Genomic DNA, 55,861 nt, shown 5'->3' on the forward strand with positions numbered 1-55,861 from the left:
GGGGACGTGCCGGGGGGTGTCCGCCCGCAGCGGCGGGCGTCACCGCCGAGCACAGCCCACAAGACAGCAACCGCCCGACCGAGGACGGACACCCCCCGGCACGGCCCCGACCCCCAACGCACCGACAGGCGCCAGGCGCACCCCCACCGATTCCGCACAGGCGCCGCAGGCATACACAACGCACCCGCACCCGCACCCCCGCCGAACCCGCACAGGCGCCGCAGGCATACACAACGCACCCGCACCCACACCCGCACCCACACACGAAAGTCCCGCCCCTCGCGCGCGGGGCGGGACTCAACGCAGTAGCAGCGACCGTCAGCCGATCTCGGCACCCTCGGCAGACAGCGCCTCGGTGACCGGCTGGAAGAAGGTCTCGCCGCCGGAGGTGCAGTCACCACTGCCACCGGAGGTGAGACCGATCGCCGACTCGCCGTCGAACAGCGAGCCGCCGCTGTCGCCGGGCTCGGCGCAGACGTCGGTCTGGATGAGACCGCTGACCGTGCCCTCCGAGTAGTTCACGGTGGCGTTCAGACCGGTGACCGTACCGTCGTGCACCTGCGTGGTCGAACCGCTGCGGGTCACCTTCTCGCCGACCGTGGCCTCGGCCGCCTTGGTGATCTTCTGGGTGGAGCCGTTGTAGAGGTCGACCTCGCTCGGGTGGTCCACATCGGCGGTGTACTTGACCAGCCCGAAGTCATTGCCCGGGAACTGGGAGTCGGCGTTCTCGCCGATCTGGTTGCCGCTGGAGTCCGACCAGGTCTTGATCGCGTCGGTGCAGTGCCCGGCGGTGAGGAAGTACGCCTCGCCGCCCTTGGTCACATTGAAGCCGAGCGAGCAGCGCCCGCCCGAGCCGGAGATGGCGTCGCCGCCTGCGATGAAGGGCTTGAACTCCCCCTTCGAGCGCTTGAGTTCGGCCTTGGCGCCGAGCCCGTCGACGACCTCGGACAGCTTGGCCAACTCGGTCTTGGAGACGGTCTTGTCGGCGGTGACGACGACCTTGTTGCTCACCGGGTCCGTCGACCACGACGTACCGGGGATGGTGGCGTCCTTCGTCAGCGTCGTACGGGCGCCGTCCAGTTCGGCCAGCGAGTTCTCGACGATTCTGGCCTTGGCGCCGGCCGCCTCGACCGTCTCGGCGGCGGCCTTGTCGAGCACGTTCACGACAAGGCTCTTGGCCTTCGCGTCGTAATACGTTCCCGCCGCGTCGGCGCCCAGGTCCTTGCCGAGCGTAGAGGCAAGCTTTCCGGCCGCCAGGGCCGACAGGGTCTGGGGCGCGGAGTCCTTCGCGGGCTCACTGGCGTTCGCAGTCTGGAAGGTCACTCCCGCGGCCACGAGTGCGGCGATGCCCGCACCGGCCAGGGCTGCCCGCCGCTTGGGTATGCGTCGGTGCTTCAACTCACGTCCTCCTGTGGGGGGTTCGGCCCGGGAGGTTGTGGGGACCCGCCGGACCGGAAGGCGTTGAACAGCGCCTACTATCCCGAGGCCAACAGGGAGCACACAAGGGCGTCTTCAGGACGCGCGTAGAACGCGCTTCGCACGCCCCCTCGGTTTTGACAGTCCACGGTCACCCCACGTCTTCGCTCTGCAAACACTACGAGCGAGTAGCCTGTGCGCACTCTGTGAGGTCTAGTCCTGTCTTGAATTCGACCTGTCGGCATCCGAATCCAAGCGAGGAGCGAGAGGCGGAAGTTGCTCCTGCACCGGTTGCTGAGGAACCTGCCGAGGCGCTTGCTGAGGAACCTGCTGAGGCACGGCACCCCCCTGCTGGGCCTTCTCCAGGAACCGCAGCAGCTCCACCGGGAACGGCAGAACGAGCGTGGAGTTCTTCTCGGCGGCGACCGCCACCACCGTCTGCAGCAGCCGCAGTTGCAGCGCGGCGGGCTGCTCGGACATCTCCCTGGCGGCCTCGGCGAGCTTCTTCGACGCCTGCAGTTCGGCATCGGCGTTGATGACCCGCGCCCGCCGCTCGCGGTCGGCCTCGGCCTGCCGGGCCATGGAGCGCTTCATGGTCTCGGGCAGGGAGACGTCCTTGATCTCGACGCGGTCGATGGTGACGCCCCACTCCACGGCCGGACTGTCGATCATCAACTCCAGCCCCTGGTTGAGCTTTTCGCGGTTGGACAACAGATCGTCCAACTCGCTCTTGCCGATGATGGACCGAAGCGAGGTCTGCGCCATCTGCGCGACCGCGAACCGGTAGTCCTCGACCCGGACGACCGCCTCGGCCGGCGAGGTCACCTTGAAGTAGACGACGGCGTCCACCCGCACCGTGACGTTGTCCCGGGTGATGCCCTCCTGCCCGGGCACAGGCATCGTCACGATCTGCATGTTCACTTTGCGGAGCTTGTCCACGAACGGGACGATCATCGTGAACCCGGGCCCCCGCACCTCGGACCGCAGCCTTCCGAGCCGGAACACCACACCGCGTTCGTACTGCTTGACGACTCTCGCCGCCGCCATCACGTACACCGCACCGACGGACGCGAGGGTCACTCCCGCCGCCACCAGCTCCTCGACCATGCCGGCCCCCAGGGGACTGAGCTTTGAGGGGTCTCCGGGAACCGATCCGATCCGCCGGACACCCCCTACCCGTCCTCCGACGGTAACCCCGCTCCCCGAACAAGAGGGAGCCCCCGCACACCAGTTGTGTGCGGGGGCCACTCAAGGAAGCGTCAGCCGACGCTCACGCCGTAGTAGCTCAGCGCCTCGGTGACCGGCTGGAAGAAGGTCGTGCCGCCGGAGGTGCAGTTGCCGCTGCCGCCGGAGGTCAGACCGTAGGCCACGGTGCCGCCGTACAGCGGACCGCCGCTGTCGCCGCCCTCGGCGCAGACCGTGGTCTGGATCATGCCGTAGACGACGTCGCCGCCGCCGTAGTTGACGGTGGCGTTCAGCGCGGTGACCCGGCCGCTGTGCGTGCCGGTGGTGGAGCCACGGCGGTAGACCGTGGTGCCGACACTCGGAGTGGCCGCACTGGTGATGGTCTGGCTGCCGACCGAGCTCGGGTGCGCGATCGAGGAGTTGGTGTAGCGGACCAGCGCGAAGTCGTTGGTCGGGAAGCTGTAGCTCACGTTGGTACCCAGCGTCGTGGTGTGACCGGAGTTGGAGTACCAGGTGGAGGCGACCTCACCGCAGTGGCCGGCGGTCAGGAAGTAGTACGTGCTCCCGCTGTGCACGTTGAAGCCGAGCGAACAGCGGTAGGAGCCGCCGTAGATGGCGTCGCCGCCGGTGATCAGCGGCTTGAACTGCCCCGCGGTGTGCTTGATGGTGAGGGCACCGGCGTTGGCGCCGGCCTGCCGCTTGATCTTCGCGATCTCGGCCTTGGAGACCGTGCTGTCAACGGTGACGACAACGCGGTTGGTCTTGCTGTCGACGGCCCAGGCGGTGCCCGGGACGTCCGCCTTGAGCACCGAGGCGTTGGCGCTCTTCAGCTGGGTCGTGCTGAAGGGGGTGGCCGTGGACGCGTTCGCGCTGGGGACCGCGATCGCTGCGGCGGCCACGAGTCCGGTGGTGACGGCGATCAGCCGGGTCCGTCTCGTGATGCCGCTGCGGGGGGTTGTGCGCTTGATCCTCACGTTCGTTCCTCCCAAGGGGAAGTCGGTGGGCCCGCGTGGGGTCGGGGCCCGTGAGGCGCAGCCAGGGGCCTGATCGTCCGGATTCCGGACACGCCGTGCCCCTGACAAGCGCTTGCGGGGAGTATTCGGCCGAACGACCGGTAGACGCAAGAGTGCCTTTCGGCCGTCGACCTCTGAACGAACTATGCTTTTTGGCCACCCGTGCCCTGGTTCAGACCAGGTTGCGCTCACCCGCCTCCACCGCGACCCCCAGGGTGTTCCCGGGCGGCGGAAAGGGGCAGATGAAGTGGTCCGCGAAGGCACACGGCGGCAGCACGGCACGGTTGAGGTCGACCGTGGTACGGCCCTCGGCGTCGGGGGCCGCCGGGTAGAGGAACCGGAAGCGGAAACTTCCGTCCCCGCTGGTCGTGTCGGCGAAGACGGCCCACAGCACGTCGCCCTGGATCGCGACCTGGAGGGTGAGGTCCTGTCCGTCGAGCGTGAAGGCCAGTTCGCCGGCGAGCGCCAGCCCGCGTTCGCGTCCGTCCGCGTTCGCCACGCGTACGGTGCGGTCCTCGCCGTACGGAGTGAAGCGCCCCGGCACCGACCAGCGCGGATCGTAGGGCGTGGCCTCGATACCGCGGAACGCGCGCCGTGCCTGCGACGCCGGGTCGAAGGCCCGCACACCCCACACGCCTTCACGCACCAGCACGACCAGCCGCCGCTCGCCGTACGCCACCCGGGCCGCGTCCACCGCTCCCGCGTCGGCCGCGAGCCGGACCGAACCGTCGAGGGGCTGCCCGTCCACCGTCAGCCCGTCGGCAGCGACGGCGGTCAGCACCACGCCCTCGCCGTCGGCCGCCCAGATCCCGGGGATGTCCGGAAGTCGCCCGTCCGGATGGTCCTCGAGCCAGTACGTGCCGGTCAGCGCGAGCGGCCCGTAGGGCGCCGACACAGACTCGACGCGGTGCTCGTGCCACTGCTTCCACTCGTCGGCAGCATCTGTCGTCATGGTGATCAGCCTTTCCATACCGGGTCGGGCAACCCGAGGTGTGAGCGCAGGGTGGTGCCCCGGTATTCGGTGCGGAACGCGCCCCGCTCCTGGAGCAGCGGCACCACCCGGTCCACGAACTCGTCGAGCCCGCGCGGGGTGATCACCGGTTGGATGATGAACCCATCGGCGGCGTCCTTCTGCACGAACTCGTCGAGCTCGGCGGCCACGGCCTCGGGGGTGCCGATGAAGGACTGCCGGGCGCCTGCCTCGATCACGGTCTGCCGGATGGACAGCCCCTTCTCCTTCGACAGCGCCCGCCACTTCTCGGCGATGGCGACGGTGTCGCCGCGCCGGGTCCGCCCCTGGGTGATCCCGGACTCCGCCACCGGGTCGATCTCGGGAAGCGGCCCGTCGGGGTCGTACGACGACAGGTCGACGCCCCAGACCTGCTCCAGGGCGAGGATCGCGTTCTGCGGGGAGACCTGCTGCCGTCGGATCTCGGTGGCCCGCTCCTGCGCCTCGGCGGCGCTGTCGCCGAGGACGACGGTGACGCCGGGCATGATCTTCAAGTCGCCCGGTTCACGGCCGTACTTGGCCAGCCGCCGCTTCACATCGGCGTAGAAGGAGCGTCCCGCCGCCAGCGAGCCGTGCCGGGTGAAGACGATGTCGGCCGTGGACGCGGCGAACTCCCGCCCCTCGTCCGAGTCACCGGCCTGGATGACGACCGGGTGCCCCTGCGGCGAGCGCGGCAGGGTGAACTCGCCCGCGATGTCGAAGTGTTCACCGCGGTGCGCGAAGGGCCGGGGGACGCCGCCGGGGGTCCAGGAATCCCACAACTGCCTTGCCGTGGCGACGAATTCGGCAGCCCGCGTGTACCGGTCGGCCCGGTCCAGGAAGCCGCCCCGCCGGAAGTTCTCGCCGGTGAAGGCGTCGGAGGACGTCACCACGTTCCAGGCCGCCCGGCCGCCGCTGAGATGGTCCAACGTGGCCAGCCTGCGGGCGAGTTCGTACGGCTCGTTGAAGGTCGCGTTGACGGTGGCGGCGAGCCCGAGGTGTTCGGTGACGCCGGCGAGGGCGTTCAGGACGGTGAGCGACTCGGGCCGCCCCACCACGTCCAAGTCGTGGATACGGCCCTTGTGTTCACGCAGCCGCAGCCCCTCGGCGAGGAAGAAGAAGTCGAACAGCCCGCGCTCGGCGGTACGGGCGAGATGCTCGAACGACGAGAAGTCGATCTGCGACTTCGACCGCGGATCGGCCCATACGGTGGTGTTGTTGACGCCCGGGAAATGAGCCGCCAAACGGATGTGCTTACGACGTCGTACGGTCATGACGCTCCCCCTGTCACGGCTGTACCGGCGTACTGGTTGGCGGGTTTGGCGAGGCCCAGGTGCTCCCTGAGCGTGCTGCCCGGGTAGAAGGTGCGGAACAGGCCGCGGTGCTGCAGCAGCGCCACCGTGCCGTTGACGAGCCGCTCCAGGTCACGGCGCGGCTCGGTGGGCGTGAGGTGGAAGCCGTCGACGATGCCGTCGGTGTGCCAGGTGGCGATCAGCTCGGCGAGATCCACCGGGCCGCCCCGGTACAGCGGGCCCTGCGCGGTCTGCCGGGGACCGCCACCGCCGTGTCCCGGCTCGGCGGCATGCTCGCCGTCACCGAGGTCGACCAGAAGGCTCGCGAGGACCCGCAGGGTGTCGGGGTCGCGCCCGAACTCCGCGGCGGCCGACCGCAGTTCGTCGCGTACGGCGGCGGCCTGGGCAGGACTCGCGGCCCGTACGAGCGCCACGTCGGCGTACCGGGCGGCGGTGCGCCGGGCGTGCCCCTCGGTGGCGTCGACCAAGCGGACGGGGTGGCCCTGCGGCGGGCGCGGCACGATCGAGGGGCCCTTCACCGAGAAGCCGGCGCCGGTGAAGTCGACGTGGTGCAGCTTGTCCCGGTCGATGAAACGGCCGGTCGCCACGTCCCGTATCTCGGCGTCGTCCTCCCAGCTGTCCCACAACCTGGCGGCCACGTCGGCGACTTCGCCGGCCTCGCGCCACAGTTCGTCGGCGGGGGCCGCGTGCCGGCGGCCGAAGAGGCGGGCCTCGCCCTCGGTGGTGGACACGTCGATGCGCCAGCCGGCCCGGCCGCGGCTGACCCAGTCGAGGGTGGCGACGGCGGCCTGGACGTGGAAGGGCTCGGTGTGCGTGGTCGTGACGGTGGGCACCAGGCCGATACGGCCGGTGGCGGGCGCGACCCGGGACAGGACGGCCGGCGCGTCGGGCCCGGCGCGGCCGAAGGTGTCGCCGAGCGTCACGAAGTCCAGCCCGCCGCGCTCGGCGAGCCGCGCCAGCTCGACGTAGGAGCCGGCGTCGTAGGCGGAGGGTTGGTCGACAGCAGCGGAGAGATGCAGCATCACAGCACCTTCGAGAGAAACGCCCGCGTGCGCTCGTGCCGCGGGTTGTCCAGTACGTCGGCCGGCGGGCCCTGCTCGACGATCCGTCCGCCGTCCATGAAGACAACGGTGTCGGCGACCTCGCGGGCGAAGCCGATCTCGTGCGTGACGACGATCATCGTGGTGCCCTGGTGCGCCAAGTCCTTGATGACGTCGAGGACTTCACCGACCAGCTCGGGGTCGAGCGCGGAGGTCGGTTCGTCGAAGAGCAGCAGCTTCGGCTCCAGGGCGAGCGCCCGCGCGATGGCAACGCGCTGCTGCTGTCCGCCGGACAGCTGCCGGGGGTAGGCGTCGGTCTTGTCGGCGAGGCCCACCCGGTCGAGCAGCCGGCGCGCGGTCTCGACGGCCTCCTTGCGCGGCCGCTTCAGCGCGGACACCGGCGCCTCGATGACGTTCTCCAGCACGGTGAGGTGCGGGAACAGGTTGAAGTTCTGGAAGACGAAGCCGATCCGTGTGCGCTGCTTGAGCACCTCGCGCTCGGGCAGCTCGTGCAGCTTGTCGCCGGAGCGCCGGTAGCCGACCAGCTCGCCGTCCACGCTGATCGCGCCGTGGTCCACCTTCTCCAGGTGGTTGATGGTGCGCAGCAACGTCGACTTGCCGGAGCCGGAAGGGCCCAGGACGACGGTGACCTGGCCGGTGCGCACCTGCAGATCGATGCCCTTGAGGACCTCCAGCGGGCCGAAGCTCTTGTGGACGGACCTGATGTCGACCATGACGCTCATCGCGGGATTCCTTGCAGTCGGGGATGTCATGCGGCCGCTCGGGAGGAGAGCTCGGCCAGGAACCGCAGCGCGGCCCGCGCGGTGGCGTCGTTCTGCCGGAACGCGGGCCCGCCGGTGCGCGGCCGGGTGAAGGCGCCGGGCGTACGTCCGTCGGTGTAGGGCCCGAGCGCGAACCGCCGTGGATGCGGCCGGCCGGCCCGGTCGAGGATCCGCCCGTCGCCGGGGTCCACCCTGAGCAGCCCGTCGGGTGTCTCGGCGGCCCCGTCGGCGTGCAGTTCGCGCAGCAGCGTGTCGCGGGCCCGCCCGACGGTGGGCTCGGGCAGCCGCGCCTCGACCAGCGCCCGTGCCTCGACGAAGGAGCCGGGCACGGTGGCGCTCGACGCCCGGAACACCCCGTCCTCGGCGGTGACGGTCATGTCGGCGCCCAGGAACTTCAGCACACCGGCACGCGACAGCGCGAGCATCTGCCGCAGTCGCGGTCCGGGCGGCCCGGAGGCCAGATAGCTGAAGAAGCCGTGCCACCAGGGCCCGATGCCACCGAGCCGCACCAGCTGGCCGTAGACGGAGAGCAGGCCGAGAAACACCGCCAAGTCCGGGCTGTACTCCGGATCATGACGTCTGGTCAGATCCTGTTCGACATACGTCCGCAGCCCCTCCTGGAACTCCTCGAACGAGCCGTAGCGCACCCCGTCCAGCGGACGGTCGAGCGCGGCCAGGTCCAGCCGGTCCGCGGGGTCCGGCACGGCGGCCGCCACAAGGGCCTGGATGTCCGCGCCGCTCCCGGCCGCGTACTTCTCCTCGAAGTCGGCCCAGGACATGAGGGTCCGCTCCGGATGCACGGTGAACAGCCGGTGGTAGTGCGCGAACCCCAACTCCTTCTCCACCAGCGGCCACACGTCCCGCCGGCTGTATCCGACACCGGCTCCGCCGCGGGCGAAGCCGTCCGGCCGGGCGAGCAGCGCGTCCACCTCGGCCGGCCCGAAGAACCGTGGCAGCGGCGGCCGTTCACCGACCCAGTCGTAGCCGATCTTCGAGTGGTACGGCACTCCGCGCCGCGAGCCGACGTACAGCACCGGCTCCTGCCCGGACGGCACATACGTGTCGCCCTCGTACCGTCCGCCGCGCCCCTCGGTCAGCAGCACCATCAGGTCGACGAAGGCGAGCCCGAACCCGCGCACGAGGACGGGCTCCCCGGCCTTCAGTGAGCTCAGGTCGCTGTCGGCGGTGAAGTCGGGAGGGAGGTGGACAAGACCGTGGGCGCGTGCGTACGACGCCAACTCGCGCTGCTGGTCGTCGAGTTCGGCGTCGAGATGGCCGAGGGTCAGCACGACGAGGTCGGCGAGAAGCGGTCTGGGCCGCCCCTCCAGCCACACCTGCTGGCGCCCCTCGCGAGGCCCGCCGACCCGCAGGGCGCGCCGCGGATGGTGGTGGACGGCGACGGAAGGGGGAAGCGCCGCCACCGCCTGCTCGTGGACCCAGCGCAGATACGCCCCCTGCAGCTGCCGGTCCGCGAAGACACGGCCGTCGGCGCCGGCCCACTCGTGCAGGGTGGGGCCCTCCCGCACCGGGCCCTCCATGGCCACCGTCTCGTCGGTGAACATGGTGACGTCCTCGGCGTGCGAGTTCATCCACAGCAGCGGGGACTGCGCGGCGCGCCAGATGCGTCCGGCGCCCGGCGGATGCGGGTCGACGAGATGGATGTCGAGGCCCGAACCGCCATGCAGCTCGGGTGCGTTGGCGGCGATCCGCTCGATCAGACCGGTCCCCCGCGGCCCGGCCCCGACGATCACCAGGGAGTGCCTCATCGCGTGCGCTCCGAACCGCGCGCGTAGTGCTTCTCCACGTAGTACTGGCCGACGCCGAGCACCGAGGTGACGACGGTGTACCAGACGGTGGCCACCATTAGCAGCGGGATGACCTGGTAGGTGCGGTGGTAGACGAGCTGCGCGGAGAAGAGCAGGTCGCTCACCGCGATGACGCTGACGATGGAGGTGCCCTTCAGCGTGCCGATCAGCATGTTCCCGGCGGGCGGCACGATGGAGCGCATCGCCTGCGGCAGTACGATCCGCCGCCAGCGCCGCCACCGGCTCAGCCCGAGGGCCTGCGCGGCCTCGATCTGCCCGCGGTCGACGGAGAGGATCCCGCCGCGCACGACCTCGGCGGCGTAGGCGGCCTCGTGCAGCGTCAGCCCGACGATGGCGACCTCGACCGGCCCGAGCAGATTGACGGTCCTCACCCCGAACAGCTCGGGATACAGGGCCCCGATGTTGAACCACAGCAGCAGCTGCACCAGGATCGGAATCGACCGGAAGAGCCAGACGTACCCCCAACTCACCGCCCTCAGCACGGGGTTGGCGGACAGCCGGAACGCGGCGAGCAGGGTGCCCAGCGCGAACCCGAGCACCATCACCACGGCGGTCAGCCACAGCGTGAGCCACAGCCCGCGCAGCACCGAGTCCGAGGTGAAGTAGTCGGCGACGACGTCCCACTGGAACGCCTTGTTGCGCAGTACGGAGTTGACGGCGAGAGCGAGCAGGACGAGCACGAGGACGGCTGCGGTCCACTGGCCGAACCGTCGCTGCGGAACGATCCGCAGGGCATCGGCCTGCTCGGGTATGTCCGGTGCCGCCGGGACTTTGGCGAGAGTGTCGGAAGACATGCGAAGGCTCCGTGACGCGTAGGTCGAACACGGTGATGCCTTCACACGGGCGCGCCATGGGCGCGCTACGGCCGAGCCCCTCAGCAGGGCCGTCCGTCGACTGTACGGGGCCGTTTCCCCTCACTGTCAAGGCCGTCCAGGATGTGAGCGCCACGTCTCAAGTCAGTTGACTCGGAACCGGATGCCTGTTCCACTTGGCCCATGCATCCACAGCAGTGGCTGGTCACGCGCTCCCACATCGACTTCGGTCGAGTGTGGTCCTGTTCCTGTTGAGCCGACCCACTGCGCGCCCGACCGGGCGCCTTTAGCGTTCTCTCCTTTCGCCTTCACACGCGCACCCCTCCCCTCGCGCTCTTTCACTCCTTTTCTGCTCCCAGGAGACCGCACACGATGCGCACGCTCACGCGTACCCGAAATAGCCTTCTCGCGTCTTTTGCCCTGATTTCTTCAGCAACACTGTTCCTCACCGCATGCGGCTCGGGTTCGGACGGCCCGACCGACGCCGTGGGCGCGGCGGCCAAGTCCGACAAGGTCCCCACGACGGACGTCGTCTCCGCCGTACACAAGGACTCGGCGTCCGCCAAGTTGCTGCCGTCGGGCGTCAGGAGCCTGACGGTCGCCGTCGCCGTCGGCGGCACTCCGCCCGGCACGACCTACCTGGACGACGGCAGGACCCTGACGGGCCAGGACGTCGACTTCGCGAACGCCGTGGCCAAGGTGCTCGGTATCAAGCTCAAGACGGAACAGGCCGGCTTCGAGGCGATCCTGCCGGCCCTCGACAGCGGCAAGTACGACTTCGGCGCAAGCAACTTCGGCGTCACCGACGAACGCCGTAGGACGATCGACTTCGTCACCTACATCAACGACGGCCAGGGCTTCGCGACCCGCAAGGACAGCAAGCTGTCCAAGGTCACCGATCTCGAGCAGCTGTGCGGCCTGAACGTCGCCACGGGCGCGGGCACCACCTTCGAGGCCACGCTGGAGGAGAACAAGAAGGTCTGCACGGCCGCCGGCAAGAAGCCCTACAACGTGCAGACGTACAGCGAGTCGGGCGCCATCTGGTCCTCGCTCCAACAGGGCCGCAGCGACGTCGTGATGTCCACGATCAACGGCCTGCGCTACGCGGTGGCCCACCAGGAGGGCGTGAAGTTCCTCAACGAATTCCACCGTCTGGACGTCGGCTTCGCCTTCAAGAAGGGCACGAACCTGGCCACTGCCTTCCAGTCGGCGGTGAACAAGCTGATAGCGGACGGCACGTACAACAAGATCCTCAAGAAGTGGGGCACAACGGGCTCGGCAATCACCAAGTCCCAGATCTCCCCACCAGAACTGAAGAACTGAGACTGCCGGCGCCGCCCTGCTTTTCAGGGGCGCGGGGCTGTATCGATCTGCGGCTCCGCCGCGTGGGCGCGACCAGCCCCCACACATCCGCACCCGCTAAGGCACCATCGCAACCCGCCCCTTGGGCGCAGACCGAACCCCGACCACCCGATCCATCAACGCCCCCAGAACATCCCGCACAGAAGCCCGCTCCCGCGCATCGCACTCCAGCACCGGCACCCCGCGGACTTCCTCCAGTTCAACCGCCCCCACCCCATCGAACCGATTCACCGCGACGACAAACGGCACACCCCTCGCCTCGAAATACTCGACAGCCGGCAGACATTCCTCGACCCGCCGACCGTCCGCGAGGACCACCGCTCCCAATGCCCCCTCCGCCAGGTCGTCCCACAAACACGACCCCTGCTCGTCCCCGGGCGTCCCGAACAGATACAACGCAATCGTCGGATCAAGAGTGATCCGCCCGAAGTCGAGCGCGTCGACCCCCACGGAAACCTGACTGATCGCCCCCTCGGAATGCCCGGGTTCGATCTCCGAAATCGCCCCGATGAACGTGGACTTGCCCACGCCGGGCCCCCCGCTCACCACGATCTTCACGGCAAGCGGCACGATCCTGTCACAGCGCCCGGACATGGCCCCTGATCCTTTCGCGAACGACCACACGAACGTCGCGTCCCCAACTGGTACTACGTCCCAGGGCCGTTCACTGTTCACCGAGGGCAACATCCGCCGCAACCACGCACCTCAGCAGCTGCAGTCGCAACCACAGTCGCAGCAGTCGCATCCGTCACAACAGTCACAGCAGTTGAAGCAGTCGCCGCAGTCGGCGTCCTTGCAGAGCCCGTCCTTCCGCTCCCGGCTCCAGGGATCGTCGTACTCGCCGCAGCACAACTGGCACGTACAGGCCAGCCCCGCCCACACCGCACAACCCGCCAGCAGCCCACGCCGGTCCCGCCGAGGCGGCCCAGGAGGCAACGACGGCCCGCCGGGCGGCGCATACGGCCCCGCCAGCGAAGGCGCCGTCCCGTGCGCACAGGACGCCGTACCGAAGGCCCGGTCGACAGCAGCGCGCAGTTCGTGCACGAGCAACCGGTGCGCCAGCTTCCCCTCGACGAACTCGACCTCGCGCAGAGCGAGCCGTATCCCGTGCAGGGCGTCGTCCGCGAGGCGCCGTGCCTCGGTGAGCGACGTCCCGGTCGCCGTGAGCGGGTTCCACGCACCCGACGCGGCGTCAGCTTCCCGGTCCTCCACGGCATCCAGCAGATGCGCGAGCCGTCCGAAGAGGCGTCCGGCCTCGGCGAGCGGCTCGGCGTTGCCCGGCCGTCCGGCCAGCACCGCGGTGTGCGCGAACGCGGCGGCGGTGGCGGTCTCGGTCGGCACGGTGACCGTCAGAACGGGCGTCCCTGGCCCGGCGAGCGCCTCGATGCCGACCTGCCGGTCCACGGCGTCGACGAGTACGGCGGTGTCGAACCCGACGTCGGATCCCGTACGCGCACCGGCTGCACCCCAACTCGCGGCCACCCGGCGCGCCGCGAGCGCCACCGGCCTGCGCGCCAGCAGCCCGTCCCCGTCGGCGACATGGTCGCGCACCTTGGCCGAGGCCAGCACCAGCGAGACGGCGGCCGCGAGCCGCGCCCCCTCGCCCTGCGCGACGGACGCCGTACGCATCCCGCGCAACGGACAAGGCCCCGCCGTACGCCGCCAACCAGTCACCTTCTCGGCCTGAGCCTCCGTCAGAACCGATATGAGCAGCCCGTCATAGTTGGTCACGACGCGCGCGAACTGCCCATGATCCTTGCGCAGCGCGAGACAGAGCCCGCACAAGTGCGCCATCCACTGGGACTTGAGATTTTCACCGAGCCGATGGCGGCAGGGCCTGACGATTCCGAACACGACGATCCCCCGTGACGCGTGTGACATACGGTGCTGTTGATATGGCGTTGAGCTGCCGCATCGTATCGACCACCCCGTTCACCCGTACGCACGGCCCGTCACCCATACGCCGCCAACAATCATATTTCACTCCCAGTCAGCAGCCGTGTACGGCAAGACCCTTGGGAAACGCGGGCTCTCGACGGATTCGCTGTGCACCAGTACCGTCACAAACCCCCCGCGCGGCGTCTATCCACTTGGCGCGACGTCCGCATCATGGATGACCATAGGGATGCGGAAAGTAAAAGAGACCGCTGTGAGAGGAGGCGTCCATGGGATCGGTGCGCAAGGCAAGTGCTTGGCTTGGCCTCGTCGACGACAACGATGACGAGCGTTACTACGACGACGACTACTCCGAGGGGACCGAGCAGCCCGGGGATGCCTGGGTCACCGACCCGCGGGTCAAGGTGGCCTCGGACACCGCCGAGGAGAAGGGCCGCCGCATCGGCACGGTGACCCCGGACAGCTTCCGGGACGCCCGCGCCATCGGCGAGCTGTTCCGCGAGGGCGTGCCGGTCATCGTGAACCTGACCTCCATGGAGCCGGGCGACGCCAAGCGCGTCGTCGACTTCGCGGCGGGGCTGACCTTCGGCCTGCGCGGCACCATCGAGCGCGTCGCGAACCGGGTGTTCCTGCTGACCCCCTCCAACACGGAGATCGTCAGCGGGGACAGGGCGGAGCACCGTTCGGACGGTTTCTTCAACCAGAGCTGAGGCAGGGCCGCTCACCGGCCCTGCCCCACGCAGGGTTTACCGGAAGGCGTCGAGCCCGGTGAGCGCCTTGCCCAGCACCAGCTGGTGCATCTCGACGGTGCCCTCGTACGTCAGCACCGACTCGAGGTTGGTCGCGTGCCGCATGACGGGGTACTCGAGCGAGATCCCGTTGGCACCGAGGATCGTCCGCGCCGTACGACAGATCTCGATGGCCTCTCGCACGTTGTTGAGCTTGCCGAAGCTGACCTGCTCGGGACGCAGGCGGCCGGCATCCATCCGCCGCCCCAGGTGATGGGCGAGCAGGATCCCCTTGTGCAGTTCGACCGCCATGTCGGCGAGTTTGGCCTGGGTGAGCTGGAAGCCCCCGATGGGCCGGCCGAACTGCTCGCGCGTCTTGGCGTATTCGACGGCGGACTCGAAACAGGACCGCGCGGCCCCCATCGCACCCCACACGATCCCGTAACGGGCGTGGGACAGACAGCTGAGCGGCCCCTTGAGCCCGACGACCTCCGGCAGTACGGCATCGGCGGGCAACCGCACGTCGTCGAGAACGAGCTCACTGGTCACACTCGCCCGCAGCGACCACTTGTGCTTGATCTCGGGCGCGGAGAACCCGGGGCTGTCGGTGGGTACGACGAACCCGCGGATCCCGTCGTCGGTCTGGGCCCACACCACGGCGACCCCGGCGACGGACCCATTGGTGATCCACATCTTCCGCCCGTTGAGAACCCAGTCACCGCCGTCCCGCTTGGCATACGTCCGCATCGAGGCGGGGTCGGACCCGTGATCGGGTTCGGTCAGCCCGAAGCACCCGATGACCTCACCGGCGGCCATGCGAGGCAGCCACTGCTGCTTCTGCTCCTCGCTCCCGAACCGGTGGACGGCATACATGGCGAGCGAGCCCTGCACGGACACGAGGGACCGGATCCCGGAGTCGGCGGCCTCGAGCTCCAGACAGGCGAGCCCGTACTGCACGGCGCTCGCCCCGGCGCACCCGTATCCGCTCAGCGACATACCGAGCGCCCCGATCCCGCCGAGCTCCCGGGCGAGCTCCCGGATGCCGGGCAGCTCCCCCTTCTCGTACCAGTCGGCGACGTGGGGCAGAACCCGGTCGGCCGCCCAGGTCCGCACGGTGTCCCGGATCGCGAGATCCTCCGGCTCGAGCAGGTCGTCGATGCCGAGGGGGTCGGCGGGGTCGAACGGAGGCAGCTTCGAGGACGCGGACATGGGATCACCCTCCGGCACACATCAAAACTAGCAGTGCTAGTTACGACTTCGGGTCCGACGTTACGTGGCAGTGTCCCGCACGTCCAGTACGCCACCCACCTGCAGTCCGGTGCCGCCTCTGTAGCGCTGTTCGCTCCACCGCGCAGTTCGCTCCGCCGACCAGACATCCACCCCTGACCGCCCCGCACAGGTGGGCGGGTGGGTCGAGGTCAGGCCGAGACGCGGGAGTCGGCCACTTCCCGAGGTGCCGGCAGCTCCACCGGTGCCGCGGCCTCCCCGCAGTGCATGATCCGCGGCAACCGCAGCGCCATCACCGCCCCCAGCAGCAGCAACCCCGCGCTCACCAGCAACGTCACATGCAGCCCGTGCACGAAGGAGTCCCGGGCCGCCCGCCGCAGGGCCACGCCGACCGGCCCGCCCAGGTGCGCGGCAACGTCGTACGCCTCGCCCAGCGAATGCGCCGCCGAGTCCGACGCCGCCGCCGGAACCCCCGGCACCGATGCCAGCCCGGGCGCATACGCCGCGTTCATCACGCTGCCCAGCAGCGCGATCCCGATCCCCGCCCCCAGCTGGTACGAGGTCTCCCCGATCGCGGCCGCCCCGCCCGCCTGCTCGGGCGGCGCCTCGCTCAGCATCGACTCGTACGCCCCGAAGAGCGTCGTCTCCAGACCGAAGCCCAGCAGCATGAACCCGGACACCATCAGCCCGGCGTTGTCCGCCCCGCCCATCACGGTGAGCAGCACCACGGCCCCGGCCGTCAGGCAGAACCCGAAGCACACCATCCGCCGTGGCCCGAAGCGCCGCAGCATCCGCGCCCCGGCCAGCCCCGCCGCCATCGCCGCGAAGGTCAGCGGCAGCAGTCGTAGCCCCGTCTCCAGCGGCGACAGCTCCAGCACCAGCTGCAGATACTGCGCCGCGATCAGCTCCAGCCCGACCAGCGCGAGCATCGCCAGCACGATGCAGCCCACGGCCGTACTGAACGCCGGACGGGCGAACATCCCCAGGTCCACCAGCGGATGCGTACGGCGCCGCTGTCGTCGTACGAAAAGAAACAGCAGCAGCGCGCCCACGACCAGCGGCGCGACGGTGAACACACCGAGCTCGCCACCGCCCAGCCGCTTCACGCCCAGGACGACACCGAACAGTCCGGCGGCCGCCAGCAGTGCGCCGACCACGTCCCAGGGACCGTCGCCGACGCCCCGCGACTCGGGCAGCAGCAGCCGGCCCACCGGCAGGCTGACCAGCATCAGCGGGATGTTGACCAGGAAGACCGAACCCCACCAGAAGTGCTCGAGGAGGAAGCCGCCGAGCAGCGGTCCGACCGCCGCGCCGACCGCGGCCACCGCGCTCCAGACGCCGATCGCGAGCGCCCGCTCACGCCGGTCGGGAAAGACCTGGCGGAGGATCGAGAGCGTCGCGGGCATGATCATCGCGCCGCCGACGCCGAGCAGCGCCCGCGCGAGGATCAGGACCTGCGGGTCGTGGGCGAGGGCCGCGAGACCGGAGGCGATGCCGAAGAGGCCGTAGCCCAGAAGGAGGACTCGTCTGCGGCCGACCCGGTCGCCGAGCGTGCCGAAGAGGATCAGCAGCGAGGCGCAGACGAGCGGATAGACGTCGACGATCCAGAGCAGCTCTATCGCGCCGGGTTTGAGGTCCTCGGTGACGGCGGGGACGGCCACGTGCAGGACGGTCGCGTCGACCGCGACCAGCAGCAGGCTGACGCACAGGACGACGAGGACGACCCAGCGGTTGGCACCGGCCCCGGCCGCCCGACGGCGCAGCGCAGCGGCAGCCGTGGTCGTCCCGGACATGTACGTACCTCCCAGATGTTCCCTCGCGGTCGGCGGGCACATGGGGTGGGGACTCCCCATGCTCTCGGCCGGAGAGGAGCGGTGGTCTCCGGCCCGCGCAACGAAGGCGAGTGACACGTCAGCGTACGCGAGTTCGCGCCACGGTCACGTGGCGGACCTCTCAGACTTCGCACCGACTCGTGTGGCGTACGCCACTCCCCCTCCCCTTCTGGCACGCCCCGCCCGGCCACCCGGTTCCCTCGGCCGTCGATAATCGAGCCCGTGACCGATCTTGCGACGCGTACCGAGCCGGCCCGTGGCACGGCCCTGCGCCGCGCGGCCCCGGCCCTCCTCGGGTACGCGGCCGTGCGCGCCCTGGGCCTGCTCTCCCTGGCCCTGTGGAGCGCGGCCCGCGGCAAGAGCGCGTACACGCTGCTGACGGCCCGCTGGGACGCCCTGTGGTACACGAGGGTCGCCGAGCTGGGCTACGGCTACGAGGTGCGCCTGCCGAACGGCGACGTGCACTCGAATCTGGCCTTCTTCCCGCTGCTGCCCTGGCTGGAGCGGGGTCTCTCGGCCGTGGCCCCGCTGTCGTACGCCGACGCCGGCTTCGTCGTCAGCCTGCTCGCCTCGCTCGCTGCGGCCTGGGGGATCTTCGCGGTCGCGGACCATGTGTACGGCCGTAGGGCCGGAGTGTGCGCCGTGCTGCTGTGGGCCGTGCTGCCCGTCGGGATCGTGCAGTCGATGGCGTACAGCGAGTCACTGTTCACCGCGCTCGCCGCCTGGTCGCTGTACGCGGTCCTGACCGGCCGCTGGCTGACGGCGGGCACGCTGGCCGCCCTGGCGGGCCTGACCCGTCCGGTCGGGCTCGCGGTCGTCGCGGCCGTGTGGGCCGCCGGGATCGCCTCCCTCGTACGGGAGCGAGTGTCACCCGTACGGCGCGTCCTGGCCATGCTCCTCGCCCCGCTCGGCGCCGCCGGCTACGTCCTGTGGGTCGGCCACCGCACCGGCAAGGGCCCGCTCGGCTATCTCGACGTCCAGGCCGGCTGGCGCAACGGCTTCGACGGGGGCGCCGCCTTCGCCCGCTTCGTCGCCGACAAGTTCACGTCGGTCCCGGGCACCCTGGCCGGCATCGGACTGATCGTCGGGGTCGGACTCGTGGTCTGGCTGTACGTCGTCTGCGTGCGGCAGCGCCAGCCGCTCCCGCTGCTGGTGTACGCGGGTGTGGTCACCGCGCTCGCCCTGTGCGCGTCGAGCTACTTCGGCTCGAAACCGCGCCTGCTGCTGCCCGCCTTCCCGCTGCTGCTGCCCCTCGCCCTGGCCCTGGCCCGGCTGCGCACCTCCAGGTCGGCGCTGGTGGTGGGCGGTGTCGCGGTGGCGTCGGCCGTGTACGGAGCGTTCTGGCTGAACGGCTCCGGTCCGCCGTGATCGACTGCCGGATCGATGAGCACCCGGAGAAATCCTCCCCAGCATTCGGTGAACGAATTCAAAAGTCCCACAAAACTGAATCGCCGAATGATCAAAGGAATTGAAGGGAGCGGTCGGCCGACATTGCGGATTCCTTGGAAATAAACCTCCTCCTGAGAGGAATCCCACATCACATCGTCATCACAAAGCACCTGATTCGACGGAGAACTGAGCTCACTCGCTGTAACGTCGATTGGGTGCGTACCGAACGAAACCTCACCCGTCTGGACCGGGTGTTCGCCAGGCTGGACAGGGAGCCGGAACGACCGGCCCACATCGATGTGCCGAAGATGAGCAGGCACCGGGTCGCGTTGCTGACCGGGACCCTGGCCTTCTACCTGGCGATCGTGTGGGCCGTGGTGACCACCTCGTGGCTGGTCCGCTTCGACTGGCAGGTCATGTTCTTCCGGCCCTACCAGCAGTGGCAGGGCATCCACTGGTTCGTCGACTACTACGTCGTCCTCGGCCAGCGCGGCCCGACCGCGGTCATGGTCGCGGCCTGGCTGGGCTGGCGCTCCTGGCGGCAGCACACACTGCGTCCGCTGGTGACGCTCGGCGTCTCGCTGCTGCTGCTGAACATCACCGTCGGCGCCGCCAAGATCGGCATGGGCCGCCTCGGCCCGCACTACGCGACCACGATCGGCTCGAACGAGATGGGCCTGGGCGGCGATATATTCCCCAGCGGCCACACCGCCAACGCCGTCGTGACCTGGGGAATCCTGGCCTATCTGGCCTCCACCCCGCGGGCCCGCCGCTGGCTGTCCGCCCTCTCCGCGGTGACCGCGCTCGGCGTCGGCCTCGCCACCGTCTACCTCGGTACGCACTGGCTGAGCGATGTGCTCCTGGGCTGGGCCGCGGGTCTGCTGATCCTGCTCGCCCTCCCGTGGTGCGAGCCGTTCATCGCGAGCGCCGAGGTCTGGCTCTTCGACCTGCGCGACCGCTGGCGTGCCCGCAAGGGCGCCACGGCACCGGCGGCCCCCGTCGGCTCCCCCGTGCTGCTCAAGCCGCGGACCACCGCCCAGCAGGACGAGGCCGCCGCGCGCGAGACGGTCGGCTCCGCGGCCCGCTCCGCCCGGGCGCCGGTCTACCTCGCCCCGGGGCCGCACACGGCCCGCTCGGAGCGCACACCGGTCACTCCGGTCGGCAGCCGCAGACCACCGCACTCGGACCGCGTCCCGCGCGGCGCGGCGGCCTCCACGGCCCGCCCCCTCACGGGCGGCTGACGTCCCCCGTCCAGGACAGCGGGGATCCGGTACGCACAACCACCCCCGCACACGAAGGCCCCGGTTCCAGGAACCGGGGCCTTCGCCGTCCAGCGGCTGCGCTCAGCCCTTCCAGGCCCGCACCACCCGGCCGTCCTTCACCTCGAAGTTCAGCCGGCCCGTGCGGTACTCCATCGTGATGATCGCCCCCGGTGGCAGCGAGCGCACCGTGGACCATCCGCGCTCACGCGCGCGCCGCTCGGCGCCTGCCGCATCGAGGCCGACATACGCGTCCGGACTGTCCTGGGGCTCCGCCTGCGGAGTGGGTATCGGTGCCATGCCGCCACGCTAGGCCCTGCCCGGCGGCCAGGGAAGCCGGGCTTGCCCCAAGGGCCTCGCGTCCCTCTCCGGTCACGCTTCTGTCACAGGATCACGACACACGTTTCCGCGGCCGAGACATCAACTGCTGCGCAGTGGGACGTCACACGTACGGGCGGTTCCGTACGCCTTACGCAGGCAATCGAACGTAATTCCCGCGTGTCGCGAGGGCTCCTGGAAAAGCCCGTCGGAAAGTGCCGTGAGAACTGCCTGCGGGCGCCCCCGGAGTTCTTTCCCGGCCGATTCCGGGCGGGCCCTCGGAAGCTGACACAACATGGGAAATGCACGGTTCCAGCACAGAACCCCCGCACGCCCCCTGTCGGAGCGCGCGGCAGCGCGAGCATCATGGCGTGAGCTCGCGGGCATGCGTGGCGCGGGCTTCGGCGGGCCCGGGCGCGACGAGCGAAGGGGCGAGCGAGCGATGTGGACCCAGACGGCGCAGGCGGCGGCGCGACCGGTGCGGACCAAGGAGCACGGCCGGCTGATCGTCGACTGGCTGACCACCACCGACCACAAGAAGATCGGGCATCTGTACCTGATCACGTCGTTCTTGTTCTTCCTGGTCGGCGGGGTGATGGCGCTGCTGATGCGCGCCGAACTCGCCCGGCCGGGGCTGCAGATCATGGACAACAACCAGTTCAACCAGCTGTTCACCATGCACGGCACGATCATGCTGCTGCTCTTCGCGACCCCGATGTTCGCGGGTTTCGCCAACGAGCTGATGCCCCTGCAGATCGGCTCCCCGGATGTCGCCTTCCCGCGCCTGAACATGCTGTCGTACTGGTTCTTCCTGTTCGGCGGTCTGATCGTGCTCGGCTCGCTGATCGTGCCCGGCGGCCCCGCCGCCTTCGGCTGGTTCGCCTACGCGCCGCTCAACAGCGCGGTGCGCTCGCCCGGTGTCGGACCCGACCTGTGGATCATGGGGCTGGCGCTGGCCGGCTTCGGCACGATCCTCGGCGCGGTCAACTTCATCACCACCATCATCGGGATGCGCTGCCCCGGCATGACGATGTTCCGGATGCCGATCTTCGTGTGGAACACGCTGTTCACGTCCATCCTGATCCTGATGGCGTTCCCGGTGCTCGCGGCGGCGCTGCTGTGTCTGGAGGCGGACCGGCGGTTCGGCGCGCAGGTCTTCGACTCGGCCAACGGCGGCGCGATCCTGTGGCAGCACCTGTTCTGGTTCTTCGGCCATCCCGAGGTGTACATCATCGCGCTGCCGTTCTTCGGCATCATCACGGAGATCCTCCCCGTCTTCAGCCGCAAGCCGCTCTTCGGCTATCTGACGCTGATCGGCGCGACGATGGCGATCACCGGACTGTCGGTGGTGGTGTGGGCGCACCACATGTTCGTCACCGGCGCGGTGCTGCTGCCGTTCTTCTCCTTCATGACCTTCCTCATCGCCGTGCCCACCGGTGTGAAGTTCTTCAACTGGATCGGCACGATGATCAAGGGCTCACTGTCCTTCGAGACGCCGATGCTGTGGGCGTGCGGCTTCCTGGTGACGTTCCTGTTCGGCGGTCTGACCGGGGTGATCCTCGCGTCACCGCCGATGGACTTCCACGTCTCGGACAGCTACTTCGTCGTGGCGCACTTCCACTACGTCGTCTTCGGCACGGTCGTCTTCGCGATCTTCGGCGGCTTCTACTTCTGGTGGCCGAAGTTCACCGGGAAGATGCTCGACGAGCGGCTGGGGAAGATCCAGTTCTGGACGCTGTTCGTCGGCTTCCACACCACGTTCCTGGTGCAGCACTGGCTGGGCGCGGAGGGCATGCCGCGCCGGTACGCCGACTATCTCGCCACGGACGGCTTCACCGCGCTGAACACGGTGTCGACGATCGGCGCGTTCCTGCTCGGCATGTCGACGCTGCCGTTCCTCTACAACGTCTGGAAGACCGCGAAGTACGGCGAGAAGGTCGAGGTCGACGACCCCTGGGGCTACGGCCGCTCCCTGGAGTGGGCGACCTCCTGCCCGCCGCCGCGGCACAACTTCACGACGCTGCCCCGGGTCCGCTCCGAGTCCCCGGCGTTCGACCTGCACCATCCCGAGTTCGCGGCGATTCCCGAGGAGCCGCACGGAGCAGAGCCCGGGACAGCCGGTCCCGAGCGGTCCTGATCGCCTCCGTGAGCTCGGCGGGCTCCAGCACCTCGAACTCGAAGCCCATCAGCATCACGTGAATCACCATCACATCCAGGCTCGCGGCCCCCGTGCGCAGGATGCAGCTGCCCGGGCCCTCCGCCTCCAGCTGCCCCGCGGAGGGCGAGACGCGCTCGGCGGCCTCCTCCAGGGGGACGAACAGGCGGACGACGGCGTGCGAGGCGTACGCGCGCGTGGAGACGCCCTTCGAGACGTACGCGGCGAGGTCCTCGGCGGGCGGGGTGCGCGGCGCGAAGCGCGGACCGTGCGGCGGCTTGGGGGTGATGCGGTCGACGCGGAACGTGCGCCAGTCGTCGCGGTCCAGGTCCCAGGCGACCAGGTACCAGCGGCGCTCGGTGCACACCAGGCGGTGCGGTTCGACGGTACGGCGGGTGGGGGCGCCGTCGTGACTGCGGTACTCGAAGCGCAGGCGCTCGGAGTCCCGGCAGAGGTTGGCGAGCTCGGTCAGGACGGCCGGGTCGACGGCGGAGGGCCGGGGGCCGCGCAGCATCGGCACGGTGAAGGCGTTCAAGGCACCCACGCGCCGCCTCAGCCTGCCGGGCAGCACCTGCTCCAGCTTGGCCAGGGCCCGTACGGAGGTCTCGCCGATGCCCTCGATGCCCTGCCCGGCGGCCGTGCGCAGGCCGACGGCCACGGCGACCGCCTCGTCGTCGTCCAGGAGCAGCGGGGGCAGCTCGGCGCCCGCGCCCAGCTGGTACCCGCCGCCGGTGCCGGGGCTGGCGTTGACGGGGTAGCCCAGCTCGCGCAGCCGGTCGACGTCCCGGCGGACGGTGCGCGGGGTGACGCCGAGGCGGTCGGCGAGATCGGCGCCGGACCATTCGCGGTGCGCCTGGAGGAGCGAGAGCAGACGCAGGAGTCGTGCCGAGGTCTCCAACATGGGGCCGAGTCTGCCAGGAATTGCGGACAGTAACTGTCCGCAAGGGCTCCTAGCGTGGGATTCATGGCAGACAACAGCGTGCACAGCTTCCGGATCGACATCCCTCAGTCGCAGCTCGACGATCTGCACACCCGCCTCGACCTGACCCGCTGGCCGGACGAACTCCCGGGCGCGGGCTGGGAGTACGGCGCCTCGCTGCCGTACCTCCGCGATCTCGCGGCGTACTGGCGCGGCGCCTACGACTGGCGCAAGCACGAGGCCGCCCTCAACGAGATCCCCCAGTACGTCACGGAGATCGACGGCGCCCAGGTGCACTTCCTGCACGTCCGCTCCCCGAAGCCGGACGCGCTGCCGTTGATCCTGACGCACGGCTGGCCGGGCTCGGTCGTGGAGTTCCTCGGTCTGACCGGCCCGCTGAGCGAGGACTTCCACCTGGTGATCCCGTCCATCCCGGGCTTCGGCTTCTCCGGGCCGACGCGCGAGAAGGGCTGGAACGTCTCACGGACCGCACGTGCCTGGGCCGGGCTGATGCGCAGGCTCGGCTACGAGCGCTACGGCGCCCAGGGCGGCGACCTGGGCGCGCTGATCTCCCCCGCGCTCGCCCGGATCGCACCCGAGTCGGTGGTCGGCGTCCATGTGAACGCCGCGTCGGTGGGCTTCATCCCGCTGGGCCCGGTCGACGAGAAGGCACGGGAGGGGCTCGACGACCGCGAGCTGCAGAGCCTCGCCAAGATCGCCGAGTTCACCACCGACGGCTTCGGTTACAACGTCCTGCAGTCGACCCGCCCGCAGACCCTCTCCTACGCGCTGGCCGACTCGCCCGTCGGCCAGCTCGCCTGGATCATGGAGAAGTTCCAGGCGTGGACGCACGGTTCGGCCGAGCTGCCCGAGGACGCGATCGACCGCGACACGCTCCTGACGAACGTGATGCTGTACTGGCTGACCGGCACGGCGGGCTCGGCGGCCCGGATGTACTACGAGAACAGTCATGTCGCGGACTGGTTCCCGACGGCGCCCTCCGGTGTGCCGACCGCGGTGGCGAACTTCGCCGAGGACGTCGCGATCCGCCGCTGGGCCGAGCAGACCAACACCGTTGTGCGCTGGACGGAGTTCGACCGCGGCGGCCACTTCGCCGCCCTGGAGGTCCCCGACCTGCTGACGGCCGACGTCAGGGAATTCTTCCGGTCACGGCGGTGACCGACACCGACAGGTCGTTGTCCCGCGTGTAGTACGGACCGGCCTCCACAGGGCCGAACGACGCGTCCACGCGCACGCGTGGATACGTGAACACCGGTTTCTTGTCGGCCACGTCGTCGAGCAGCCGCGCGATCCGCACCGCCGGCCCGGCCTCGCCCTCGGGCCGCAGCCACAGGTCCCACACGCCCGGCTCCAGGGCGCCGTAGACCACCTTGAAGCGGAAGTCGGTGCGGTCGGCGAGGACTTCGGTGCGGCGCTCGGGGACGGATGCGTGCCGGCCGCGGAGCTCGGCGTACGCCTGCGGGCCGATCCCGGTGCCGTACACGCGGCCCTGCACGGTCAACACGCCCTGCTTGATGCGCAGTTCGCCGGCCTCGGCGTGCGGGGCGCGCAGCCAGCTGCGGACGGTGAGGTTGCCCTGCCGGGTCGCGTACGGGATGCGGACGGCGACGTGGCCGCGGGAGCCGCTGGGCGTGCGGGCGGCGAGCGAGCGCAGGTCGGTGACGCCGGGCACGAGGCGGCGCGGCTCGCCGGCGTCCACGCGCGCGTAGGCGTCCCAGCGGCCCTCGGGGAGGGCGACGATGCTGGGCAGCGCGGCGCGCAGCCGGCCGTCGGCGGCCGGAGTGAGGGGGAGGTACACCTCCTCGTGGCCGTCGCGGCGACGCAGCACCAGCAGAGCCGTGGCCGTCTCCCCGACCGCGAGGACGTCGAAGGTCAGGCCGCCCGCGGAGTCGGCGATGCAGTCGGCGCGCAGCGGTGTGGACTGCGGAGCCAACGTCGTCATGCGGTACGGATCCCCCCTCGGGTCTGTGCTGTTCGGTTAGACCGGCGACCTGGCCCTTTGGTTGCGTTCCGTGCCCGAGGATCTACGGCTCGTAGGCCAGCTGCGGTACGTCGAAGCAGGTGCTGTTCATGTCGCCCTGCGAGACCCAGCCCTTGCCGTCCTGCCAACGGGCCACCGACAGACAGGTCCTGCGGGTCTTCGGCGGCTCGGCCAGCCGCTCGAACACGACGGGGACGAGGAGGCCGTCGGCGGTGTAGTTCTCACTGCGGTTCATGAAACCGTCCACGCACGCGCGCGTGATGCCCGTGCTCGCACAGGACTTGGCGGCGTCCGTGAACCACATCGCGGCCGCCCAGCCCTCCAACTGCCACTGCGAGTGCGTCTTCAGGCCCTTGGTGGCGTCGCGGAACTCCCGTACGGCAGCGTTGCCCGTGTCCGCGTAGTTCCGGCTGGAGCCGGTCGCCCAGAGGGCGTTGCGGCAGCGCGGGGAGTCCTTGTAGTCGTCGGGGACGGTGGACGCCCAGTTCTGGACGTTCGTCACCTTGGCGATGACCTTGGCGCCGACCTCGTCCATCGCCTTGCACAGCTGGGCGTTGCCGTGGGTGTCGATCGCGTCGAAGACCAGGTCGGCGCCCTGCTCCTTCAAGTCGGCCGCGGCGGCACGGAAGTTGGGCAGCGCGAAGTCGACCTGCTCGGTGACCACCTTGTAGCCCTCGGCCTCCAGACCGCGCTGGACGAGCCGTGCGTAGGCGGCGGAGGACGACTGGTTGTAGGACACGACGGCTGCCGTACGGGCGCCCTTCTCGCGCTTGAAGTAGCGGTAGACCTCGGTGCCGCCGTACAGCTCGCCGTCCCAGCCGGGAGTGCCGTTCCTGGGCGCGAGGCTGCCGTAGATGCCGTACAGGTGCGGCCAGGTGTCGTAGGCGGCGCCGATGGGCTGGCCGCCGATGTCGGGCACGCGCGCGTGGGAGACGCGGGAGGCGCCCGCGTAGTCGAGGGCGGTCGTCGCGACCAGGGCGACCACCTTGTCCTCGTCGAGCAGCCGGTGCACGCACGTGTTGTTGCCGACGCCGCTGCCGCCGTCGTCGCACTCGCGCACCTCGACCCGGTGGCCGTCGATGCCCCCGCGCGCGTTGAGGCGGTCGAAGTACGCCTTGGCGCCGTCCTGCGGGCCAGTGAAGGTGTTGCCGCCGACCGGGCTGGTGGCGCTGGTGACGATGCCGACGCGCAGCGGTGTGCTGTTCTGCGTGGGCGCGCGCGTGTCGTGCTCGAAGTCGCTCTCCGGCAGACGGCTGCCGCAGGCCGTGCCCACAAGGAGCAGCAGAGCCGCGGCAACCGCGTGCTCAGCAGCCCGGGGCCGGCGAACCGGACGCATCGCCGCTCAGCTGGACCAGCGCGCACAGGGTGTTGACGGACACCTTCCAGGTGCCGTCCTGCTCGACCGAGGTCCCGGACGCCTTCGGCAGGGCGGTGGCGCCGTTCAGGGTCAGGGCGTATGTCACGGTCGCCTCGTCCGCCTTGGTGAACTCGATCGTCTGGACCTTCGCCTGCACCTGCCCGCCGCGCTTGTCACCGCTGAAGGCCTTCAGGACCGGCGCCATCTGCTCGCCGTTCTCGAGGACCTTCTGCTTCTCCGCCAGCGAGGTCTTGGGGTCGAAGAACTTCTGCCAGTTCTTGGAGATCTCCTGCTTGGCCGCCGCCGGGTCCGCGGGCGCGGTGGCCGGCGGCGCGCTCGTCGTCTTCTCCACGGACGGAGTGGGCGGCGTGCTCTCGCTCCCACCACCGCTGTCGTCACTGCAGGCCGCAAGGACCGGGGCGAAGATGAGAACAAGGGCGGCCGCAAACGCCGTGCCCCGTCCCGCCGCCCTTGGGCCGCGCCCCCTTGTTGCTTTCCCCCGCCTGAGGTCGCTCCCGAGAACCATCTGGCTCACCACCGGGTGTCGGTCCGGGCAAGGTGCGCCCGGTGCTTTCAGGGTCAGCTTCCAGAAGGCATAGTGCAAGCCATTGGCTGACATGGACAGACACACGACGTGTGTGAACGGACGAGGAGCAGGCGATGCGGACAGCCCGACTGCGGACCGTGCACCCCGTCCTGTGGGCCGGCTGGGCCGCGCTCGCCGCGGGCGCTGTGCTGTGCGTCATCGGCTGGTACGGCATCTCCGGCGAGCGCTACGCCGAGCGCCAGCTGCCCTACCTCGCCTCCTGCACGGTCCCCGGCGCCGCCCTGATCATCGCCGGTTCGGTGCTGCTCACCCACGGCCGCAACGCGCTCGCCGCCGCGCGCGTGGAGGAGCTCTACGGCCTCCTCGTCGCCGCCGAGACCGCCGACGGCGAGGACTCGGCGCAGGCGGCCGCCATGCCCCTCGCGGTCAGCGGCGATCTGCTGATGGTGCCGGGCGGCACGCTGTGGCACCGCGCGGACTGTCCGCTGGTCGCGGGCAAGGTGGAGGCGGTCCCCGTCGACGCCAAGCTCCTCACCGGCGGCGAGCTGGGCCCCTGCCCCATCTGCGAGCCGTCCGAAGAAACCGACTGATGTCCTCCCTGACGTACGACCTCACGCTCGCCGGCCTCTCCGTCGGCAGCGCGGCCGCGCTCACCGGAATCGGCCTGATCGTGACGTACCGCGCGACCGGCGTGCTCAACTTCGCGCACGGCGCGATCGCGATGGTGTGCGCGTATGTGCTGCGGCAGTGCGTGGTCGAGTGGGGCTGGCCGCTGTGGCTGGGGGCGACGGTGACGCTCGTCCTCCTCGCGCCGGCGATCGGGGTGGCGCTGGAACGCTTCGTCTTCCGGCCGCTCGCCGTCCTGGGCGGCGATCCGGCGCAGACGCTCGTCGCGTCCATCGGGGTGTTCGTGCTGCTGGTCGGCGGGGCGGCGCTGATCTGGGGCCAGGGGGCCCGGGACGACGCGCCGGAGCTGGTGTCGGAGGACCCCTGGGGCCAGCTGGCGGTCGTGCTGGTACTGGCCGTCGGCGTCGGCACCGTGATCCGCTGGACCCGCTTCGGGCGGGAGCTGCGGGCAGTGGTCGACGACCGGCAGCTCGCCGTGCTCGGCGGCATCGACGCGGACCGGGTGGCCGCGGCGGGCTGGGCCTTCGGGGCGTTCACGGCGGGTCTGACGGGCGTGCTGCTGGCGCCGTACGTGCGCCTGGACCCCTACGGCCTGCCGCTGCTGGTCATGGAGGTCGTGGCGGTCGCGGTGGCGGCACGGATGCGGAACCTGCCGGTGGCCGTGGTCGTGGCCCTCGGCATCGGGGTCGCGCAGAGCCAGCTGACCCGGCTGCATCCGTCGGGCTGGGGCGAACCGCTGCTGCAGGCGGTGGGGGCGAACCTGTTCGTGGTCGCGCTGCTGGTGGCGGCCCTGGTGCTCCCCCGCGTCGGCACGCGTGACGGCCTGCCTCGCACGGCCACCGCGCGCGTGCCGACCCCGCCGGGCGCATGGATCGTGGCGGTGGTCCTGTTCCTGCTCCCCCTCGGCTTCGCGGGCTCTGACCTGCACACGTCGGTCCAGGTGCCGGCGCTGGGCGTGGTCCTGCTCTCCCTGGTGGTGGTCACCGGCCGCGGCGGCCAGATCTCCCTCGGCCAGGCGGCGTACGCGGGCCTGGGAGCCCTGTTCACGGCCCTGCTCGCGGCCGGCCGCTTCCCGGGCCTGCCCCGCCTCCCGGAACTGGCCGCGCTGGCGCTGGCGGTGGTCCTGGTGGCCCCCCTGGGCCTCCTGACCGGCTGGCCGGCGATCAGCCGCCAGGGCCTCGCCCTCGCCCTGGCGACCTTCGCGGTGGGCGTCGGGGTGAGCCGCTTCGTCTTCGCCCAGCCCTACGCGACATCCGGCCTCACCCTGGACCGCCCGGCGGGCTTCGACGGCGACCGCGCGTACTACGTCCTCGAACTCGCCCTGCTGGCAGCCGCGTTGGTCGCCACGCGCGCTCTGCGCAGGGGTCGTACGGGCCGCGCCCTCGCGGCCATGCGGGACCACGAGTCGGGCGCCTCGGCGGCAGGCGTCCAGGTCCCCTCCCTGAAACTCCTGGCCTTCGTCTCGGGTGCCGCCCTGGCCGCACTCGGCGGCGGCATGCTCGGCATGGGCCTGCGCGCCTTCGACCCCGGCGCCTACGACCCCGTACGCGGCCTGCTCTGGTTCGCCGCGGTGGTGGTACTGGGCGCCGACAGCACCCTGGGCGCCCTGCTCGCGGCCGCACTCCTGGTGGGCCTCGACTCGGGCGCGCGGGGCGGGGTGGCGGCGGCACTGATCGGGGTGTTGGCGGTACTGGTGGGACGCTTCCCCGGGGGCCCCTACGAGGCGCTGCGAACGGCGGCCGGACGCCTGCGGCTGCGCCGGAGGGCAAGCCTGACGACGGCGGGCGAACGCGCACGGGCGCACCTACGGCCGCCGCACCAACGGACGGCACGGCGACCGGCGTTGGCGGGGGTGACAGCGACGGCCGGCCACGAGCCGGCCGGGAGGACGGCATCCCCAGAGCCACCGCTCGCACCCACCGAGCCACGCCCGGCAGCCGCCGACGGCGCTGGGCCCCCACAGGGGCCACCCGCACCCGACCACGAAAGTCGCACGGGTGGTACGGGCGGGAACACAAACCCGGCAGAAGGCCGGGTGCCCACCCTCAAAGCCCGCGCCCTACAAGCCCGCTACGGCGGCTTCACAGCACTGGACAACGTCGACCTGGACATCCACCCAGGCAAGATCGCAGCCATCATCGGCCCCAACGGCGCCGGAAAGAGCACCCTGTTCCACTGCCTGGCAGGCACGCTCCGCCCCACCCACGGACAGGTCCGCTTCGGCAACCACGACGTCACACACCGGCCCGCACACGCCCGAACCCGCCTCGGCATCGCCCGCACCTTCCAACAACTCGCCGTCTTCCCGTCATTGACCGTCGCCGAAAACGTCCACGTAGGTGCCGAACAGGGCCGCGTACACGACCCGGCAGCCGTCGAGCGCACCCTCCGCCTGCTCGCCCTCGACGGCCCGGTACGCACACTGCCCGCCGCCGAACTCCCCACCGGCACGCTGCGCCGCGTAGAACTGGCCAGAGCCCTCGCGGGCAACCCCCGCGTACTGCTCCTCGACGAACCCGCCGCCGGACTGGACAGCGCCGAGGTCGCCGCGATGGCCCGCATCCTGAAGGCCCTGGCCGCCGACGGCACCGCCCTGCTCGTCGTGGAGCACGACCTCGACCTGGTCGCCGACCTCGCCGACGTCGTGCATGTCATGACCGCGGGCCGCATCATCGCTTCCGGCCCGCCGGACCACGTACTGGACGAGGTCGGCCCATGAGCGGCGTCTCCCTGCACCACGCGCGCGTGCGCTACGGCCCCCTGGAGGCCCTGCACGGCGTCACCCTCGCCGCCCCCGGCCCCGGCCTCACGGTCCTGCTGGGCCGCAACGGCTCCGGCCGTACGACCGCCCTGCGCGCGCTGGCCGGGACCGTACCGCTGTCCGGGGGCGCGGTCGTGTGGGACGGCACCGACGTGAGCCGGATGCCCGCGTACGAGCGGGCCCGCCGCGGACTGTGCCTGGTCCCCGAGCGACAGGCCGTCTTCGGCTCCCTGACCGTGCACGAGAACCTCGAACTGGCCGCAAGGGACTACGACTTCGCCCTCGACGCCTTTCCGCAGCTGCGGCCCCTGCTGCAGCGGCGCGCCGGCACCCTCTCCGGCGGTGAGCAGCGCATGCTCGCCCTCTCCCGCGCCCTGCTGGCACGCGCGCGCGTGGTGCTCGTCGACGAACCCGCGCAGGGCATGTCGCCCACGGTCGCGGCCCGCACGTACGAACTGCTGGCCGCCCTGGACGCGTGCGTGGTCGTCGCCGAGCAGCGGCTGCCGCCCGGGCTGCAGGGCGGGGCGACGGTCGTGGTGTACGAACTGCGGCGCGGCGCCGTCGAGTTCAGCGGAGAGGCGGGCGAGTGGGAGCGACGTGCAGGGGCGGGCCGAACAGCGCGGGGGCCCGGTGCGGCTCCCCGGCGCGGGTCGAGCCCTTCGGGATGACCAGCAGCGTGCCCACGTTCAGCCGGTCCGGGCGGGCGCCGACCATGTCCTTGTTGGCCTTGTAGAGCTCTCGCCAGCCGCCCTTGACGCCGTACCTGCTCGCGATCGCCACGAGCGAGTCACCGGGCCGCACCGTGTGCACGCGACCTCGGAGCTGGTACCGCTCGGCGCAGACGGGCCAGGCCTGCCAGCCCTGCGCGGCCAGTACGTTCTTGGCGACGGCGATCTGCTCCTTGCGGGTGGCGAGATCCGGGCGTTCGGCGTACTTCAGCCCGCCGTACGCCTTCCAGGTGGGCAGACCGAACTGCAGGCCTCCGTAGAAGCCGTTCCCGGTGTTGGCGTCCCAGCGCCCGCCGCTCTCGCACTCCGCCATGCAGCCCCAGGGCCAGTCGTCCTTGGCGCAGTCGTAGGAGATGCTCACGGGAAGCGCTCCCGGCTGCGGCGGTGGCGGTGCCGCGTGGGCGGCGACGGGGGCGAGGGCGCCGAGCAGGGCGGCGGCGACGGTGAGGGCCAGGGCGATCGACGTGCGGTGCGTGCGGATCATCGGCCCACGCTAAGCAGTGCGTGGCGGGCGGCCGCCCCGGCGCGTCCGGTGCGCCGAGGGGCCCCACCCGGTCGGACGACCGGACGGGGCCCCGTGCCCGGGTCAGGGGGGAGCGACTCAGAGTTCGAGCTGCTGCCCGGGCACGATCAGGTCGGGATCGCCGCCGATGACGGCCTTGTTGGCGGCGTACAGCTGCTGCCAGGTGGTCCCGTGCCGGGCGGCGATCCTGCTCAGGGTGTCGCCCTGGCGGACGGTGTAGTCGCCGCGGGACGCGCCGCGAGTCGTGTGGCCCGCGTCGCGTGCCGGCGCCTTCGACGGCTTCGACGGGGCTGCCTTGGTGGACTCCGAGGACTTGGTCGTCGTAGAACCGGAGGAGGCGGCGGGTGCGCTGCCGTACGCTCCAGCCCGTGCCGAACAGACCGGCCATGCGCCCCATCCCTGGGCGCGCTGGACCTTGGTGGCGACGGCGATCTGCTGCCCCTTGGAGGCCTTGTCGGCGGTCGACGCGTAGGCCGTGCCGCCGTACGCGCGCCAGGTGCCGGCGGAGAACTGCAGTCCGCCGTAGTAGCCGTTGCCGGTGTTGATGTGCCAGTTGCCGCCGCTCTCGCACTGGGCGATGCGGTCCCACACTCCGCCGTCCGCCGCCGCTGCGTTGCCGGTCGCGGCCAGCAGTCCGAGGGGCGCGAGCAGTGCCGCCCCGGCGAGGACCGCCGTCGTACGAGCCTGCGTCTTACGAACGTTGTCGCGGTTGGTATCGGCACACTCGGACATGAAATTCCCTCTCGAAGCACTCGGGGTCCCCCAAGGCGGGGCGCACTCACTGCACATGGGCAGTTCGTCGCGCTCCGCCCCGTCCGCCGGAGGGTGGTGCGGTGAGCTGGCTTGGTGCGGCCGGCGGACGTTCCCGAGCGGTGCTCGTTGCACACGGCCGAGGAATGTAGGGAGCTGGTGAGGTCGACAGCAACCAACTGCTTGTCATTACAGGCCAGTTCGCCGTTACCTCGGGTATCGGCTATTTCCGGCCACCCACTTCATTCGCTGATTTCCTGATTTGTCGACCAAGGCCCTCGATGATCTGTGACCCACTTCACGCAACCAACTTCCTTGGATTTCCAAGGAATTGACGGTGAGTGCCCGATTCCGCACCTGCGGTGACCCTGCGCGGTGGATGGTTCGATTCCGTTCGCCCTGGAGCGTGACTCCCGCCACAGATCGCCCGTTGTCTTCTTCATGAGTCCGGGACCCACCCGGGCACCGCTTCCCGAGGGAGTCACCCGTGCCGCGCATGCTCGACGTCAGCGACGAGGTACGTGCCGAGATCGGCGACGAAGAGGCCGACCGGCTGCTCGCCGGAGAGAACGCCCCGGGCAGTTACGACTGCACCTCCTGCCGCACCCCGGGCGACTCCGAACAGGAGCGCACCAGCACCGTCCTGTTCATCGGCGAGGAGACCGCCGTCCTCGCCTTCGCCCACGCCACCTGCCTGCCCTCGCAGGTCGTCCAGGTCACCGAGGAGCAGCTGCGCGGGGCCGTGAAGTCCATCTCCGGGGACAGCGTGGACCTCGACCCCTCGCAGGTCGTCCCCGAGCAGGCCGTGCTCGGCGTCACCAGCGGGCTCGTCCTGATCGCCGGGGAGTTGCACCCGGCGCTGGTCGTGGAGCCGACGGCGCCGATCGTGCGGCCGGGCGCGACGGCAGCCGGCGACGACTTCCTGCCGCTGCTGATCGAGCAGGGGTTCATGCCGCTGACGGAGCTGGCGGAGGTGCCGCCCGTGCTGCACGGGTGGTCGGTGCTGCTGGCCATGGGGCAGCTGCACGCGGTGCTGCAGCCCGGGTCGAACGGCGGACAGCCGGTGGCCTGGTGGCAGGCACACCAGCCGCTGCAGGTGACCGAGCCGTGGCGGGCCGCAGCGAACAAGCACCAGCAGGTGCTGATGTTCGCGGCGCCCGTGGGGTCGATCGGGCGTCAGCCCCGGGAGGACCTGCTGCGGGACGCGCTCGACAAGGCCGCCGCGAACGGGAAGTTGGTCGGTGCCGCAATGCCTCTCGCGGGCACGTGACTGCGCCCAAAGGGCCACGTCCGAACCGCATCCCTTGAAGTTCGGTGTCGTTTGGACATACGTGCACGCATACGACGTTCCCCGCCGCCAGCCCCTTCCGCCGATCCCGTCCGCACGCTCGGCCCAGGACGCCTCGGGCGGCCCCTCGGCCACGCCGATCTACGACGCGCTCTACGCCGAGTACGTCATGTCCTTCCGCACCCTGCCGGGTGACCGCAGCGGCGAGGAGGATCTGGGGTTCACCGCCTTCGGGAACATCCCGACCAGTGCGCACTCGCGCGGAGGACACCGGCCGGGGACGTTCAGCAGCTCGTACAGCGCCTACAGCGCGGGGGCCTTCAGCGCGCGGCAGCAGTCGAACTGGCAGCGCGTCGGGCACACCGGGCAGCAGGCCACGGGGATGCACCATGTGCCGGCCGCGCTGCCGCCGGGGCGCAGCGGCATCTGAAGGCCGGCAAAGGCGGAGGGGCGGCCCCTGCTGGGGCCGCCCCTCCGCCTTTGCCTGTGCTTGTCACTTCTTCTTGTTGCCGCGCTTCTCGCGCACCCGCACCGAGATGTGGATCGGCGTCCCCTCGAAGCCGAACTCCTCGCGCAGCCGTCGCTCGATGAAGCGCCGGTAGCCCGCCTCGATGAAGCCGGAGGCGAAGAACACGAACCGCGGGGGCTTGGTGCCGGCCTGGGTGCCGAACAGGATGCGCGGCTGCTTGCCGCCGCGGATCGGGTGCGGGTGGGCGGCGACCAGCTCGCCGAGGAAGGCGTTGAGACGACCCGTCGGAATGCGGGTCTCCCAGCCGGCGAGCGCGGTCTCGATCGCGGGGACCAGCTTCTCCATGTGCCGGCCGGTGCGCGCCGAGACGTTGACCCGCGGCGCCCACGCCACCTGGCCGAACTCGGTCTCGATCTCCCGCTCCAGGTAGTAGCGGCGCTCCTCGTCGAGGGTGTCCCACTTGTTGTACGCGATGACCATCGCGCGCCCGGCCTCGACGGCCATCGTCACGATGCGCTGGTCCTGGACCGAGATGGACTCGGCGGCGTCGATCAGGATGACCGCCACCTCGGCCTTCTCCACGGCGGCCGCGGTGCGCAGCGAGGCGTAGTAGTCGGCGCCCTGCTGGAGGTGGACACGCTTGCGGATGCCGGCGGTGTCGACGAACTTCCAGGTGACACCGCCGAGTTCGATGAGCTCGTCGACCGGGTCGCGGGTGGTGCCCGCGATTTCGTTGACGACCACGCGCTCCTCGCCCGCCACCTTGTTCAGGAGGGAGGACTTGCCGACGTTCGGGCGGCCGATCAGGGCGATACGGCGCGGACCGCCGATTCCGGCGCCGCCGAAGGTCTGCTGGGGTGCGGTCGGCAGGACCTCGAGGACGGCGTCCAGCATGTCGCCGGTGCCGCGGCCGTGCAGGGCGGAGACGGGGTACGGCTCGCCGAGACCGAGGGACCACAGGTACGCGGCATCCGCTTCGCCGCTGGGCCCGTCGACCTTGTTGGCGGCCAGCACCACGGGCTTTCCGGCCTTGCGCAGCAGTCGTACGACCGCCTCGTCGGTGTCGGTCGCGCCGACCTTGGCGTCGACCACGAACACGACGGCATCGGCGGCCTCGATCGCGTACTCGGCCTGCGCGGCCACGGAGGCGTCGATGCCGAGGACGTCCTGCTCCCAGCCGCCGGTGTCGACGACCTTGAAGCGGCGGCCCGCCCACTCGGCCTCGTAGGTCACGCGGTCGCGGGTGACGCCGGGCTTGTCCTCGACGACGGCCTCGCGGCGCCCGATGATGCGGTTGACGAGAGTCGACTTGCCGACGTTCGGCCGGCCGACGACGGCGAGGACGGGCAGCGGCCCGTGCCCGGCCGCCTCGATGGCGCCCTCGACGTCCTCGAGGTCGAAGCCCTCTTCCGCGGCGAGCTCCATGAACTCCGCGTACTCGGCATCGCCAAGCGCTCCGTGGTCGTGCTGCTCGCCCGAGCCGTCGGAGTGGATGTGGTCGTTCATGAAGTCCGTACCTCGTCGTTCATCGTGGTGATCGGTGGAACACCCGGTTTCTCCGGGTTGATCCACTACTTAGTGTTGCCTAGCGGCCGGTCAGCCGCCTGGCGTTTTCCAGGTGCGCGGTGAGCTGCTTCTGGATGCGTTCGGTCGCCTCGTCGAGCGCCTTGCGCGTACGCCGTCCGCTTCCGTCGCCCGCCTCGAAGGGGTCGCCGAAGACGACGTCGATACGGCTGCGCAGCGGAGGCAGCGCCTTAATCAACCGCCCGGGCCGCTCGGAACTTCCCAGTACGGCGACCGGGACGACCGGGGCGCCGCTGCGCACGGCGAAGTAGGCGAGGCCGGCGCGCAGGGAGGCGAAGTCGCCCTCGCCGCGGGTGCCCTCGGGGAATATGCCGAGGACTCCCCCGGCCGACAGCACGTCGAGGGCCTGGGTGATCGCCCCCCGGTCGGCGACCGACCGGTCCACCTTCAGCTGGCCGATGCCCAGCAGGAACGGGTCGAGCGGGCCGACGAACGCCTCCTTCTTGATCAGGAAGTGCGTCGGCCGGGGCGCCACACCCATGACCATCGGGCCGTCGATGTTGTGGGAGTGGTTGACGGCGAGGATCGCCGGACCGGTCGCGGGCACCCTCCAGGCGCCGAGCACGCGCGGCTTCCACAGCCCGTACATCAGGCCGACGCCGATGCGCCGCCCGACCTCGGCACCCCGCTCCGAAGCAGCCTTGGCTGAAGTGGCCTCGGTCACTTCCCGGCCCGCTTCTCCTCGACGAGGGTGACGACGCACTCGATGACCTGCGCGAGGGTGAGCTCAGTGGTGTCCACCTCGACCGCGTCGTCCGCCTTGGCGAGCGGCGAGGTCTTGCGGCTGGAGTCGGCCGCGTCGCGCTTGATCAGCGCCTCGCGGGTGGCGTGCACGTCGGCGCCCTTCAGCTCTCCGCTGCGGCGGGCGGCGCGCGCCTCCGGCGACGCGGTGAGGAAGATCTTCAGGTCGGCGTCGGGCAGCACCGTCGTACCGATGTCGCGGCCCTCGACGACGATGCCCGGCTCGGCGCCGGTGGCGATCGAGCGCTGCAGCTCGGTGATCCGGGCCCGCACCTCCGGCACCGCGCTGACGGCGCTGACCTTGGAGGTGACCTCCTGGGTGCGGATCGGGGCGGCGACGTCGGTGCCGTCGACGGTGATCGTAGGGTCGGCCGGGTCGGTGCCGGAGACGATCTCGGGCTTGCCGGCCACGGCGGCGATCGCGGACGGGTCGTCGATGTCGATCCCGTTGTTCACCATCCACCACGTGATCGCCCGGTACTGGGCGCCGGTGTCCAGGTAGCTCAGGCCGAGCTGCGCGGCGACGGCCTTCGACGTGCTCGACTTGCCGGTGCCGGAGGGACCGTCGATGGCGACGATCACTGGCTGGGCGGCGCCGTTTTCCACGGGGGGACACCTTCCTGGTGCGGTGCGGTGGGTGTGTGGGGCGCGATCGTGCCCTGCACAAGGTTACCGGCCTCCCGGGGCCCCTCTTACAGGCGGATCATCGGGAAGATCACTGCCGGAGCGCCCAGCCCCGCTCGCGCAGTGCCGCCGTCAGCACCGGCGCCGCCTTCGGCTCCACCATCAGCTGCACCAGGCCCGCCTGCTGACCGGTCGCGTGCTCGATGCGTACGTCCTCGATGTTGACCCCGGCCATCCCCGCGTCCGCGAAGATGCGGGCCAGCTGACCGGGCTGGTCGTCGATCAGCACCGCCACGACCTCGTAGGTGCGCGGAGCGGAGCCGTGCTTGCCCGGGACGCGGACCTGTCCGGCGTTGCCGCGCCGCAGGACGTCCTCGATCCCGGCGACGCCCTCACCGCGCTTGGCCTCGTCGGAGGACTGCAGGGACCGCAGCGCCTCGACCGTCTCCTCCAGGTCGGCGGCGACGTCGGAGAGCAGGTCGGCGACCGGACCGGGGTTCGCGGACAGGATGTCGAGCCACATCCGGGGGTCGGAGGCGGCGATCCGGGTCACGTCCCTGATGCCCTGCCCGCACAGCCGTACGGCGGCCTCCTCGGCGTTCTCCAGACGCGCGGCGACCATGCTGGAGACCAGGTGCGGCATGTGCGAGACCAGCGCCACCGCACGGTCGTGGGCGTCGGCGTCCATGACCACCGGGACCGCCCGGCAGTGCGAGACCAGCTCCAGGGCGAGGTTCAGCACCTCGGTGTCGGTGTCGCGGGTCGGCGTCAGCACCCAGGGGCGGCCCTCGAAGAGGTCGGCGGTGGCGGCCAGCGGGCCGGACTTCTCGCGGCCGGACATGGGGTGCGTGCCGATGTACGCGGACAGGTCCAGGCCCAGCCCCTCCAGCTCGCGGCGCGGGCCTCCCTTGACGCTGGCCACGTCGAGGTAGCCGCGGGCCACGCCCCGGCGCATGGCGTCCGCGAGCACCCCGGCGACGTGGGCGGGCGGCGCGGCGACGATCGCGAGGTCGACCGGCCCGTCGGGCGTCTCGTCCGTGCCGGCGCCGAGCGCGGCCGCCGTACGGGCGTGCTCGGGGTCGTGGTCGGCGAGGTGGACGACGACGCCACGCCGGGACAGGGCGAGCGCGGCGGACGTACCGATGAGGCCGGTGCCGATGACGAGGGCGGTTCTCACTGGGCGATGTCCTTGCGCAGGGCGGCCGCGGTGCCGAGGTAGACGTGCGCGATCTCGGTGCGGGGCCGGTCGGACTCGATGTGCGCGAGGACGCGGACGACGCGGGGCATGGCGCCCTCGATGTCCAGCTCCTGGGCGCAGATCAGCGGGACGTCGACGATGCCGAGCTTGCGCGCGGCGGCCGCCGGGAAGTCGCTGTGCAGGTCGGGCGTGGCCGTGAACCAGATGCTGATCAGGTCGTCGCCCGTCAGCTCGTTCCGCTCGAGGATGGCGGTGAGCAGGGCTCCGACCTGCTCGTCCATGTGCCCGGCCTCGTCCCGTTCGAGCTGGACGGCTCCACGCACCGCTCGTACCGCCACGGCTTTGCTCCTTGATGTACGTATCGGCTCTTCGACCGTCCAGCCTAGTCAGCCCGCGTCGGACGGACGCACGGCGCCCGCCCGCTGAGACGGCCCGACGATCTACGACAATGTCACCCGAATGTCTCTATTCCGCTACTTGGGACGAGTGCATCCCGTGCGCCTCTTTACGCCGGGCCCGCCGGTCCGCTCTCATGGCAGGAAACTCGCCTCGGGGGAGGCCCTGAATGAAGCGTCCTGGACCGCTGCTGACCTTGCTCGCGGGACTGCTGGTCGGCCTGTTCATGCTGTCGCTCAATGCGACGACGGGGACGAAGACCGCGTCGTCCACGTACAAGGAGGAGTCACCGGCCGTCACGGCAACACCGAGGCCGTCCGCGACGACCACGTCGCCCAGCCCCTCCCCGTCACGGACGGCCGCGCCCAAGGGCGTCTACACCGGCCGCACCGACGACGACTCCTCCGCCGTGGCGATCTCACTGCGTGACGGCAAGGCGATCGCGTACTTCTGCGACGGCCACAACATCGAGTCCTGGCTGAAGGGCGACGTGCAGGACGACGGCAGCATGCGGCTCACCGGCAAGGACGGCGCGAAGCTGAACGCCACGGTGAAGGGGAGCACGCTGATCCGCGGCACGGCCGACGTCGGCGGCGGGCACTACCCCTTCACCATCGACAAGGCCAAGAAGCCGTCCGGGCTGTACCGGGCGAACAGCCAGGTGGCCGGCGCCAGGATCGTCGGCGGCTGGATCGTCCTGCCGGGCGGGAAGCAGGTCGGCATCGTGACCCGCGACGACGAACCCTCGGCCGCGCCGCCCATCGACCCGGAGTCGGGTGCGGTGACGGTCGACGGACAGCAGCTCACGGCACGTCCCGTAACGCCCTGATCCTCTCCTTCTGCCTCAGGGAGCCGACATGACCGTCGACCCGAACGCCGCCACGCAGAGCTTCCCGCCCCAGCAGCCGTCCCATCGCGCCCCGAGCCCCGCCCGCTACCTGATCCCGGCCCTGGTCGCCGGCGCGGTGGCGGTCGCCCTCGGCGCCTACGGCAAGATCCACGACCCGGCGGGGACCGCCTTCAACATCGCGGGGTTCAGCAGCACGGGCGCGGTGAAGTCGTGGCTGGCGACGACCGCGTTCTTCTTCGCGCTCGTCCAGCTGGTCAGCGCCTTCATGATGTACGGCAAGCTGCCGGGCCCGCGCTGGGCCTCGAAGCTGCACCGCTGGTCGGGCCGAATCGCGTTCCTGGTGGCGGTGCCGGTCGCGGTGCACTGCCTGTATGCGCTCGGCTACCAGACATATGAAACGCGTGTTTTGTGGCACTCTGTCCTGGGTTGCTTCTTCTTCGGTGTCTTCAGCGCCAAGATGCTGCTGCTCCGCTGGGAGCGGCTTCCCGGCTGGCTTCTGCCGCTCGTCGGCGGGCTGGTCTTCACCGTTCTCACGCTTCTCTGGCTGACCTCCGCCCTCTGGTTCTTCCGCACCTTCGGAGTGACGACATGACCCACCGCTCGACGCGGCGCACGGTTCTCCTCGCGACGGGCGCGGTGACGCTCGCCGCGGGCTGCAGCAAGTACGGCGACAACGGCGGGGACTCGGGATCGTCCTCCGCGAACGCCTCCGCCGGGCAGGAGCTGGCGAAGACGTCGGAGATCCCGGTCGGCGGCGGCAAGATCTTCAAGGAGGAGAAGGTCGTGGTCACGCAGCCGAAGAAGGACGACTTCAAGGCCTTCTCGGCGGTCTGCACGCACCAGGGCTGCACGGTGGGCACGATCTCGGACGGCATCATCCACTGCCCGTGCCACAAGAGCGAGTTCCACATCGCGGACGGCTCGGTGGCCAAGGGTCCCGCGGCGAAGCCGCTGCCCGCGGAGCAGATCAAGGTGGACGGAAATTCGATCCGCCTGGCGTGACCGGTCCGCGTACTGTCCCGTGCATGCAACCCGAGACCCTGGTACGTGACCACACGATCTACGCCTGCGTGATGGGCTCGCGCGCCTTCGGTCTGGCGACGGACGGCAGCGACACCGATCGCCGGGGCGTGTTCCTCGCCCCCACGCCCCTGTTCTGGCGTTTCGAGAAGCCGCCGATGCATGTCGAGGGACCGGCCGAGGAGCAGTTCGGCTGGGAGCTGGAGCGCTTCTGCGAGCTGGCCCTGCGGGCGAACCCGAACATCCTGGAGTGCCTGCACTCCCCGCTCGTGGAGTACGTCGACGACACGGGCCGTGAACTCCTCGCCCTGCGCGACGCGTTCCTCTCCCGCCGGGCCCACGAGACGTTCGCGCGCTATGCGCTCGGCCAGCGCAAGAAGCTGGAGGCCCACGTCCGCACGCACGGCGCCCCGCGCTGGAAGCACGCGATGCACCTGCTGCGCCTGCTGATGAGCTCCCGCGACCTGCTGCGCACGGGCGCCCTCACCATCGACGTCGGCGACCAGCGCGAGCCGCTGCTCGCGGTGAAACGCGGCGAACTCCCGTGGCCCGAGGTCGAGTCGTGGATGAACCGCCTGGCGGCCGAGGCGGACGAGGCGTCCCGCCGCAGCCCGCTCCCCGAGGACCCGGACCGGCGCCGCGTGGAGGACTTCCTCGTCCGGGTGCGCCGCGCCTCAGCGCTCCAGCCGGATCCGTACGACGAAGTCGTGCAGGGCGTCGTACACGGCCGGGGCGTCGGGTAGGGCCGAGGCCTCCTGCGCCTCGTCCAGCACTCCGTGCAGCCGCTCGACGTCGTCGCGCACGCGCGCGTGGTCGACGTCGGCGTCCCCGTGCTCCTGCGCCGCCTTCGCCGTGATCAGCTCCGGCAGATAGGCGGGGGCGGCCAACTCACCCAACAGCGTGGGCAGATGGGCCTGCACCTCGCCGCTGCGCATGAGATGGATGCCGGTCAGCAGGACCCGGAAGGTGTAGAGCAGCGGCTTGAGTTCGCCGGTCTTCTCGAACAGCCGCCACTGGGTGTTCGCAAATCCCCGGTAATGGTGGGCGTGGTGGCTGGTGAGCACGCCGGGCGCGAGCGCGGCCAACTCGCGGTGCGCCTCCGTCGTGTGCACGACCAGGGGCGAGAGCAGCTGCTCCAGCACATAGCCGTTGCGGCGCAGCATCAGCCGTACGAACTTGCGCAGGTCGTGTGTGACCAGGTCCATCTCGACGCCGTCGCGGTCCCACATCCGGGAGCGGGTCTCGTCCGGCTCCCGCAGACCCACCAGGTCGGCCGTGGGCAGCAGGTGCACGCCCCGCAGGTCCACGTCCGAGTCGCGCGACGGGAAGCCGTAGAGGTGCGCGCCGGAGACGGTCGCGAACAGCACCGGGTCGGGCTGTTCGGCGACCACCGGCGTCAGGTCGATGTCCAGGGCGTCGATCACCGCTCAAGCGTCCCAGAGGGCGCCGAGCGTCATCAGGTCGCCCCGGTACTCGATGCGGTCGGCCCACTCGGTGGGCCAGGCCTCGGCGCCCAGGTACGCGCCCGCGAAGGCCCCGGTCAGGCAGGCGATGGAGTCCGAGTCGCCGGAGGTGCAGGCGGCCCGGCGGATGGCCGTCACCGGTTCGTCGACGAACAGCAGGAAGCACAACAGGCCGGTCGCCAGGGCCTCTTCGGCGATCCAGCCCTCGCCGGTGGCCAGGCACGGGTCGGTCTCCGGCGAGACGGTGCGCACGGCGTCCTGCAGCCGCCCGAGGATCTCCAGGCACTCGTCCCAGCCCCGCGCGATGAACTCCTCGGGGGTCGCGTCCTCGGCGCGGGTCCACAGATCGCCGAGCCACGCCCGGTGGTAGCGGGACCGGTTCTCGAGGGCGTACGACCGCAGCAGGCCCACCAGTCCGGTCGGCTCGGCACCCTGCGCGAGCAGCCGTACGGCGCGCGCGGTGAGGTCGGACGCGGCGAGCGCCGTCGGGTGCCCGTGCGTCAGCGCGGACTGCAACTGGGCGGCGCCCGCGCGCTGTTCGTCGCTCAGGCCGGGGACGATCCCGATGGGCGCGACCCGCATGTTGGCGCCGCAGCCCTTGGAGCCGATCTGGCTGGCGTCCTGCCACGGACGGCTCTCGTCCTTCAGCAGACTGCAGGCCCGCAGGCAGGTGTTGCCCGGCGCCCGGTTGTTCTCCGGCGACTGGTACCAGTTCACGAACTCCTCGCGCAGCGGCCGCTCCAGCCGCATCGGCGCGAGCACCCCGCGGTCCATGGCCGTCCGCAGACCCCGCCCGACCGCCAGCGTCATCTGCGTGTCGTCGGAGACGAACGCGTGCTTCGGCAGTGGCAGTTTCCGCCAGGGCCCGTGCTTGGCGAGGATCGTCGGCACGTCGTTGAACTCGGTGGGATAGCCGAGCGCGTCCCCGAGGGCAAGCCCGATCAGCGCCCCGGTGGCGGCGCGTTTCCTGACGGTCGTGGCAGTCATGCGGGACGTCCTTCCCGGGGCGGTCGGAGCAGGGGCGGATGCAGGGCGGTGGCCGGTCCCGCGCGGTAGAGGGCGGCCGGTTTGCCGCGCCCGCCGGTCAGCCGGGCGGCACCCGCCACCGGCTCGACGAAACCCGGCGTGGCGAGCACCTTGCGGCGGAAGTTGGGCCGGTCGAGGTCGGTGCCCCAGACCGTCTCGTAGACCTGCTGCAGCTCGCCGAGCGTGAACTCGGGCGGGCAGAAGGCGGTGGCGAGGCAGGTGTACTCGAGTTTGGCGCCGACGCGTTCGTGGGCGTCGGCCAGGATCCGGTCGTGGTCGAAGGCGAGCGGACCGGCCGAGTCGTACGGCAGCCAGCTGGCCCGCGCCGCGTCGCTGCCGGCCTGCGGCTCCGGCGCGTCGGGCAGCAGCGCGGTGAACGCGACGGACACGACCCGCATCCGGGGGTCGCGGTCGGGCTCGCTGTAGGTGCGCAGCTGCTCCAGGTGCAGGCCCGTGACGTCCGACAGGCCGGTCTCCTCGGCGAGTTCGCGCCGGGCGGCCGTCTCCGCGGACTCGTCCGGCTCCACGAAGCCGCCGGGCAGCGCCCAGTGGCCGGCGAAGGGCTCGTGGCCACGCTCGACGAGCAGCACGTCCAGGGCGCCGTCGCGGATCGTCAGGACGGCGAGGTCGACGGTGACGGCGAAGGGTTCGTAGGCGTACTTGTCGTACTCCATGAGCCCCACCCCCTTAATGGTCATCTCGACTATAAACAGGGGTGGCGTGCTTCCACAACCCCCGGGTAACCGGCATCCCATGGGCGAGATCCTCGTGGGCACGTGTTCGTGGACGGACCGGGCGCTGGTCGGCAGCGGCTGGTATCCGGCGGGGTACAGCGACGCGGAGGGGCGGCTCAGGCACTATGCCGGGCGGTTTCCGGTCGTCGAGGTCGACTCGGCGTACTACGCGCTGCCGAGCGCCCGCAACAGCCGACTGTGGGCGGACCGGACGCCGGACGGCTTCGTCTTCGACGTGAAGGCGTTCTCGCTGCTCACCGGGCATCCGGCGCGCAAGTCCACGATGCCGGACGGGCTGCCCCCCGATGCCGGGGACCCGATGGTCCTCGACGAGGTGTGGGCGCGGTTCGCCGAGGGGATCGCGCCGCTGCGGGCGGCCGGGCGGCTCGGCGGTGTGCTGTTCCAGATGCCGCCGTGGTTCCGGCCCGGGAAGCGGTCCGGGGAGTTTCTCCGGGAGTGCGCCGAGCGGACCCGGGGGTGGCCCGTCTCGGTGGAGTTCCGCCATCCCGGGTGGTGGCGGCCGGAGTGGGCGGAGGCGACGCGCGCGCTGCTGACCCGGTACGACATGGCCGCCGTGGCCGTCGACATGACGCAGACGCTCCCCTTCTCCGTCCCGCCCGTCACTCCGGTCGCCTCGCCGCGGCTGTCGGTCGTGCGGTTCCACGGGCGGAGCGCGGCCTGGGGGTCGGGGAGCAAGGAGGACCGGTTCCGGTACGACTACGGCGACGCCGAACTCGCCGAGTGGCTGCCCCGGTTGCGGGCACTGGCCGCGCAGGTGGAGCAGCTCCACGTCCTGTTCAACAACTGCTGCGGTGCCGCCGCGGTCCGTGCCGCCGAGCGGATGAGGCATCTGCTCGACGACACGGAGCGGAGTCACGCGCGCGTGCGGGACGGCGCGAACGCCGCCACCACCGCCCCGGCTCCCGCGGCCCCCGCCGAGACCCACAGCGCGGGCGCGCAGCCGTCCAGGAAGGCGGCGGGCGAGCCGTAGCCGCCGTACTGCGTGAAGACCAGGGCGGCGACGGCGACTCCGAAGACTCCGCCCAGCTCGCGCATGGCGTTGTTGACGCCGGCCGCGACGCCCGCCTCGCCGAGCGGGACGGACGACGTCACGGCGTTCGCGACGCTCGGGAACACCATCGAGATGCCGATGCCGGCGATGATCAACGGGACGACCAACTGTCCGTATCCGACGCCCGGTTCGACCTGCGAGGCCAGCAGTGCGAGCCCGGTGGCCTGCAGCAGCAGGCCGACGAACATGAACGGCCGGGTGCCGAACCGGTCCGCGAGTGCGCCCGCGACCGGCGCGACCAGCAGCGGCATGGCGTTCCACACGAGGATGCGCACGCCCGCCTCCAGCGGGGAGTAGCCGAGCCCGGTCTGGAAGAGCTGCGTGATCATGAACAGGGCGCCCAGCAGGGAGCCGAAGAGCAGGAACGCCACCGCGTTGGCGGTGGAGAAGCCGCGCCGCCGGAAGTGCGCGAGCGGCAGCATCGGGTAGCGGGCACCCCTGCGCTCCCAGGCGAGGAAGGCCGCCACGAACACGATCCCGGCGGCCAGCGCGCCCAGCACCTCGGCGCTCCCCCAGCCGGCCTGCGGCGCCCGCACCGGCGCCCAGGCCAGGCCCGTCACTCCTACGGCCGCCAACACCAGCCCCACGAGATCGAGTTGGGGCCGGGTGCCGTAGCTCTCACGGAGTTTGGTGGCGGCCAGGGGCAGCATCGCGAGCCCGATCGGCACGTTCAGCCAGAAGATCCACTGCCAGGAAAGGCCCTCGGTGACGGCTCCGCCGAGCACGGGCCCGGCGGCGACACCGAGTCCGGTCACCCCGCCCCAGACGCCGATCGCGACGCCCCGCTTCTCGGCCGGGAACGCCTCGCTGATCAGGGTCAGGGTGAGCGGCAGCAGTACGGCCGCCCCGGCACCCTGCACCACGCGTGCGCCGATGAGCTGGCCCGGGCCGTTCGACAGCGCGGAGGCGACGGAGCCCAGCGTGAAGACGGCGAGCCCGACGATGTACATCCGCCGCCGCCCGAACCGGTCGCCGAGCGCGGCGCCGGTCAGGGTCAGACAGGCGAAGACCAGGTTGTAGGCGTTGATCGTCCACTCCAGGTCCGACAGGCTCGCCCCGAAATCGGCCCGCAGCGCGGGCAGCGCGGTGGCGACGACCACAATGTCGAGCGAGCACAGCAGGGCGCCGAGCCCGGCGAGGACGACGGTCCAGACGCGTCGGGGCGGGACGGCCTGTTCGACGGGTGGCTTTCGTACGGAGACACCGAGTGTGTCGGTCATGACGGGAGTTCCTTCCGTGAGCTCTTGAGGTCGCTCACGGAAGGCAGACCACCCTCACCCCGGAAAGGAATCGCACCGCCCCAGAAACGCCAGCAGCCGGGCGTCGGGCCGCGCGCACGCCGGTACGGCGACCGGCGCGGCGAACCGCACACCCCGGTCCTCCTCCGCCACCACGCACCGCGCCACCGGCAGCAGCTCGGCCGCGAGGGAGCCCGGTATGGGGCGCGGCCGCCCGCACGCCTGGGCGACGTCCCACCCGTGCACGGTGATCTCCACGGCGCCCACGGCGGCCATCACCCGCACATCCAGCGGCAGTTCGCCCACCAGGACCCGCTCCCCGGGCCCGGCCGCCCAGGCGCCGAGCACGGCACCCGCGCGCGTACGGAACGCGCACGCGAGGTCGACGCTCCCCGGCTCCCGGGGGACCAGCCCGATCCGCCCGCCGGTCAGCCCCTCGTGCAGGGCGTCCAACGAGTCGTCGAGATGCCCGAGCAGCTCCGCCAGGTCCCAGTCGGCGCAAGGTGTGCCGCGCTCCAGGCTCCCGGACCCCACCTCGACGACGCTCCCCAGTGCGTACGCGAGCGAACGCTCCAGCAGCTCCCCGCAGTTCATGACAGCACCCGGGGAAAACCGAAGCGCACGACCTGCTCGGTGTCGATGAAGGCCGTGATCCGCGCCAGCGTTGCGCCCTCCACCGTGAGCACCTGCACCGAGTGCGCCCGCAGCACGCCGTCCACCCCGCGCACGTACATGACGACGGCAGGCTGCCCGTTCGCGCGCGTGGGCAGCATCCGGTAGCGGCCCTCCCCGTGCCCACGGGCCCGCAGGAACAGCAGCACGTCCTTCTTGCCGCAGAACCACTCCAGGTTGGGCGGCATCTCCAGCTCGACACCGTCCTGGAGGAGCTCGAGCAGCGCGTCCATGTCGGCGTGCTCGAACGCGGCCATGTACCGGTCGAGCACCTCGCGGTCGGCCGCGCCCCCGGGTTCCACGACGAGGTCCTCCTCCGGAGCCACCTCGTCGAGCCGGGCACGCGCGCGTTGGAGGCTGCTCTTGACGGCCGCCGTCGAGGTCCCCAGCAGGGACGCGACCTCGGGCGCCCGCCAGGCCAGCACGTCCCGCAGGATGAGCACCGCCCGCTGCCGCGCGGGCAGCTGCTGCAGCGCGGCGACCAGTGCGAGCCGCAGGCTGCCGCGGGCGGCCACGACGGTCGCCGGGTCGACGAGCGAGTCGGGCAGCGGCTGGAGCCACGGAACGTCCGTCGCAGGGGCCCTCAGCGGCTCCTCAGGCGCCTGTGAGGGCCCGCCGAGCCCCGCGGGCAGCGGACGCCTCGCGCGGCTCTCCAGCGCCGTCAGACACGTGTTGGTGGCGATCCGGTGCAGCCAGGTCCGCAGCGAGGCGCGGCCCTCGTAGCCTTCGTAGGACCGCCAGGCCCGCAGATACGTCTCCTGCACCAGGTCCTCGGCCTCGTCGACCGAGCCCAGCATCCGGTAGCAGTGCGCGAGCAGCTCTCGCCGGTACGGGTCCGTCAGGCGTACGAACTCGTCGCGGTCCGTCGTCGTGGTCATGGCGCTCCCTCCGTCACGCAATACAGACCGGCGGGGACGCGAAAACGAATCGGCCGGCCCGGAGGAATCCAGGACCGGCCGAAACATCAGGTGTGGCTCAGAGGTCGACTTCCTTCATCAGCATCCCGACCTCCGTGTTCGACAGCCGGCGCAGCCAGCCCGACTTCTGGTCGCCCAGGGTGATCGGCCCGAAGGAGGTGCGCACCAGCTTCTCGACCGGGAAGCCCGCCTCCGCCAGCATGCGGCGGACGATGTGCTTGCGGCCCTCGTGCAGGGTGACCTCGACCAGGTAGTTCTTGCCGGTCTGCTCGACGACGCGGAAGTGGTCCGCGCGCGCGTACCCGTCGTCCAGCTGGATGCCGTCCTTGAGCTTCTTGCCCAGGTCGCGCGGGATCGGGCCCACGATGGCGGCGAGGTAGGTCTTCTTCACGCCGTACTTGGGGTGGGTCAGCCGGTGCGCCAGCTCGCCGTGGTTGGTGAGCAGGATGACGCCCTCGGTCTCGGTGTCGAGCCGCCCGACGTGGAAGAGCCGGGTCTCACGGTTGGTGACGTAGTCGCCGAGGCACTGCCGCCCCTCGGGGTCCTCCATCGTCGACACGACACCGGCGGGCTTGTTCAGCGAGAAGAACTGGTACGACTGCGTCGCGACGGTCAGGCCGTCGACCTTGACCTCGTCCTTCTCCGGGTCGACGCGCTTGCCCTGCTCGAGGACGATCTCGCCGTTGACCTCGACCCGGGCCTGCTCGATCAGCTCCTCGCAGGCGCGCCGGGAGCCGTAGCCCGCCCGCGCGAGCACCTTCTGCAGCCGCTCGCCCTCCTGCTCGGCGCCCGGGAAGGTCTTGGGCAGCTTGACGTCCTTCTTGCCCGCGTACCGGTCCCGGTTGCGCTCCTCGGCCCGCGCGTCGTACTCGCGCGAGCTGCCGGGCGCCGTACGGCCGCGCCCGCCCTGCTGGGACTGCTTCGGCCCGCCCTTGGCACCCCCGCGCGCGGAGCCGCCACGACCGGACTTCGGACCGTCCGGGGTGGCGCCGGGGCCCACGTCGTAGCGGCGCTCCTCGGGGCGGGGCTTGCGCGGGCGGCCGCCCTGGCCGCCCTGCTTCTGGTCCCTGTTGTTGCCGGCACCGCGGTAGTTACCGCGCCCACCGCTCTTGCCGCTACCGCTGCCGCTGCTTCGCATCAAAGTTCCGTCGTCGTCGTGTCAGTCATGGCCGACGTGGGACCGTCGTCCGGATCCGGGGCGTCCGGATCGAACGACGGTACGGCTTCCTGGGTCTCGGCCTCGATCGCCTCCGCCTCCGGCAGGAAGGGCGCGAGCTCCGGGAGCTCGTCCAGACCGCGCAGGCCCATCCGCTCCAGAAAGTAGTTCGTCGTCGTGTACAGGATCGCACCTGTTTCGGGTTCCGTGCCCGCCTCCTGGACCAGACCCCGTTGCAGAAGGGTCCGCATCACGCCGTCGCAGTTGACTCCTCGTACGGCCGAGACGCGGCTGCGGCTCACCGGCTGACGATAGGCGACGACCGCCAGGGTCTCCAGGGCGGCCTGGGTGAGGCGCGCCTGCTGGCCGTCCAGCACGAAGCCCTCGACGGCCGCGGCGTACTCGGGCCGGCTGTAGAAACGCCAGCCGCCGGCGATCAGCCGCAGCTCGAAGCCGCGGCCCTGCACGGCGTACTCGTCGGCCAGTGCCCGCAGCGCGTCCCCGATCTGCCGTCTGGGCCGCTGGAGGATCTTCGCGAGGTGCTCCTCGGTCGCGGGCTCGTCCACCACCATGAGGACGGCCTCCAGGGCGGGCTTGAGGTCGAGGTCGGCGACGGTGCGCAGCCCCGCCGGCAGTTCGGTGGTCTCCTCGCTCACGCCTTCTTCTCCTTGGCTTCGTCCTTGGGCACCTCGGGCGGCCGGTCGAACTCGTCGGTCACCGTGGGCGTCTCGTCGCCCTCCCCGCCGGTCCAGCGCACGATCAGCTCACCGAGCGCCGTCTCCTGGTCGAGCGCCACGGCCTTCTCCCGGTACAGCTCCAGCAGCGCCAGGAATCTTGCTACGACGGTGAGGGTGTCGTCGGTGTCCTCGACGAGGGCCCGGAAGCTGGCCTCGCCGAGCTCCCGCAGCCGGGCGACCACGATTCCGGCCTGCTCCTGGACGCTCACCAGGGGCGCATGGATGTGGTCGACGTACACCTGCGGCTTGGGCTTGGGCTGCATCGCCTTCACGGCGAGCTTCGCGAACCCCTCCGGTCCGATGCTGATGACCACCTCGGGCAGCAGCTCGGCGTGATGGGGCTCGAGTCCGACGGTACGGGGGTAGCGCCGGGCCTCCTCGTCCAGTCGCCGGTTGAAGATGTCGGCGATCTGCTTGTACGCGCGGTACTGCAGCAACCGCGCGAACAGCAGGTCCCGGGCTTCGAGAAGCGCGAGGTCGGCCTCGTCCTCCACCTCGGCGGAGGGCAGCAGCCGGGCCGCCTTCAGGTCGAGCAGCGTGGCCGCGACGACCAGGAACTCGGTCGTCTCGTCGAGGTCCCAGTCCGACCCCATGGCCCGGATGTGCGCCATGAACTCGTCGGTCACCTTGGACAGCGCGACCTCGGTGACGTCCATCTTGTGCTTGGAGATCAGCTGGAGGAGAAGGTCGAAGGGCCCTTCGAAGTTGGAGAGCCGGACCTTGAAGACGCCGTCGGAGGGTTCCTCGGGCTCCGCAGGCTCCGGGACAACAGCTGAAGGCTCTTCGGCAGGGGGCTCCGCGACAACCGAAGGCTCTTCGGCAGGGGGCTCCGCGACAACCGGAAGCTCTTCGGCAGGGGGCTCCGCGACAACCGGAAGCTCTTCGGCAGGAGACTCCGCGACAACCGAAGGCTCTACGGCAGGTGGCTCCTCGACGACCGAAGGCTCTACGGCAGGTGGCTCCTCGACGACCGAAGGCTCTACGGCGGGAGACTCCGCGACAACCGAAGGCTCCTCCGCAGGGGGCTCCTGCACGAGCACCGGAAACTCCTCCACGGGAGCCTCCGGTTCGGCCTGCGGAGCAGTCGTCCCCGGTCCCCGGCCGAGCGCACGCCGACGGCCGGCGGCACCGCCGGGGACGGGAGCGTCGTTCGAGGTCATGGCCCCGCAGGCTACCGCCTACCGCCCACGCAGCCGACGTACGAGAATGCTCGCGTCCCCGCGGGACTCCAGGTCGGCCAGCACCACGGCGACCGCCTCGCGGACGATCCGCCCGCGGTCGACGGCCAGGCCGTGCTCGCCGCGGAGCACCAGGCGCGCGTGCTCCAGGTCCATCAGCTCCTCGGCGGACACGTACACGGTGATCTTCTCGTCGTGCCGCTCCCGCCCGCTGGGCCGACGCGAGGCCGAGGACCGGCCGCGCTTGCGGGGCTGGGCGCCCGCGGACGCGGCGGCGGCAGAACCTTCCTGCGCCCCCTGACGTCGCCCGGAGCGCTCCGCTGCCGCCGCGCGGCTGCGGGACTCCCCGGCGTCGGCCGGCTCCGGCTCCGCCGCCACATGCTCCGCGCCCTCGCCGTCGCCGCCCTGTGCGGGCACCGACTGCGGTGCGTCCTCGGGCGACCCGGCCGCGGCCGGGTCGCTCTCCCCCGCGGGCGCGGGCACACGGGCTTCGCCGTTGGCCCCCCGCCGCGGAGTGGACGGCTGGAGCGCCATTCCCCCTGTCGTACGGAAGAGTTCGTCGGCCCCCGGCAGACTCACTCGGCGTGACACCGGGCGAGCACCTCCCTGGCGAGCTGACGGTAGGCGGCGGCGCCGACGGAGTTGGAGGCGTACGTGGTGATCGGCTCACCGGCGACCGTGGTCTCCGGGAAGCGGACCGTGCGCCCGATGACCGTGTGGTAGACGTGATCGTCGAATGCCTCGACCACACGGGCCAGGACCTCGCGGCTGTGGACCGTGCGCGAGTCGTACATCGTGGCGAGGATCCCGTCGAGCTCCAGCTCCGGGTTGAGCCGCTCCTGGACCTTCTCGATGGTCTCCGTCAGCAGCGCCACACCACGCAGTGCGAAGAACTCGCACTCGAGCGGCACTATCACCTTGTGCGCGGCCGTCAGCGCGTTGACCGTGAGCAGGCCGAGCGAGGGCTGACAGTCGATCACGATGTAGTCGTAGTCCGACATCAGCGGCTTCAGGGCGCGCTGCAGCGTCGACTCGCGCGCGACCTCGGAGACCAACTGGACCTCGGCGGCGGACAGGTCGATGTTGCTGGGCAGCAGGTCCATGTTCGGAACCGCCGTCTTCAGGAGGACCTCGTCGGCCGCCATGCCCCGCTCCATGAGCAGGTTGTAGACGGTGAGGTCGAGCTCCATCGGGTTGACACCGAGGCCCACCGACAGCGCGCCCTGCGGGTCGAAGTCCACGAGCAGCACGCGCCGTCCGTACTCCGCGAGCGCGGCACCCAGGTTGATGGTCGACGTCGTCTTGCCGACGCCGCCCTTCTGGTTGCACATCGCGATGATCTTCGCGGGGCCGTGGTCGGTCAGCGGGCCCGGGATCGGGAAGTACGGCAGCGGGCGCCCGGTCGGGCCGACGCGCTCACGGCGCTGGCGGGCAGCATCGGGCGCGAGCGTGGCCGCGTACTCGGGGTCGGGCTCGTACTCCGCGTCGGGGTCGTAGAAGTGCCCTTCGGGCAGTTCGTCGTAGTCGGCGAAGTGGTTGTGGGGCGCGCCACTTCCGTCGCCGGCCATGGCGTTCACGTGATGGCCATCCATGCTCTGGTGTGCAGTCCGGATCACCTGCGGACCCGGGCTCTGATGGGCTGCGAAGGTGCGCACAGCAACGGAGCCGACAGCCTCGAACCCCTCGGGGTCCTGGCCCCTTACCGGCGTTCCTGGGCGACCACCCCCGGGAGAAAATGTCGACTCATTCACAAGTCGTCTTACCTCCTTGGTGACCAGGAAACTTCTAGACAGGTCAGCGTGGCACCATGCCGACGGTTGGCGACTCTATGGCGTGTCGGGCGTCCGCAGCAACACAATCCGCCGGACCCGGCAGGATGTGTCGGCAATGAAACATCCCTCTGTCAAGGGCGTACGGCCGTCGCACGGCAGGTTTGACCGGTGTGCGAATCGACCAAAGGGTTACGTTCGAGGCGAGTTGGCCGAGAGCCGCAAAGTGACCATACACACATCCGGCCGGACCTTGTCGGGCAAGGTCCGGCCGGGCGCGCGGGGTTGACGACCTGTGTTGACGTATCGCCTTTTACCAAATGGTGACTTAGCGGCTCGACGATTGACGGGTCAGCCGAGCAGGGTCTCGAGCTCCACGTGCTCCAGGCCGTGCGCCTGGGCGACCTCGCGGTAAACGACCTTGCCGTCATGGGTGTTGAGGCCCTTGGCCAGCGCGGGGTCGCGGCGCAGCGCCTCCACCCAGCCGCGGTTGGCGAGTTCGACGATGTAGGGCAGCGTCGCGTTGGTGAGCGCGTAGGTGGAGGTGTTGGGCACCGCGCCGGGCATGTTGGCGACGCAGTAGAAGACCGAGTTGTGGACCTGGAAGGTCGGCTCGGCGTGCGTGGTCGGACGCGAGTCCTCGAAGCAGCCGCCCTGGTCGATCGCGATGTCGACAAGGACACTTCCCGGCTTCATGCGCGACACGAGCTCGTTGGTGACCAGCTTCGGGGCCTTGGCGCCCGGGATGAGCACGGCGCCGATGACGAGGTCGGCGTCCAGGACGGCCTTCTCGAGCTCGAAGGCGTTGGACATGATCGCCCGGACCTTGGTGCCGAAGACCTTGTCGGCCTCGCGCAGCTTGTTGATGTCGCGGTCGAGCAGGGTGACGTGGAAGCCCATGCCGACGGCGATCTGCGTGGCGTTCCAGCCGGAGACACCGCCGCCGATGACGACGGCACGCGCGGGCTGGGTGCCGGGGACGCCGCCGGGGAGCACGCCGCGGCCACCGACCGAGCGCATCAGGTGGTAGGCGCCGACCTGCGGGGCGAGCCGGCCCGCGACCTCGGACATCGGGGCGAGCAGCGGCAGGGCGCGACTGGGGAGCTCGACGGTCTCGTAGGCGATCGCGGTGGTGCCGGACTCGATGAGCGCGTCGGTGCACTCCTTGGAGGCGGCCAGGTGCAGGTAGGTGAAGAGCGTCTGGTCCTTGCGGAGGCGGTGGTACTCCTCGGCGATGGGCTCCTTGACCTTGAGCAGAAGGTCGGCGGTGGCCCACACCTCGTCGGCGGTCCCCAGGATCTGGGCGCCTTCGGCGGCGTACTCCTCGTCCGGGATCGACGAGCCGAGACCGGCGCCCTGCTCGATGACGACCTGGTGGCCGTGGCGCACGAGCTCGTGCACACCGGCGGGGGTGATGGCCACCCGGAACTCGTTGTTCTTGACCTCGCGGGGGATGCCGACCTTCACGTGGATCACGGTCCTTGGCTCAGTGGATGTGGGGCAATACAACACATACCCAGGCATGCATGAGCACACCGGGAGACACCGCAGGAGAAGGTGCGGCAGAGCCAGTCTAATGAAGGTGTTCCCGCTGTCTAGCCTTTCATTGCATCAATCTTCTGCGGATGTACTACGGATTTCGCAGGCGTTAGCGTCTTGTTCCGGCTGATCGGGCTGGTCGGGCTCCGTCTCACCCCCGTCCTCGGCCTCCCCCGCCTCCTCCCCGAGCAGCCGCTCGGCCGTGCCCCGGTGCAGCTGGGCGGAGGCAGGATCCCCGAGGTGTTCGAGCGTGTCGGCGAGTCGCAGTTGCAGTGCCGCCTGCAGCCGTACGTCCTCTGCGCGGCGCGCCCACTCCACCGCCTCGTGGCAGGTGCGCAGGGACTCCTCGGGGCGTCCGGCGTACTCCTGGACGCGCGCGAGTTCGCTCAACGCCCGTGCGTGGGCGGCCACATCACCGTTCTTGCGGTACCCGGTGGCCGCGGCCCGCCACCCGCGCAGCGCCTCGCCGTAGCGGCCCGCGTAGGTGTGGGTCGTGGCGATACGGCCGTACAGCCGGGCGGCGTCCGCGCGCTCCGCCCGGGCCAGGCGCTGGGTGAGCGCGCGGCCGAACCAGTCGGCGGCCCGGTCGTAGTCCCCGAGCTCGAGGTGTGCACCACCTACGGATTCCATTGCGCGACCGGTCGCGTACGGGTCATTTGCTTCGCGTCCGGCGTCCAGCGCGGCCCGGTATCGCACCAGGGCGTCGGCCGTACGGCCGGTCTGGGCGTCCAGATCGCCGAGGTTCAACAGGGCCGCGGCCCTCTCGCGGTGCAGCTCGCGGCGCTCGGCCACGTCGAGGACGAGCCGGTGGATGCCGTACAGGTCGGGTGCGGCGGCCCGCATGCCGAAATGCGCGACCATGGCCCTGACCAGCTGCGACATCAACCGCCGGGCGAGGGTGTCCAGCTCCCCGTCCGCCACCGCGGCCCGGGCGGCGGCCAGCAGGGCGGGCCGGCGGATGCGCAGCCAGTCCTCGGCGGCCCGCGGGCTCGGGAAGCGCACGGAGCGCGGCATGCCCTGGAGCTTCTCGCGCGCGTCGGCGCTGTCCGTCTCGGTGATCGTCCGGCACGACTGCAGCAGCCGTACGGTCCGCTCCAGCATGCGGGCGCGGGCCAGCTGCAGCTCGCCCGGGCGGTCCTTGCTCTCCGTGAGCGCCTTGAGCATGGGGTGCAGACATCCCGGGACCTCGTACTGCGGCAGCGGCGATTCCACCGCCCGCAGCAGGCCGAGGGCGACGAAGTCGTCCAGAGTGGTGCGGGCGCTGCTGACCGAGCAGCCGGCGAGCGCGGACGCGGTGTGCGGGTCGACCAGGCCGGCCGGGGCGAGGGCGAGCAGTCGCAGTATCCGGGCGGCCGGCACGGGCAGCGAACTGTAGGCGAGCCGGAAGATACGGCTGAGCGGTGTGCCCTCGTCACCCTCCGTGTGCAGGTGCTTG

Annotated in this window: 53 protein-coding genes and 1 pseudogene (1 of these 54 cut by a window edge); 16 read left to right on the forward strand and 38 right to left on the reverse strand. The window is 70.8% G+C overall.

Annotation, left to right across the window (positions count from 1 at the left end):
- Positions 1-318: 318 nt before the first annotated feature.
- From ABZ880_RS49470 to ABZ880_RS49510, 9 genes are all read right to left on the reverse strand, one after another.
- Positions 319-1,398, reverse strand: a complete 1,080-nt coding sequence (locus ABZ880_RS49470; protein WP_361277653.1) for a S1 family peptidase — start codon at positions 1,396-1,398, stop codon at positions 319-321.
- A gap of 231 nt (positions 1,399-1,629) precedes the next feature.
- Complete coding sequence (locus ABZ880_RS49475) at positions 1,630-2,523, reverse strand: slipin family protein (RefSeq protein ID WP_361277654.1); 894 nt, start codon at positions 2,521-2,523, stop codon at positions 1,630-1,632.
- A 152-nt stretch (positions 2,524-2,675) separates the two neighbouring features.
- Positions 2,676-3,575, reverse strand: coding sequence for a S1 family peptidase (locus ABZ880_RS49480; RefSeq protein WP_361277655.1), 900 nt, complete (start codon positions 3,573-3,575; stop codon positions 2,676-2,678).
- A gap of 211 nt (positions 3,576-3,786) precedes the next feature.
- Positions 3,787-4,566 carry a DUF1684 domain-containing protein gene (locus tag ABZ880_RS49485; RefSeq protein WP_361277656.1) on the reverse strand — a complete coding sequence of 260 codons (780 nt, stop codon included), beginning with the start codon at positions 4,564-4,566 and terminating at the stop codon, positions 3,787-3,789.
- A 5-nt stretch (positions 4,567-4,571) separates the two neighbouring features.
- The gene (locus ABZ880_RS49490; protein ID WP_361277657.1) at positions 4,572-5,876 is read right to left on the reverse strand and encodes an NtaA/DmoA family FMN-dependent monooxygenase; all 1,305 of its coding nucleotides are present in this window, start codon (positions 5,874-5,876) and stop codon (positions 4,572-4,574) included.
- Positions 5,873-6,937 carry an LLM class flavin-dependent oxidoreductase gene (locus ABZ880_RS49495; protein ID WP_361277658.1) on the reverse strand — a complete coding sequence of 355 codons (1,065 nt, stop codon included), beginning with the start codon at positions 6,935-6,937 and terminating at the stop codon, positions 5,873-5,875. Before ABZ880_RS49495 ends, ABZ880_RS49490 begins: the two co-directional genes overlap by 4 nt.
- A complete protein-coding gene (locus ABZ880_RS49500; protein ID WP_361277659.1) occupies positions 6,937-7,698 on the reverse strand; it encodes an amino acid ABC transporter ATP-binding protein in 762 nt (253 codons plus the stop codon). Before ABZ880_RS49500 ends, ABZ880_RS49495 begins: the two co-directional genes overlap by 1 nt.
- Before the next feature lie 26 nt (positions 7,699-7,724).
- The gene (locus ABZ880_RS49505; RefSeq protein WP_361277660.1) at positions 7,725-9,503 is read right to left on the reverse strand and encodes an FAD/NAD(P)-binding protein; all 1,779 of its coding nucleotides are present in this window, start codon (positions 9,501-9,503) and stop codon (positions 7,725-7,727) included.
- Positions 9,500-10,357, reverse strand: coding sequence for an amino acid ABC transporter permease (locus ABZ880_RS49510; RefSeq protein WP_361277661.1), 858 nt, complete (start codon positions 10,355-10,357; stop codon positions 9,500-9,502). The genes ABZ880_RS49505 and ABZ880_RS49510 overlap by 4 nt, the downstream gene beginning before the upstream one ends.
- Positions 10,358-10,747: 390 nt before the next feature.
- Here ABZ880_RS49510 and ABZ880_RS49515 point away from each other — a divergent pair, with 390 nt between their 5' ends.
- Positions 10,748-11,698, forward strand: coding sequence for an ABC transporter substrate-binding protein (locus tag ABZ880_RS49515; protein ID WP_361277662.1), 951 nt, complete (start codon positions 10,748-10,750; stop codon positions 11,696-11,698).
- Positions 11,699-11,794: 96 nt separating this feature from the next.
- Here ABZ880_RS49515 and ABZ880_RS49520 read toward each other — a convergent pair whose 3' ends face one another.
- Positions 11,795-12,331, reverse strand: coding sequence for an ATP/GTP-binding protein (locus ABZ880_RS49520; RefSeq protein ID WP_361277663.1), 537 nt, complete (start codon positions 12,329-12,331; stop codon positions 11,795-11,797).
- Between the two features lie 111 nt (positions 12,332-12,442).
- Positions 12,443-13,591, reverse strand: a complete 1,149-nt coding sequence (locus ABZ880_RS49525; protein ID WP_361277664.1) for a DUF5685 family protein — start codon at positions 13,589-13,591, stop codon at positions 12,443-12,445.
- A gap of 311 nt (positions 13,592-13,902) precedes the next feature.
- Here ABZ880_RS49525 and ABZ880_RS49530 point away from each other — a divergent pair, with 311 nt between their 5' ends.
- Complete coding sequence (locus tag ABZ880_RS49530) at positions 13,903-14,343, forward strand: cell division protein SepF (protein WP_361277665.1); 441 nt, start codon at positions 13,903-13,905, stop codon at positions 14,341-14,343.
- A 36-nt stretch (positions 14,344-14,379) separates the two neighbouring features.
- Here ABZ880_RS49530 and ABZ880_RS49535 read toward each other — a convergent pair whose 3' ends face one another.
- A complete protein-coding gene (locus ABZ880_RS49535; RefSeq protein WP_361277666.1) occupies positions 14,380-15,570 on the reverse strand; it encodes an acyl-CoA dehydrogenase family protein in 1,191 nt (396 codons plus the stop codon).
- Between the two features lie 209 nt (positions 15,571-15,779).
- A complete protein-coding gene (locus tag ABZ880_RS49540; RefSeq protein WP_361277667.1) occupies positions 15,780-17,381 on the reverse strand; it encodes an MFS transporter in 1,602 nt (533 codons plus the stop codon).
- A gap of 261 nt (positions 17,382-17,642) precedes the next feature.
- Between ABZ880_RS49540 and ABZ880_RS49545 the strand changes: the two genes are divergently transcribed.
- Positions 17,643-18,788 carry a mannosyltransferase family protein gene (locus ABZ880_RS49545; RefSeq protein ID WP_361277668.1) on the forward strand — a complete coding sequence of 382 codons (1,146 nt, stop codon included), beginning with the start codon at positions 17,643-17,645 and terminating at the stop codon, positions 18,786-18,788.
- A 236-nt stretch (positions 18,789-19,024) separates the two neighbouring features.
- Positions 19,025-20,050, forward strand: a complete 1,026-nt coding sequence (locus tag ABZ880_RS49550; RefSeq protein WP_361277669.1) for a phosphatase PAP2 family protein — start codon at positions 19,025-19,027, stop codon at positions 20,048-20,050.
- 102 nt (positions 20,051-20,152) lie between these two features.
- Here ABZ880_RS49550 and ABZ880_RS49555 read toward each other — a convergent pair whose 3' ends face one another.
- Complete coding sequence (locus ABZ880_RS49555; RefSeq protein ID WP_275780330.1) at positions 20,153-20,368, reverse strand: I78 family peptidase inhibitor; 216 nt, start codon at positions 20,366-20,368, stop codon at positions 20,153-20,155.
- Positions 20,369-20,828: 460 nt separating this feature from the next.
- Between ABZ880_RS49555 and ctaD the strand changes: the two are divergent.
- Positions 20,829-22,469, forward strand: a pseudogene (gene ctaD, locus ABZ880_RS49560) (cytochrome c oxidase subunit I); the annotation flags it as partial.
- Here the strand turns inward: ctaD and ABZ880_RS49565 are convergent.
- Positions 22,399-23,442, reverse strand: a complete 1,044-nt coding sequence (locus ABZ880_RS49565) for a YafY family protein (protein ID WP_361277670.1) — start codon at positions 23,440-23,442, stop codon at positions 22,399-22,401. The pseudogene ctaD and the gene ABZ880_RS49565 overlap by 71 nt on opposite strands.
- Positions 23,443-23,505: 63 nt before the next feature.
- On the opposite strand from ABZ880_RS49565, the gene ABZ880_RS49570 reads away from it, so the two are divergent.
- Positions 23,506-24,639 carry an epoxide hydrolase family protein gene (locus ABZ880_RS49570; protein ID WP_361277671.1) on the forward strand — a complete coding sequence of 378 codons (1,134 nt, stop codon included), beginning with the start codon at positions 23,506-23,508 and terminating at the stop codon, positions 24,637-24,639.
- On the opposite strand, the gene ABZ880_RS49575 is transcribed toward ABZ880_RS49570, so the two are convergent.
- The 3 genes from ABZ880_RS49575 to ABZ880_RS49585 all read right to left on the reverse strand — a co-directional run bounded on the left by ABZ880_RS49575 (position 24,611) and on the right by ABZ880_RS49585 (position 27,345).
- Positions 24,611-25,423, reverse strand: a complete 813-nt coding sequence (locus ABZ880_RS49575) for a hypothetical protein (RefSeq protein WP_361277672.1) — start codon at positions 25,421-25,423, stop codon at positions 24,611-24,613. The two genes, ABZ880_RS49570 and ABZ880_RS49575, sit on opposite strands and share 29 nt — an antisense overlap.
- 82 nt (positions 25,424-25,505) lie before the next feature.
- Positions 25,506-26,798 carry an ABC transporter substrate-binding protein gene (locus ABZ880_RS49580; RefSeq protein ID WP_361277673.1) on the reverse strand — a complete coding sequence of 431 codons (1,293 nt, stop codon included), beginning with the start codon at positions 26,796-26,798 and terminating at the stop codon, positions 25,506-25,508.
- Positions 26,767-27,345, reverse strand: a complete 579-nt coding sequence (locus tag ABZ880_RS49585; protein ID WP_361277674.1) for a hypothetical protein — start codon at positions 27,343-27,345, stop codon at positions 26,767-26,769. The genes ABZ880_RS49580 and ABZ880_RS49585 overlap by 32 nt, the downstream gene beginning before the upstream one ends.
- A 134-nt stretch (positions 27,346-27,479) precedes the next feature.
- On the opposite strand from ABZ880_RS49585, the gene ABZ880_RS49590 reads away from it, so the two are divergent.
- The 3 genes from ABZ880_RS49590 to ABZ880_RS49600 are packed head-to-tail and all read left to right on the forward strand — an operon-like array spanning position 27,480 to position 31,422.
- Positions 27,480-27,956 carry a hypothetical protein gene (locus ABZ880_RS49590; protein ID WP_361277675.1) on the forward strand — a complete coding sequence of 159 codons (477 nt, stop codon included), beginning with the start codon at positions 27,480-27,482 and terminating at the stop codon, positions 27,954-27,956.
- Entirely contained in the window at positions 27,956-30,712 is a 2,757-nt protein-coding gene (locus tag ABZ880_RS49595; protein WP_361277676.1) for an ATP-binding cassette domain-containing protein, read from the forward strand. The genes ABZ880_RS49590 and ABZ880_RS49595 overlap by 1 nt, the downstream gene beginning before the upstream one ends.
- Positions 30,709-31,422 carry an ATP-binding cassette domain-containing protein gene (locus tag ABZ880_RS49600; protein ID WP_361277677.1) on the forward strand — a complete coding sequence of 238 codons (714 nt, stop codon included), beginning with the start codon at positions 30,709-30,711 and terminating at the stop codon, positions 31,420-31,422. Before ABZ880_RS49595 ends, ABZ880_RS49600 begins: the two co-directional genes overlap by 4 nt.
- On the opposite strand, the gene ABZ880_RS49605 is transcribed toward ABZ880_RS49600, so the two are convergent.
- Together ABZ880_RS49605 and ABZ880_RS49610 are read right to left on the reverse strand one after the other, a co-directional pair.
- The gene (locus ABZ880_RS49605) at positions 31,322-31,966 is read right to left on the reverse strand and encodes a transglycosylase family protein (protein ID WP_361277678.1); all 645 of its coding nucleotides are present in this window, start codon (positions 31,964-31,966) and stop codon (positions 31,322-31,324) included. The two genes, ABZ880_RS49600 and ABZ880_RS49605, sit on opposite strands and share 101 nt — an antisense overlap.
- A gap of 117 nt (positions 31,967-32,083) precedes the next feature.
- Entirely contained in the window at positions 32,084-32,737 is a 654-nt protein-coding gene (locus tag ABZ880_RS49610; protein ID WP_361277679.1) for a transglycosylase family protein, read from the reverse strand.
- 505 nt (positions 32,738-33,242) lie between these two features.
- Here ABZ880_RS49610 and ABZ880_RS49615 point away from each other — a divergent pair.
- Positions 33,243-34,025, forward strand: coding sequence for a hypothetical protein (locus ABZ880_RS49615; protein ID WP_361277680.1), 783 nt, complete (start codon positions 33,243-33,245; stop codon positions 34,023-34,025).
- A 61-nt stretch (positions 34,026-34,086) separates the two neighbouring features.
- Positions 34,087-34,473, forward strand: a complete 387-nt coding sequence (locus tag ABZ880_RS49620; RefSeq protein ID WP_361277681.1) for a hypothetical protein — start codon at positions 34,087-34,089, stop codon at positions 34,471-34,473.
- Positions 34,474-34,536: 63 nt separating this feature from the next.
- Here ABZ880_RS49620 and der read toward each other — a convergent pair whose 3' ends face one another.
- The 5 genes from der to aroH form a co-directional block, all read right to left on the reverse strand.
- Positions 34,537-36,018: a ribosome biogenesis GTPase Der gene (der, locus tag ABZ880_RS49625; RefSeq protein ID WP_361277682.1), complete on the reverse strand. Its 1,482-nt coding sequence runs from the start codon at positions 36,016-36,018 to the stop codon at positions 34,537-34,539.
- A gap of 79 nt (positions 36,019-36,097) precedes the next feature.
- Positions 36,098-36,799, reverse strand: a complete 702-nt coding sequence (locus ABZ880_RS49630) for a lysophospholipid acyltransferase family protein (protein WP_361277683.1) — start codon at positions 36,797-36,799, stop codon at positions 36,098-36,100.
- Positions 36,757-37,443, reverse strand: a complete 687-nt coding sequence (gene cmk / locus ABZ880_RS49635) for a (d)CMP kinase (protein WP_361277684.1) — start codon at positions 37,441-37,443, stop codon at positions 36,757-36,759. The genes ABZ880_RS49630 and cmk overlap by 43 nt, the downstream gene beginning before the upstream one ends.
- A gap of 109 nt (positions 37,444-37,552) precedes the next feature.
- Positions 37,553-38,638 (reverse strand): prephenate dehydrogenase, encoded by a 1,086-nt coding sequence (locus tag ABZ880_RS49640; RefSeq protein ID WP_361277685.1) that lies wholly within the window; start codon positions 38,636-38,638, stop codon positions 37,553-37,555.
- The gene (gene aroH / locus ABZ880_RS49645; RefSeq protein ID WP_361277686.1) at positions 38,635-38,997 is read right to left on the reverse strand and encodes a chorismate mutase; all 363 of its coding nucleotides are present in this window, start codon (positions 38,995-38,997) and stop codon (positions 38,635-38,637) included. The genes ABZ880_RS49640 and aroH overlap by 4 nt, the downstream gene beginning before the upstream one ends.
- A 227-nt stretch (positions 38,998-39,224) precedes the next feature.
- Between aroH and ABZ880_RS49650 the strand changes: the two genes are divergently transcribed.
- From ABZ880_RS49650 to ABZ880_RS49665, 4 genes are read left to right on the forward strand one after another with little or no spacing between them, the layout of a single operon-like run.
- The gene (locus tag ABZ880_RS49650; RefSeq protein WP_361277687.1) at positions 39,225-39,884 is read left to right on the forward strand and encodes a hypothetical protein; all 660 of its coding nucleotides are present in this window, start codon (positions 39,225-39,227) and stop codon (positions 39,882-39,884) included.
- A gap of 28 nt (positions 39,885-39,912) precedes the next feature.
- The gene (locus ABZ880_RS49655) at positions 39,913-40,497 is read left to right on the forward strand and encodes a DUF6529 family protein (RefSeq protein ID WP_361277688.1); all 585 of its coding nucleotides are present in this window, start codon (positions 39,913-39,915) and stop codon (positions 40,495-40,497) included.
- Positions 40,494-40,907: a Rieske (2Fe-2S) protein gene (locus ABZ880_RS49660; protein ID WP_361277689.1), complete on the forward strand. Its 414-nt coding sequence runs from the start codon at positions 40,494-40,496 to the stop codon at positions 40,905-40,907. The genes ABZ880_RS49655 and ABZ880_RS49660 overlap by 4 nt, the downstream gene beginning before the upstream one ends.
- Before the next feature lie 23 nt (positions 40,908-40,930).
- Positions 40,931-41,668, forward strand: a complete 738-nt coding sequence (locus ABZ880_RS49665) for a nucleotidyltransferase domain-containing protein (protein WP_361277690.1) — start codon at positions 40,931-40,933, stop codon at positions 41,666-41,668.
- On the opposite strand, the gene ABZ880_RS49670 is transcribed toward ABZ880_RS49665, so the two are convergent.
- From ABZ880_RS49670 to ABZ880_RS49680, 3 genes are read right to left on the reverse strand one after another with little or no spacing between them, the layout of a single operon-like run.
- Positions 41,600-42,349 (reverse strand): nucleotidyltransferase domain-containing protein, encoded by a 750-nt coding sequence (locus tag ABZ880_RS49670; RefSeq protein ID WP_361277691.1) that lies wholly within the window; start codon positions 42,347-42,349, stop codon positions 41,600-41,602. The two genes, ABZ880_RS49665 and ABZ880_RS49670, sit on opposite strands and share 69 nt — an antisense overlap.
- A gap of 3 nt (positions 42,350-42,352) precedes the next feature.
- The gene (locus ABZ880_RS49675; protein ID WP_361277692.1) at positions 42,353-43,375 is read right to left on the reverse strand and encodes an ADP-ribosylglycohydrolase family protein; all 1,023 of its coding nucleotides are present in this window, start codon (positions 43,373-43,375) and stop codon (positions 42,353-42,355) included.
- Positions 43,372-44,088, reverse strand: a complete 717-nt coding sequence (locus ABZ880_RS49680) for an NUDIX domain-containing protein (RefSeq protein ID WP_361277693.1) — start codon at positions 44,086-44,088, stop codon at positions 43,372-43,374. Before ABZ880_RS49680 ends, ABZ880_RS49675 begins: the two co-directional genes overlap by 4 nt.
- 79 nt (positions 44,089-44,167) lie before the next feature.
- Between ABZ880_RS49680 and ABZ880_RS49685 the strand changes: the two genes are divergently transcribed.
- Positions 44,168-45,139: a DUF72 domain-containing protein gene (locus ABZ880_RS49685; protein WP_361277694.1), complete on the forward strand. Its 972-nt coding sequence runs from the start codon at positions 44,168-44,170 to the stop codon at positions 45,137-45,139.
- Here ABZ880_RS49685 and ABZ880_RS49690 read toward each other — a convergent pair.
- The 10 genes from ABZ880_RS49690 to ABZ880_RS49735 all read right to left on the reverse strand — a co-directional run.
- The gene (locus tag ABZ880_RS49690) at positions 45,022-46,440 is read right to left on the reverse strand and encodes an MFS transporter (RefSeq protein WP_361277695.1); all 1,419 of its coding nucleotides are present in this window, start codon (positions 46,438-46,440) and stop codon (positions 45,022-45,024) included. The genes ABZ880_RS49685 and ABZ880_RS49690 overlap by 118 nt on opposite strands.
- 54 nt (positions 46,441-46,494) lie before the next feature.
- The gene (locus ABZ880_RS49695) at positions 46,495-47,052 is read right to left on the reverse strand and encodes a TIGR03086 family metal-binding protein (protein WP_361277696.1); all 558 of its coding nucleotides are present in this window, start codon (positions 47,050-47,052) and stop codon (positions 46,495-46,497) included.
- Entirely contained in the window at positions 47,049-48,008 is a 960-nt protein-coding gene (locus ABZ880_RS49700) for a sigma-70 family RNA polymerase sigma factor (protein WP_361277697.1), read from the reverse strand. Before ABZ880_RS49700 ends, ABZ880_RS49695 begins: the two co-directional genes overlap by 4 nt.
- A 97-nt stretch (positions 48,009-48,105) precedes the next feature.
- Positions 48,106-49,185, reverse strand: a complete 1,080-nt coding sequence (locus ABZ880_RS49705) for a pseudouridine synthase (RefSeq protein ID WP_361277698.1) — start codon at positions 49,183-49,185, stop codon at positions 48,106-48,108.
- Positions 49,185-49,859 (reverse strand): SMC-Scp complex subunit ScpB, encoded by a 675-nt coding sequence (gene scpB, locus ABZ880_RS49710; protein WP_361277699.1) that lies wholly within the window; start codon positions 49,857-49,859, stop codon positions 49,185-49,187. Before scpB ends, ABZ880_RS49705 begins: the two co-directional genes overlap by 1 nt.
- Positions 49,856-51,100 (reverse strand): segregation/condensation protein A, encoded by a 1,245-nt coding sequence (locus tag ABZ880_RS49715; RefSeq protein WP_361277700.1) that lies wholly within the window; start codon positions 51,098-51,100, stop codon positions 49,856-49,858. The genes scpB and ABZ880_RS49715 overlap by 4 nt, the downstream gene beginning before the upstream one ends.
- 18 nt (positions 51,101-51,118) lie before the next feature.
- Positions 51,119-51,709 (reverse strand): hypothetical protein, encoded by a 591-nt coding sequence (locus ABZ880_RS49720; RefSeq protein WP_361277701.1) that lies wholly within the window; start codon positions 51,707-51,709, stop codon positions 51,119-51,121.
- On the reverse strand, positions 51,694-52,869 hold the full coding sequence (locus ABZ880_RS49725) for a ParA family protein (RefSeq protein WP_361277702.1): 1,176 nt from the start codon (positions 52,867-52,869) through the stop codon (positions 51,694-51,696). The genes ABZ880_RS49720 and ABZ880_RS49725 overlap by 16 nt, the downstream gene beginning before the upstream one ends.
- A 369-nt stretch (positions 52,870-53,238) precedes the next feature.
- Positions 53,239-54,354, reverse strand: a complete 1,116-nt coding sequence (ald, locus tag ABZ880_RS49730; protein ID WP_361277721.1) for an alanine dehydrogenase — start codon at positions 54,352-54,354, stop codon at positions 53,239-53,241.
- A gap of 144 nt (positions 54,355-54,498) precedes the next feature.
- Positions 54,499-55,861 carry the 3' portion of a tetratricopeptide repeat protein gene (locus ABZ880_RS49735; RefSeq protein ID WP_361277703.1) on the reverse strand. 725 nt of this gene lie beyond the right edge of the window, so the window shows 1,363 of its 2,088 coding nt (coding positions 726-2,088); its start codon lies beyond the right edge, outside the window — the gene reads right to left on this strand; its stop codon occupies positions 54,499-54,501.

Origin of the sequence: Streptomyces sp. NPDC047043 (genome assembly GCF_040644055.1) — a bacterium.
Taxonomy (GTDB): Bacteria; Actinomycetota; Actinomycetes; order Streptomycetales; family Streptomycetaceae; genus Streptomyces.

What these genes read in the sequence shown, in the direction of transcription:
- ABZ880_RS49585 (WP_361277674.1), bottom strand. Translation starts at nt 27,345, where the DNA reads ATGGTTCTCGGGAGCGACCTCAGGCGGGGGAAAGCAACAAGGGGGCGC.
- ABZ880_RS49675 (WP_361277692.1), bottom strand. Translation starts at nt 43,375, where the DNA reads ATGACTGCCACGACCGTCAGGAAACGCGCCGCCACCGGGGCGCTGATC.
- ABZ880_RS49590 (WP_361277675.1), top strand. Translation starts at nt 27,480, where the DNA reads ATGCGGACAGCCCGACTGCGGACCGTGCACCCCGTCCTGTGGGCCGGC.
- ABZ880_RS49685 (WP_361277694.1), top strand. Translation starts at nt 44,168, where the DNA reads ATGGGCGAGATCCTCGTGGGCACGTGTTCGTGGACGGACCGGGCGCTG.
- ABZ880_RS49530 (WP_361277665.1), top strand. Translation starts at nt 13,903, where the DNA reads ATGGGATCGGTGCGCAAGGCAAGTGCTTGGCTTGGCCTCGTCGACGAC.
- ABZ880_RS49705 (WP_361277698.1), bottom strand. Translation starts at nt 49,185, where the DNA reads ATGCGAAGCAGCGGCAGCGGTAGCGGCAAGAGCGGTGGGCGCGGTAAC.
- ABZ880_RS49485 (WP_361277656.1), bottom strand. Translation starts at nt 4,566, where the DNA reads ATGACGACAGATGCTGCCGACGAGTGGAAGCAGTGGCACGAGCACCGC.
- ABZ880_RS49510 (WP_361277661.1), bottom strand. Translation starts at nt 10,357, where the DNA reads ATGTCTTCCGACACTCTCGCCAAAGTCCCGGCGGCACCGGACATACCC.
- ABZ880_RS49655 (WP_361277688.1), top strand. Translation starts at nt 39,913, where the DNA reads ATGACCGTCGACCCGAACGCCGCCACGCAGAGCTTCCCGCCCCAGCAG.
- ABZ880_RS49540 (WP_361277667.1), bottom strand. Translation starts at nt 17,381, where the DNA reads ATGTCCGGGACGACCACGGCTGCCGCTGCGCTGCGCCGTCGGGCGGCC.
- ABZ880_RS49605 (WP_361277678.1), bottom strand. Translation starts at nt 31,966, where the DNA reads ATGATCCGCACGCACCGCACGTCGATCGCCCTGGCCCTCACCGTCGCC.
- ABZ880_RS49575 (WP_361277672.1), bottom strand. Translation starts at nt 25,423, where the DNA reads ATGACGACGTTGGCTCCGCAGTCCACACCGCTGCGCGCCGACTGCATC.
- ABZ880_RS49690 (WP_361277695.1), bottom strand. Translation starts at nt 46,440, where the DNA reads ATGACCGACACACTCGGTGTCTCCGTACGAAAGCCACCCGTCGAACAG.
- ABZ880_RS49490 (WP_361277657.1), bottom strand. Translation starts at nt 5,876, where the DNA reads ATGACCGTACGACGTCGTAAGCACATCCGTTTGGCGGCTCATTTCCCG.
- ABZ880_RS49680 (WP_361277693.1), bottom strand. Translation starts at nt 44,088, where the DNA reads ATGGAGTACGACAAGTACGCCTACGAACCCTTCGCCGTCACCGTCGAC.
- ABZ880_RS49650 (WP_361277687.1), top strand. Translation starts at nt 39,225, where the DNA reads ATGAAGCGTCCTGGACCGCTGCTGACCTTGCTCGCGGGACTGCTGGTC.
- ABZ880_RS49555 (WP_275780330.1), bottom strand. Translation starts at nt 20,368, where the DNA reads ATGGCACCGATACCCACTCCGCAGGCGGAGCCCCAGGACAGTCCGGAC.
- ABZ880_RS49580 (WP_361277673.1), bottom strand. Translation starts at nt 26,798, where the DNA reads ATGCGTCCGGTTCGCCGGCCCCGGGCTGCTGAGCACGCGGTTGCCGCG.
- ABZ880_RS49495 (WP_361277658.1), bottom strand. Translation starts at nt 6,937, where the DNA reads ATGCTGCATCTCTCCGCTGCTGTCGACCAACCCTCCGCCTACGACGCC.
- ABZ880_RS49660 (WP_361277689.1), top strand. Translation starts at nt 40,494, where the DNA reads ATGACCCACCGCTCGACGCGGCGCACGGTTCTCCTCGCGACGGGCGCG.
- ABZ880_RS49535 (WP_361277666.1), bottom strand. Translation starts at nt 15,570, where the DNA reads ATGTCCGCGTCCTCGAAGCTGCCTCCGTTCGACCCCGCCGACCCCCTC.
- ABZ880_RS49500 (WP_361277659.1), bottom strand. Translation starts at nt 7,698, where the DNA reads ATGAGCGTCATGGTCGACATCAGGTCCGTCCACAAGAGCTTCGGCCCG.
- ABZ880_RS49570 (WP_361277671.1), top strand. Translation starts at nt 23,506, where the DNA reads ATGGCAGACAACAGCGTGCACAGCTTCCGGATCGACATCCCTCAGTCG.
- ABZ880_RS49595 (WP_361277676.1), top strand. Translation starts at nt 27,956, where the DNA reads ATGTCCTCCCTGACGTACGACCTCACGCTCGCCGGCCTCTCCGTCGGC.
- der (WP_361277682.1), bottom strand. Translation starts at nt 36,018, where the DNA reads ATGAACGACCACATCCACTCCGACGGCTCGGGCGAGCAGCACGACCAC.
- ABZ880_RS49520 (WP_361277663.1), bottom strand. Translation starts at nt 12,331, where the DNA reads ATGTCCGGGCGCTGTGACAGGATCGTGCCGCTTGCCGTGAAGATCGTG.
- ABZ880_RS49610 (WP_361277679.1), bottom strand. Translation starts at nt 32,737, where the DNA reads ATGTCCGAGTGTGCCGATACCAACCGCGACAACGTTCGTAAGACGCAG.
- ABZ880_RS49475 (WP_361277654.1), bottom strand. Translation starts at nt 2,523, where the DNA reads ATGGTCGAGGAGCTGGTGGCGGCGGGAGTGACCCTCGCGTCCGTCGGT.
- ABZ880_RS49665 (WP_361277690.1), top strand. Translation starts at nt 40,931, where the DNA reads ATGCAACCCGAGACCCTGGTACGTGACCACACGATCTACGCCTGCGTG.
- ABZ880_RS49505 (WP_361277660.1), bottom strand. Translation starts at nt 9,503, where the DNA reads ATGAGGCACTCCCTGGTGATCGTCGGGGCCGGGCCGCGGGGGACCGGT.
- ABZ880_RS49700 (WP_361277697.1), bottom strand. Translation starts at nt 48,008, where the DNA reads ATGACCACGACGACGGACCGCGACGAGTTCGTACGCCTGACGGACCCG.
- ABZ880_RS49600 (WP_361277677.1), top strand. Translation starts at nt 30,709, where the DNA reads ATGAGCGGCGTCTCCCTGCACCACGCGCGCGTGCGCTACGGCCCCCTG.
- ABZ880_RS49515 (WP_361277662.1), top strand. Translation starts at nt 10,748, where the DNA reads ATGCGCACGCTCACGCGTACCCGAAATAGCCTTCTCGCGTCTTTTGCC.
- ABZ880_RS49695 (WP_361277696.1), bottom strand. Translation starts at nt 47,052, where the DNA reads ATGAACTGCGGGGAGCTGCTGGAGCGTTCGCTCGCGTACGCACTGGGG.
- ABZ880_RS49715 (WP_361277700.1), bottom strand. Translation starts at nt 51,100, where the DNA reads ATGACCTCGAACGACGCTCCCGTCCCCGGCGGTGCCGCCGGCCGTCGG.
- ABZ880_RS49565 (WP_361277670.1), bottom strand. Translation starts at nt 23,442, where the DNA reads ATGTTGGAGACCTCGGCACGACTCCTGCGTCTGCTCTCGCTCCTCCAG.